Origin of the sequence: Roseibacillus persicicus (assembly GCF_014651675.1) — a bacterium.
GTDB lineage: Bacteria > Verrucomicrobiota > Verrucomicrobiia > Verrucomicrobiales > Akkermansiaceae > Roseibacillus > Roseibacillus persicicus.
Genome location: NZ_BMXI01000017.1, coordinates 1 through 57452 on the forward strand (window position 1 = coordinate 1; position 57452 = coordinate 57452).

The following is a 57452-nucleotide window of genomic DNA, read 5'->3' on the forward strand; positions in this document are numbered from 1 at the left end:
GCATCCTCGTGCTTGGCGGTGGCCTGGGCAATGAGGCGGTCGAAGCGGGCGATGCTGGCAGTGAGGGCTTGGAGTTGCTTGACGAAGGCGCGGATGAGTTCGGTGGCGACTTCGAGTTCAATCGGGTCGGTGCACAATGGGACGGAGCCAGCAATAAGGGTGAGCCTTTTCTCGATGACTTCCGGCCGCCGGCTACCATGGGTGTAGTAGAAGGTCTTGATGGTTGCGGGGCGGGCCTTGCGCAAGTCGGCGAGAGTGGGCCATTTGTTGAGAAAGGCACAGGCGAGCGGGCTGTAGAGGTAGCGACCTACCAGTTCAAGAGACTGGGGATAAGTGTCTTTGAGGGCTTGGGTGAGCTTGTTGGTGATGCTGGTGCGCAGGTCGACGAGCTGCCTGCGCTTCTCGGTCACGGCGCTGAGTGCGCGGGTTTGTTCGTCGGCTGGTTGCCAGGGTTGGAGCTCGCAGTGGCGCTCAAGAACGAAGCGGGCCAGGGCGTGGGCATCACGACGGTCGTCCTTGGCGCGGGAGGCAGAAAGGCTTTCGCGGTAGCGTTTGATGACCGCGGGATTGACCAGGTAGAGAGCGAGGAAGTCGAATTGCCGGAAGTAGTGGGTGAGGTTGATACAGGGTTGCTCAATGCAGGCCGCGATGGTGCCGGATCCAGATTCGAGGCGGGCTTTGAGGGAGAGGACCCAGGGTTGGAGGTCTTCGGGAGCGGAAGGGACCTTGCCTTGTTCGACGATGGTTCCGGTCTCATCGAGGAGACAGAAGTCGATGGAACTATCGGAGCGGTCGATGCCGAGATGGAAGCGATGGTTCATGATGATGGTTTGATAATTTTAGGAACACGCGGGCTTGCTCGGGCGACGTCTTTATAGGAATGTCATGGGAGACAACCACTGAGGAGTCGTTGTTGAGCAAACCACGCTCCCCCGGGTCGGACGCCTTGTTCTTATTCGTTGCAGCGAAAGACGCAGCAAAGTCCTGACCCGGGGAAGGCGTGGAGATTCATTTTCGAGGAGAAGAGCGGATAGAGAAAGGAAGGAAATGGAAATAAGTCGTTGGTCGCGCGACGGACTTGTTCACAATCGGAGGAGAGACGTGGAGGCTATCGTTCCGAGCCTCCTTCCTCCGCTTGATGAATAAGTCCGGATGTCCTATAAAGACGCAGAACCACAAATCCGACAGCGCTGTACGCTTGGAGATTGAGTGGAGGTGGGAGGGTGGTAGAACGATTGAAAGCTCGCTGACCGGATTGATTGGCGGGGCTGTGACGTTCGTTTGTTTGAAGAGTCTCTCGCTGCATACGAATTCCAATCCGGTGTCGGCGAAGATGTTCGGTAGGATATCCGAGTTGTTCCTGTGCCTGGCTTTTGTGGCATGCTGTCGGTTAGGCCATTTGGTTTCTTGCTTTGTCGATGGCGAAATGTTCGAAATTGAAGGTCGTCACTTGCCATGAGAAATCTAGTTTTCATCCTACTGCTTGCCACGTTTCGATTCCCGGTTCAGGCGGCAGAGGATGAGGAAAGGCGGCCCAACGTCATCGTTATCCTCACCGACGATCAGGGCTATGGGGACATGTCATGTCATGGCAATCCGTGGTTGAAGACACCAAATCTCGATCGAATGCGCGACGAGGGCACCCGGTTTGAGGATTATCACGTCGACCCTGTCTGCACACCGACGCGTGCCGCGCTGATGACCGGTCGCCACTCGCTTCGGGTAGGCGCATGGACCGTTACTGATGGACGACAACTTCTCAATCATGAGGAAGTCACCATGGCAAATGTCTTTCGCGAGTCAGGCTATCGGACTGGAATGTTCGGGAAATGGCACCTCGGTGACCCCTTTCCTTATGCGCCGCGCTTTCGCGGTTTCGATGAGGTGGTTTGCCACCGGGCTGGAGGGGTCGACGAGATTGGCAATCCGCTGGGAAACAACTACTTTGACGACACCTATTTTCGGAACGGTAAGCCGGAGAAATTTGAAGGGTATTGCACTGACGTTTTCTTTGAAGAAATGCTTTTCTTCATCAAGGCGAAAAAGGAGAAGCCGTTTTTCATCTACCTGCCACTCAACGCCATGCATGGTCCTTTCACGGTAGCGAATCGATATGCGGATCGATTTAGAGAGCTTGGCCTGCCGGAGAAGCGCTCTCTATTCTACGGGATGGTAGAAAATTTTGACGAAAATCTTGGACGGCTTTTCTCTGCTTTGAAAGAGGAGCAGCTGGACGAAGAGACCATAGTGGTCTTCATGGGAGACAATGGCTCTGCGGGTGGAGCTCGGGTCGACGAAGGCCATGTTGGCTTCAATGCCGGCATGCGCGGCTCAAAGGGCGATACGTATGAGGGTGGCCATCGCGTGGCATGTTTCATTCGCTGGCCGGGACAGGTGGAAGCCGGGCGGCAGATCGATGCGCTGACGACGCATCACGATTGGTTGCCCACTCTGATCGATATGTGCAATCTGGAACCACCCGAAGAACTCGAAGTCGATGGACGCAATCTCTATGCCTTGCTGAAAGGAGAGGAGGCCGAGTGGGCTGATCGAACGGTATTCGTCATTCGTCATAGTGGCGACCCAGTGCCGTGGAGCGCAGGGGAAAAGACGAAGCAGAGATTTCCCCGGCGCGCGATCCTGACCAAGCGGTGGCGAGTGGTTGACGGCGAACTTTACGATATTGAGCGAGACCCCGGCCAAACGAAAGACCTCGCAGCGAAGCACCCGGAAGTCATCGCCAAATTGGATCGCGCCTATCAGGAATGGTGGCGTGATGCGATGGCACATGAAGCGGCCTACACTCGTTTCTTCATCGGCGCTAAAGAGGAAAACCCGACCTCCTTCACGGTGCGTGACTGGCATCCGACACAGGGCCAAGTCATCTGGAAGAAAGAGCAATTGGCGGATGATCGGATTTTGATCAATGGCTTCTGGGAGTTGGATGTGCGCGAGCAGGGTCGCTATCGTTTCCGCCTCAGTCGTTATCCTGACGACGAGCTACAAGCCATGGGTGCGAGTCGGGCACACCTTCGCATCCGAGATATCGAGAAGGAGCTCTCACTGGAACCCGCAGACGAAACCGCTCATTTCGAGGTGAATCTCTCAGTCGGCCCGGTCCGGCTTCAGACTTGGCTGACCGACAGCCAATCCGGAGAACAGCGAGGTTCATATTATGTCACTGTAACTCGATGTAGTCAGTGAGGGCTAGACACATTTAATTGAGGCGGCGATTCAACTTGCGTCCGACTTACCGAGTAAGAATTCGCCGATTGACTTGGTTTTCCATTTGGCAACCCATAGGAGGTTCCGGTCGGAAAGATTTTTTGAACCACAATTCGGGCTGGTTGCTTTCCCGTGAGTTCTACCCAAACATTTTGCGGGTCGATGCAACGAACGACTTCCTGCAGGGCCTGAATGCTATCGTCGAACAAGTGGACCACCTCGACAATGGGGAAGCGGATTTTGCTGCCATCAAAAATTCTGAAGGAGCTGATTCTTCCCTGGTGATTGGGCTGGCGGCGCGCTTTTCTCTTGTCAAAGTAAACCAAAGAGGGGTGTTTTGCATTAGTAGGTATGCAGAGTGACGAAGAAGAAGAGCAGGAGTTTGTGGCGCTCTTGACGGCGCATCAGGGGCCGATTCTGGCTTATATTCGTTCACTGATGCCGGGGTTTTCGGGAGCGAGCGATATTTTGCAGCAGGTTAACATGGTGTTGTGGCGGAAGCGGGAGAGCTTCGAGCTGGGGACGAATTTCAAGGCCTGGTCCTTCACGGTGGCGCGGAATATGGTGTTCACCCAGCGTCGGAAGTTGAAGAAGGGGGCATGGTTAATTTTCGACGATGACTTGGCAGAGCGATTTGCGGAAGAGTTCGAGGAGGATGATGAGAGCTTGGATCGGGCGCACCGGGCTTTGGCGCAATGTGTGACCCAGTTGCGTCCTCACGACTTGGAGTTGGTGCGGAAGCGCTATGCCGAGGAGGTGGGGTTGGATGAGTATGCGCGTGATTTGAATCGCAGTCCCGGGACTCTGAAAGCGCGGCTTTTCAAGATTCGGGCGAATCTCCGTCGGTGCATTGAGCTGCAGCTGCAAACCTCTCCCCAATCATGAAAGCTGAATTGAAGAATGAGGCCCTGTTGCAGTCCCTGTTCGATGGTGATAGTTCGCCAGCGGAGGTGGAGGAGGCGAAAGAGTTGCTGCGTTCGGACCGAAAGTGGCGGAAGCTCTATCTTGACTATAGCCGACTGCATCACTCGCTCTGCGAAAAGTATGAAGGTGCGGAGGGCAAGGTGGTGCAGGCTGAGTTTTCGCAGCGACGGCGGTTTGGGGTCCGCGAACTGCTGGGGTTGGCTGCGGCGATCCTAGTGTTGGGGGTGTTGACTGCTTTGGCGCTTCGACCAGTCGGGGATCCTGCGACGTTGGTGCAATACGGGCCAGAGTCCCGAGGGGTGATTTCCCATGTGAATGGCTCGGGGAGCGAGGGCAAGTTGTTTCAGGGGTCGACCTTGAAGTTGGCGCGTGGGGCTGTTTCTCTGACCTTTCCGACAGGAGTGACGGCATTGGTCGAAGGGCCGGCCGAGCTGAGGGTGACGGGGGAGAACGCTTTGCATTTGGAAAAGGGGCGGGCATTTTTTCAGGTTCCGGAGGGAGCAGAGGGTTTCATCTGCACGACGGAATCGCTGCTGGTCGAGGATCTGGGAACCGAGTTTGGGGTCTTGGCTGGTCGGGAAGAGGAGGTCCATGTCATCAAAGGTTCGGTACGATTGAAGCCGATTGATGGAACGGGAGACTTTCAGGACTTGAGGGAGGGAGAGGGGCTTGCATGGCGGGATTCCGCGTTGGAGTTGTCGGTTCCGTCGCGCGATTTTGCCTCGGACTTCGCTGGCCGGGTCACGATCTTTGCCGACGATTTCGATGAGCCGGACGGGACTGATTTGCATGGCAAGCGGCCTGACATTGGGGACGGGCGCTGGGAGGTCACGCTGGGAGATGCGACAATCCGCGATAATATTTTGGATACATCGGGTGCCTTTCGTAAGGCTGCCTTTGTAGCGGTGCCGCCGATGTTGAATGAGCTGAGTCATGTCCTGCTTCTGACGATTGAGGCTGAAACCTCACAGGCCGCAATGCATACGCCCGGTTGGGCGGGGGTGAGTCTCTATACTGGCGAAGTGGAGCGAATCTTTGTGGGGGATCCCAATGGGCCGGGCATTAGCTGGGGATTGCATCCGGCCGGATGGCAGGCCCAGAATGCGTGTCCCCAGTTGGCGGGGGAGACGATTGTGACCTTACGCTATGACTATCGCACGGGTCTGACAGAACTCTTTGAAGGAGATACCACGACGGGGGAAGCTCTGGCATCGGAGTGGATTGCGCCGGGCCTGGTCTTTGACCGACTGCGGATTGCCAATGGGAGCCAGTTGGATGCGGCGATAGATGCGGGGCTGGGCAGTGGGGTGGTGGAATCCGTGCCAAAGGTCGACGTGCGGAGTGACATTGCGATTCGCAGTTTACGTCTGGACGTTTTGAACTCGGGAAATTGAGAAGAGATGAAGGTGTTCTTCCTCCTCGCCATTTGGGGGCAATTGTCGCTAGCTGAGGAGGTGACTCCGCCTCCTCCACCGGTAATGGTCCAGCTCTTTGACTGGACCTTTGCGGAGATCGGGCAAGCCCTTCCCGCGCTGCAAGAGCAGGGTTATAGCCACATCCACGTTTCGCCCGTGCAGAAGAGTGTGGAGAATGGGAAGTGGTGGGGGAAGTATCAGCCCTTGGATTATCGAGTCATCGAAGGGCCATTGGGGGCGCGGGAGGAGTTGGTTGAGCTCGCAAGAAAGGCGACCGATCGTGAACTGACGCTGGTGGTGGATGTGGTGCCCAATCACATGGCTGGCAGTCCGTATGTATCGGTGAGGCGGGGGCGGCTGCGGGAGGTTCGCTTCGCGGATTTTTCGGTTGAGGACTTTCATCCCTACGCTCCGATCCGGGACTGGAGCAACGTGCGGCAGGTGCGCAATCGGTGGCTGTTTGGTGCGTTGCCGGATCTGCGGACGGAGTCGGAAGGAGTTCGGGCCAAGTTGGTAGCTCATCTGAAGGACTTGCAGAGTTGCGGGGTTAGGGGCTTCCGGGTGGATTCGGCACGGCACATCCCACCGGCTGATTTGCGGGCGATTCTGGGTCAGTTGGAGGAGCCGGGGTTTGTGGTCGGGGAGATCGCGGACCATTCCTTGGAGACTTTCGAGCCTTATCTGGAAGGGCTGCCCGAGATGCGCTTTTTCGACTTTCCCCATCTCCTGCGTCTGGCGGAATGTTTAAGGGGGGAAAGGGCGATGAGCGATCTGATAGAGGGAAAAACGCTTTCGCTACAGTTGCCCCCGCGGGCGTCTGTGAGTTTGCTGCGCAACCATGATTTGGATCGGGGAGAAGCCAATCGGACCGAAGGAATTGATGACCCTCGATACCGTATACCTGACGGGGCTTGGCAGATTGGGTATGCTGCCTTGTTTGGAATGGGGGAAGGGGTGCCGTATGTTTTTGTCGATGATCCCAAGGTGCTCAAGCCGGTTGGACGAGAGCATGGTTATGACCGTCCCGGGCTCAAGGAAGGGATTTCGTTCTTCCGCGCGACCTATGGTTTGCAGACGAGAGTGCTTTCCGCGCAGAAGGACGCGTTGGCTTGGAGCTTGGGCGATTCCGCCTTTATGATTTTGCAGCGGGAGGCTGTGGCGGAAGGCAGTGTGATGCCGGTTGGTAGTCTAAGGACCGGCCGATATCGTGATGTCTACACTGGGGTAGAGATCACCGTCACCGAGAGCTGTGAAGTGATTCTGCCGGCCCTGGGTCAGCTCCAGGGCTACGGCTTCTTACTCCAAGAGAACGCTACGGATTGACGAGCTCGAACTGATAGGTTCCCGATTGGGCAATGATTTCATGTCGTCCCTGGGCGAAACGCATGAGTTGGCAGGCTACGGCCTTTTCGAGGGGGAGACCTCCTTCGGTGAGCTGCGCCTTTTCTTCGCCAGGGAGGGCGATGATACCAGTGGTGTTAGGCGGCACGGTGACGGTGGCGCTCAGGCCTTTCTCCGATGTTTTCCAGTGGATGGCGAGGCGTCCGTATGGGGTTTCGTGATGAGCTTTGACCTCGGTGACGGAACCGTCGGTAGGAATGAAGGGCGAGACGCGCAGGGATTTGAAGCCTGGACTCTGGTGAATAAAGCCAGCGAGGAAAGCGAACATCCACTCTTGGGTATTGGCAAGAGCAACGGCAGATGGCGCGGCGTCCTCCGCGCCGAAGCTCTTGGCCAGAGAGACCGCCTGTTCGTGATGGTCGGTCCAGCTTAGGACGGGGAGAACGGCGGCTGTTCCGAGGTTGCCGGCCTTGAGTCCCTCTTTTTCCAAGCGGGTCGCAAGAGCATCGGCGGTGGGTTGCTTGGCTTCGGGAGGAAGGAGGCTATAACGGAGAGCAAGAATTTGGGCAGTTTGGGACTTCTCAGTCAACTTGCCGTCGACAAAGTATTTTTTCTGAAATCCCTCGCGAACTTTGGAGAACCAAACCTGGTGCTGCATGATGTAGGGCAAATGCTCCATCGCTGTGGCCATCTCGCTGAGGATGCGGCAATCGAGCGAAAAGACACAGGCCGCGAGAAAGTCGGAGGAGGTGGGGTCGTCCTTGTGACCGTAGTCGCCTCGGTCGATACCAAAGGTCTTGCCGGAAAAGTCGGAGTCGATCTTCTGGATGGCGCCGACATGAGCGACGGCGGGGTCGAATGCGAGTTCGACGAGAGACTTGTCACCAGTGAGTTGCCAGAGAGCAAAGGGCACCACGAGTCCGGCATCGGAATACCCGGGAGCGGGTTTGCTGTTTTCTCCGGTACCAGCCAGAGAGGGAAGGAGTCCGCCTTCTTCCGCGCTTTCGACGAAGCCGTCTAGCCACGAGCGATAGTAGTCGTTCAGATCTGCCTGAAAGGCGTAACCTCGGGCAGTGAGCTGGAGGGGCGCGCCCCAGGGGAGGCCGTCTGGTTGGAAAGTGGGGGTGGGAGTGAGAGCTTTTTTGCGGGAATCAATCGCTGCTTTGAAAAGCTGGTTCAGGGTCTCGTCGGAGCAGGAGAAGTCTCCGGTGCTCTTGGCCTCCGTGCCTGAGATGGTTGCGGGCTCGCTCTTTTCGCTGGGAAGGGAGAAGGAGGCTGGAGCGCTCCAAGGGCCTTCTTCCTTTTGATTGTTCCAGAGTTGGACTGTCCAATAATAGGTCGTATCCGGCGTCAACGCAGGGCCTTCATAAGGCATGAAAATGGATTCAAAGCCTTCCACTTTTCCTGAATCCCAGATGAGCTCTCCGTCGGGTTTCAGCGTGTCCTTATCTTTACCAACAAGGATGCGGTAGGAGCTTTGCAGTTGTCCGCGTCCTTCCGCCTTGATTTTCCAAGAAAAACGAACGGAGGCCTCTTCCTTCTTGTAGTCGGGGGAAGTGGAGAGACTCGCCAAACTGATCTTGCCCAACTCCGGTTCTTTGGCAGATAAGGGGGCCGATAGAGCCAGCATCAGGGGGAGGATTTTCCAAGATTTCATGAGGATGGTTAATTTGCTTTTCCGAGAAGATTCGTCAAGAGGCGAGGATGATTTCCCGTTTCTTAGGCGATGGTATCCGCGCCGAAGTAGGGGCGGAGGGGTTCGGGGACGGTGATGGTGCCGTCGGGGTTCTGGTATTGCTCTAACAGGGCCACCATCAGGCGGGGCAGGGCGGTGCCGGAGCCGTTGAGGGTGTGGCAGAAGTTGTTTTTCCCGTCGGCGTCCTTGTAGCGCAGCTTCATGCGGCGGGCCTGGTAGTCGCCGAAATTCGAGCAGCTGGAGACTTCCAGATACTTGCCTTGGCCCGGGGCCCAGACCTCGATGTCGTAGGTCTTGCAGGCGCTGAAGCCGACGTCACCGGTGCAGAGCTCGATCACGCGGTAGTGCAGGCCGAGGGTCTGGAGAACGCTTTCGGCATGGCCGGTGAGCTCCTCGAGGACCTCCATCGACTTGTCAGGGTGGGCCAGTTGCACGAGCTCGATCTTGTCAAACTGGTGCATGCGGATGATGCCCTTGTTGTCGCGACCGGCGGATCCGGCTTCGCGTCGGAAGCAGGGGGTGTGGGCGGTCATCTTGATGGGGAGCTGGTCCTCGGCCAAGATGGTGTCGCGGTAAAGGTTGGTGACAGGGACCTCGGCGGTGGGGGCGAGGAACGTTTGCCCCTCGTTGAGACCGTACATGTCGTCCTCGAACTTCGGAAGCTGGCCGGTGCCGAACATGCACTCGCGGTTGATGAGGTGGGGGACGTTGACCTCCTCGTAGCCGTTGGTCTCGGTCTGGAGGTCTAACAAATACTGGATGAGGGCGCGCTGGAGCTTGGCGCCCTTGCCGCGATAGACCGCGAAGCCGCTGCCCGCGATGCGCACGGCGTCGTCGAAGGAAATGAGACCCAGACCTTCCGCGAGTTCGACGTGGTCCTTGGGATCGGTGACCTCGCGCTTGTCGCCCCATTCCCGGATGACGGGGTTGGCGTCCTCGTCCGCGCCAATGGGGCAGGCTTGGTGGGGGAGGTTGGGGATGGAGAGGAGGAGGGCCATCTGGTGCTCCTCGGCCTCATTGGATTGCTCGTCGAGAACCGCGATCTTGTCGCCGATGATGCGCACATCTTCCTTGATGGCCTCGGCTTCATCGGCCTTGCCCTGACCCATCAGGGCTCCGATTTGCTTGGAAAGAGTCTTGCGCTCGGATTGGAGAACCTGCTTTTCGGTTTCGGCTTTGCGGCGGGTTTCGTCGTAGGCGAGGACCTTGTCGACCAAGGTGTGGGGATCGCCTCCACGGGTGCGGACGCGGTCTTTGACGAAGTCGGGCTTTTCGCGAAGGAGCTTGATGTCGAGCATTGCGCGGCGTTTTAAGCATGAATCGCGGAGGGGTTCACGCAATTGTTTCGAGGAGAGGGTGGATTTTGGAGGAAGAACGGTGGAGTGGGGGATTTTGGGAGATTTTTAGCAGGTGGGCTTGCGGGAATACTCGGTCGCTGCGCCTTCTGTGGTGAATCGGTCATCGCGGATAAAAAGCCTCAGCTCAGACTTTCGCTTTTTCGAAAACTGGCAGTAGAATCCCGCCGATGATGAACTGGCGGTGGGCTCAATATTTTTTGGCGGTGGCTGCGGCGGTTGCTCCTTTGTTGGGAGTCTTCTTTTGGGGATGGAATGCGCGGGAGGTGGTTCTGCTGTATTGGATCGAGAATATTATCATCGGTTTCTGGCAATTGATGAAAATGGGGGCCGTGGGGGTTGGCAAAGTGAAGGATGTGGGGTGGTTTTTTGTGCCGGGGATGCTGTTCACGATGGCGTTTTTCACCATTCACTATGGGGGTTTTTGTGCGGGGCACGGGGTCTTTGTGCTGGAGATGACTAATTCCGGTGTCGCGGGATCGGGAGCAGAAGGAATCGATATGAAGGGGCTCAAGTTCTATCTCGGGCCCCTGCTTTTTGTGCAGTTGCTCTTCATGGTGGTCGGGCAGGCGTGGGCGGCGTTGCCGGTGGCGAGCATCTGGTCGGTGGCGGCCATTTTCGCCATGCGGGGATTGGGGTTTGTGCAGGACTTTATTCTAACAGGCGATTGGAAAAGGGCGGAGTTCCAGAAGCTGATGTTTGAGCCCTACAAAAGCATCATTGCGCTCCACGTTGCCATCGTTTTCGGGGCGGGATTGACCTTGGCTTTCAAAGGAGCCTGGCCGGTCCTGGCGATCATCGTGGTGGGCAAGTTGGTCATGGACTTTACCCAGATCCGGAAGCAGGAGATCGAGCAGGGAAACTGAGGCAGGAGGGAGGCGCGCTCTCCTTTTTGAAAGGGAGAAGGGGCAGGGTTGGAAGCGGTTGCGTGGAAAATAGGGGGAGAAATCGGGGAGTTTTGCCCGGGGAGACGACGTTACTTGTTCAGAGCGTTCGCCTAGTGCGCGCTTTTCTCGGCTCAACCTGAAACCCGTCTTTGTGAAAATACCCCTCAAAATACCGACCCTGATCTTCTCATTGGGTGCCCTGTTCGCACCCTCGGCTTTGCAGGCTGATTTGATCGCGCTCTATCGCTTTGACGAGGCTTCGGGGAGTTCTGCCGAGGATTTTGTCGCGGGGCGGGACGGGAGTTGGATTCCGGGGACTTTGGGGACCCCGGACTGGAATCCGGGAGGCGGTCAGATTGGCGGCGCGGCTCGTTTTCCCGGGGTGGGTTCGCATCAGAATTACTTCACGCTTCCCGGCTTTCCGGAGCTCAATGGAGCACCCGAGGGCATGACGATTTCGGTTTGGTTCAAGCCGGATGGCAGCACGGGATATCGTGGGTTGATCATGACGCGTGGGGTGAATGGGGGCGACAACTACGGCATCGGGCATGAGAACAGTCACCTCGACGGGCGAGTCGATAGCCAATCGCTCGACACCTTGGAGGGGACGATGGCAGGCACCGGGGAGTGGTTTCACGTCGCGTGGGTCTGGGACAATGTCGCGGGGACCCAGAGATTCTACATCAACGGATCGCCCTCGGGTTCGGCGGTGCCAGTCGACCTGCAGACCATCACCAGTAATGTGGATTGGCGGGTGGGGGATGACGCGTGCTGCAACGGCCGCAATCTGGACGGAATGGTGGATGACCTTTCGGTGTGGGAAGAGCCTTTGACTTCGGCCGAGGTGAGCACTCTTTATCTGAATGGGCTCAGTGGTTTCAGTGCCAACGAGGTCGTGCCTCCCCCGGTGACGGAGCCCTTGAATGTGGGGCTGGTGATCAACGAGGTTCATTACGATCCGGATCCCAAGACCGACTTCGTGGAGTTCATCGAGATTCTCAATACTGGACCGGGGGCTCTCGACCTGAGCGGCTACCGCTTTACCGAAGGGGTGGATTTTATTTTTCCGCAAGGAACGGTCTTGGACGAGGCCGAGTATTTGATTCTGGCGGAGGATGCGGATTTTATTGCCGGGGCTTACTCGAATCTTCCTCAGGTTTTCCAATATCAGGGCTCGTTGAGCAATGATGGGGAGACGCTGGTGTTGCGGGATGCGACGACTGCGGTTGTGGATGAGGTGGACTACAAAGCGGAATTTCCCTGGCCCATTGCAGCCAACGGGGAGGGGATGTCGATGCAGTTGATCAATGGAACCCTCGATAATGATTTGGGTGGAAGCTGGCGGGCGGGGCTCCCGAGTCCGGGGATTCAGAACCCCAAGTTCGCAAGCAACGCACCGCCACAGATGCGGCAGGTCGAGCACTTTCCCGCCCAACCGACTTCCTCCGAAAGCACGACCATCTCCGTCAAAGTGAGTGATCCCGACGGGGTTGCCTCCATGACCTTGTTCTACCAAATCAACGCGCCAGGGCAGTATATCCCCGCCTTCAACCCCTTGTCGATTTCGACCGTCAACAGCGCCCCTTCGACGCCTTTGCCGGCCAATCCCGCCTTTGAGGATCCCGCGAATTGGGTTTCTCTAACAATGAACCCGGATCCAATGAATCCGGACTACTATCAGGCCACGATTCCGGCACAGCCGCACCGAACCCTGGTGCGCTATCGAATCGAGGCAGAGGACGAGCTCGAGAACTCGGTCCGGGTGCCCTATGAGGATGATCCGTCTCTTAACTTCGCCTACTTTTCCTACGATGGGGTTCCGGATTACACTGCAGGGCTCAACTCGGTTCATCCCGGGGGACCAGGCCACACGTATCCCTCGGCGATGTTGACCAGTCTGCCGGTCTATCACCTGATCACCGATGGCGATGACTTTGCGGAGTGCTGGGCTTATGATTCGTCGGATCGAGTAAGCACGGATTCCAACTCCCGCTCAAAGTTCAACTGGGAAGGCGCCTTTGTCTATGGGGACAAGGTGTATGACCATGTGGAGTATCGTCTGCGCCAACGCAACGATCGGTATGCGGGGGGCAATGGGCGCCGGTCGATGCGCTTTCGCTTTCAGCGTGGCAATTACTTTCAAGCGCTGGACCCGACGGGGGAGCCCTATCCGGAAAAGTGGCGCTCGATGAATACAAGCAAGATGTCCCGCTTCACCGAAGGAGCCAATCACGGAATGCGGGAGCTGGTTTCCTCGCGGCTGTGGAATCTCGCCGGGGTGGTGGCTCCGGACTTTCAGCATGTTCACTTCCGGGTCATCGATGATGTGCAGGAGCAGGCGAATCAATATCAGGGGGACTTCTATGGTCTTTCCATGATCTTCGAGGATGTCGACGCTCGTTTTGTGGATTCCCGGAATTTGGCGAAAGGAAATATCTATAAGCTGAAGGATGGGGAAAGCAGCCCGCTCGAGCTGCAGAAGTATCAGGCGCGCGATGCGGTGACGAACGGGAGCGACTTTCTAAATATTCGAGAAAATCTAGGACCGCCGACCCAGTCCGACCAGTGGTTGCGCGACCACGTGGATTGGGATTCCTGGTATCTCTACGCTGCGTTGGGTGAGGGGTTTCGTCACTACGACTTTGCGCCCAACATCTGGAAAAATCGAATCTGGTATTTCAAGCCCGACCCGGGAAATCCCTTGGGGAAAATGTCGATCATTCCCCACGACACGGATGCAACGTGGAAGAGAGGAACCAATGACTCGCAGTGGAATGATCCCTCTTATGCTTCCGGGACTGGATATCGCGGCCGGGTGGTGGGGATCGACTTGCCGAAGGAGGCGATTCAAGAAATCACGGGGCTGAATGGGAGTGATGGAGAGAACCATCCCGAGCGGCCGGCATTCATGTTAGAGTATCGCAACACCATCCGCGAAGTGCGCGACCTCCTCTGGCAGCCCGAGACGGTGAATGGAGTAATCGATCAAGTCGCTGCTCACATAGCAGAGTTCTCGCTGGCGGATCGCGACCGGTGGGACCAGGGGCCGGCTGCCACTGGAAACGAGGATATCGGGCCGCTGGAAAGTCAGGTGGCCACTATGAAGAACCTCGCCTTCGTGGAGGACCTCTACATGGGGAACTCTTTGGCCGGAGGCCGGGCCCAGTGGTTGACGAATCTCGCCGAGGATTCCCAAATCCCGGTCACTCCTCAGATTACGTATGTGGGGCCCTCCGAGCATCCCACGGGCGAGCTGGCTTTTGAGTCCAGCGACTTCTCCGACCCCGACGGGGACGAGACCTTTGGCGCGATCGAGTGGAGGGTGGCGGAGGTGGCTCCGCCTGCGGAAGCGGAGGTCGCCATCATTCCGTTCGGATCCACATGGAAGTATTTGGACAATGGTTCTAATCAAGGCACGGCTTGGCAGGAGGTTTCCTTTGACGACTCGTCCTGGGCATCGGGGGTGGCTCCGTTGGGTTATGGCGATGGAGATGAGGCCACGGTCGTGAGCTATGGTCCGGATGCCAGCAACAAGTATCCCACCACCTATTTCCGAAAAACCTTCACCCTCAACGATGTCGCTTCGCTAGGGAGTCTGGTGATGACGGTGTATCGTGATGACGGGGTGGTGGTGCATCTGAATGGATCCCAAGTCTACACCAGCAACATGCCAACCAGTGGGGTCAATTATCTGACCTTTGCGACGGGAAATGCCGCGAACGATGGCAATACTCCCTTGGTAGCGACTCTTCCCAACTTCCTATTCAACGAAGGGCTGAACACTTTGGCGGTCGAGATTCATCAGCGTACGGGAAACAGCAGTGACATTGGTTTCGAGCTGTCGTTGGTGGATGCGCCCCCAGTCTCGCAAGACCCTCTTCATGAGTGGAACGCCACTTGGGAGTCCGGGGCCTTGGCGACCTTTCAACCGGAAATCGCGGTTCCTGCGATTGCTACTCGCGAGGGGAGGCTCTATCGGGCCCGGGTGCGGCATCAGGACCAGTCGGGGCGTTGGTCTCATTGGTCGGCGCCTTACGAGTTCGAAGCGGGAGCGGCTGATGCCAGTCTATGGCAGGGGTCTTTGGTCATTAGCGAGCTGATGTATCATCCCGCGTCACCGACTGCGGCGGAGATTCTCAATGGCTTCGATGACGATGACCTTTTTGAGTATATCGAAATCCAGAATGTGGGGAACCAGACGCTGGACTTAAATGATGTTCGGCTCACCAAGGGGGTGGACTTTAACTTTTTCAACTCTGCGATTACCTCTCTTGATCCGGGGCAATATGTTTTGGTGGTGAATGACCTCGCGGCCTTCGAGATGCGCTATGGGACAGGGTTGCCGGTGGCGGGAGAGTTCGAGGATGGGAAGTTGGATAATGGGGGCGAGAACGTGAAGCTGACCTTCGGAGCGGGAATCGCGATTCAGGAATTCGAGTATGATGACGCTTCGCCCTGGCCCCTTGAGCCGGATGGCAATGGTCCGAGCCTCGTGCTGTTAGACCCCATCTCCTTGCCGGACCATGGCCTGCCTGGGAATTGGGTCGCTAGTAGCGCGCCGGGGGGAAGCCCGGGAGGTCCCGAGCTGCTTCAGTTCGTCGGAAATCCTGAAGAGGACTTGGATGGAGATGGGCTGAATGCGCTTTTGGAATATGGCTTTGGGTCTAGCGACGCCGTTCGAAATGCCGCGCCTTTCCAGCTTGTGAGTTCAGCTGAAGGTGTCTTGGAACTGGAGTTCGAGCTCAATCTTCTGGCGGGAGATTTAACTTGGGAACTGCAAGTGTCTGATGAACTGTTAGACTGGGATGCGGTTGACTCAGCCTACGTGATGACGGGAAATGAGAACAATGGAGATGGCACGGCGACCATTCGATTTGCGGTGCCAGAGAGCGAAAGTGAGCTTCGACGATTCTATCGCTTGAGGTTCGATCTCTTGCCCTAGTCGGGTTGGGGAGCTTCTCTGCGGAGGATTTCGGCCATGGCCCACTCGGCGTGTTCGGCGATGAGGGGATCGGGGTCCTGCGCCGCAGTGCGCAGGGCTGGCAGGTCGTCATGATTGCCGGTATTTCCCAGCGCGACACACACGTTGCGCAGGAAGCGCGGGCGCTTGGAACGCTTGATGGGGGACTTGCTGAAGAGGGTGCGGAACTCCTGATCGGTAAGGGCGAGAAAGTCGCGCAGGCTGTGGTCGAAGATGGTCTCGCGGGCGTGCAGGCGGGTCTCTTGCGAGACTTTCGCAAAGCGGTTCCACGGGCAAATTGCCAGGCAGTCGTCGCAGCCATAGATGCGGTCGCCCATCAGAGGGCGTAGCTCGAGGGGAATGGGTCCCTTGTGCTCGATGGTGAGGTAGGAGATGCATCGACGGGCATCCATGGAGTGGGGCGAGGTGATGGCCCGGGTGGGACAGGCATCGATGCAGGCGGTGCACTTGCCGCAGCGGTCGTTCTCGGGTTGGTCGACGGGGAGAGCGAGGGTTGTTAGAAAGTCGGCGAGGAAGAACCAGGAGCCGAGCCCGCGATGGATTTGCACGGTCGACTTGCCGTTCCATCCCAAGCCTGCCTCGTTGGCAAAGTCGCGCTCGAGAACCGGTCCGGTATCGGTGTAGAATCTTTGGGTTCCTCCGTGTTGTTCGAGAAAGAGGTTGAGATCGCGCAACTTGGGGGTAATGAAATCGTGGTAGTCCCGATTCCAGGAATAGGAGGCGATGCGGTAGTTGGCGGGTGGGTGTGGACCGGTGTGATAATTGAAGGCCATCACCACCACCGATTGGCAGCCCGGCAGGACGATGCGCGGGTCGGAGCGGCGCTCGGGGTCGCGCTCCAGCCAAGTCATATCGCCATGCTTTCCGTCCTTGATCCAATCTTGAAAAGCGTCGGCGTGGCGGGCCCGCTGGGCAGGTGCCACCCGCAGATCGGCAAAGCCGAGTTCCAGGGCTTTGGCGGTGAGTTCGGTCTTGAGTTCGGCGGGGTCGATGGCGGCAGTTTAGCGATTGCTTTCCCGATGTCCACCGTAGGGAGGGGGCGCGGGTCTTGGCACTTGTGTTTTTTCCGATTGCTGGGACTTTTTAAGAGTGGAAAGCAAGAGCCCATCGTTTTGGAAGCAGCATTGGAGAAAGCTGGTTGCGGGCTATCTGGTGCTCTTGCTGGCGTCGCATCTGGTTGTCTTCTTTTCCAAAAAAGGGCCAGAAGAGGAGCCTGCCCATCGGGTTGTGACCGAGGACGGTCTTGTCATCGCCTATTCGGAATGGGGAGAACGCGTGGGGGTGCCGCTCATCCTTTCCCATGGTAGTCCCGGGGGCGGAGGGTCGGACTTCGAGGTCTTCGCGCGAGAACTCGCCAAGGAGCGTTGGGTGATCGCACCGGACCGATGGGGTTTCGGGCAATCGACGAAGGATGTGGACGACTACTCCTTCATCGCGGATGCGGAGGCGATCGCAACTTTGATGGCGGCGCTGGAAATCCCCGAGGTGGACGCGATGGGCTGGTCCTATGGCGGAGGGGTAGTTCTGGAGTTGGCCCGGCGCCATCCTGATTCGGTTAGGTCCTTGGGCTTGTTGGGGGCGATTGGGATTCAGGAAGGGGAGGGCAGTGGAAGCTATGCGGTGGAGCAGGCGAAGTATTTCTTGATGAAGCTAGCGGTGGTGGCTCTGCCTGAGGTCGTTCCACACTTTGGATTGGCGGGAGACCGAATGAAGCGGCGGGCATTCGTGCGGGATTTTCAAGACGCCGACATGCGGCCCATGCGAGGATTGATGGAATCATTGGAAAAGCCGGTGCTGATTGTGCATGGCGAGGATGACCCCATGGTGCCGGCTTGGGTGGCGGAAGAGCATCATCGTTTGCTCGGCAATAGTCGTTTGGTGGTCCTAGAAGGGTCGCACTTTTTCCCGATGGGAGGGGAAGGGGTGGAGGCAGCGGTGAAGGAGGTGAATTCCTTTCTCAATGCCGTCGCGCTTGGCGAGGAGGTGAACGGGGAGAGCTACCAATCGCGTCGCACGAATATGAAGGCTCTCTGGCCGGGAGGGCCATCCCTGCGCGGATGGAAACCCTGGTGGCTGGTGATGCTCGTGAGCGGGGCGTTGGCCTGGCGCTTCCCTCGAACCACCGTTTTTCTAGCGGGCTGTGTTGGGTCATTGCTTCTGTTCGATGGGCTGCTGGCCTTGGGGGCCGTTTTACTCGTGTTGCTGGGAAAGCGATTTTTCGGCAAAAAGCCGACGAAAAGGCGGCCTCGGTGGAAGCGGTTTCTGCTAGTAGTAGACTTCTTGGCAGGGAGTGTTTTGGGGGGACTGTTGTTGCGGTTGGGATAGGAAGCTATGGGGTTGGAAGCTGGGGAACTCTTTGATATCAATTGCGGTGCGCACGTTGCCATGAAGTTTTCCTCATTCCCTCGATTTTTGATTCTCGGATTGCCGCTTTCGCTTTCAGTAGTTTTCGCCGCTCAAATTGGACTTAAACGTTCTTGGCAGACAGAAACTGTTTCGGGAAAGGCGCAACCACGGCACGAGCATGCGTTTGTGAAAGTGGGTGAGCGCTTTTATGCTCTGGGAGGACGGCGTGTTCAGCCGGTGGACGTCTTTGACCCTCTAACAAATTCGTGGAGTCAAGCAAGTGCGCCTCCGATGGAGTTGCACCACTTTCAGGCGCTGGAGTGGGAGGGAAAAGTTGTTGTCGCGGGGGCTTTCACGGGACGTTATCCCGGGGAGACACCGGTTGAACATATTTACTTTTATCACCCCGAGCGCGACGAATGGAGCCGGGGTCCGGAGATTCCCGCAGATCGTCGCCGGGGATCGGCGGGGGCTTTTTTGCGTGAAGGGAAGCTCTATTTGGTGAGCGGGTTGACCGATGGCCATCGTTCTGGGTGGGTGCCTTGGTTCGATGAATATGATTTTGCGACTGGCAAGTGGCAGCAGTTGCCCGACGCTCCCCGTTGCCGTGACCATTTCCAAGCTGTGCTCGTGGAGGATGAATTGGTTTTGGCGGGCGGAAGGCGCTCCGGAGTCAATGGGAACACCTTTGCCGCCGTGGTCAAGGAGGTCGATGTCTTTGATTTCAATAGTGGAAAGTGGCGGACCTTGCCGTCTCCCGAGGGTGATTTGCCGACCCCGCGAGCGGGGACCTCGGCCTTGGAGATGAATGGGAAAGTGGTGGTGATCGGCGGAGAAACGAGTCGCAAGGAAGCCTATCGGGAAGTCGAGTATCTCAATTTGGAAAGTGAAAGGTGGTTTTCCTGGGAGCCTCTGCCGCAGGGACGCCATGCCACTCAGCCAATCCTCTTTGACGACACTATCTACTTGCAGGCTGGCTCGGTTGCGAGGGGAGGAAAGGAGACTGATTCCCTAATCAGTTGCCCAGTGTTTTTGTGGGATTTTGCCGAATAGCGGTTGGCTGGCGCTCTTTCTATTTTCTGCTCGTGGAGAGTTGTGAAAGGGTTGCTGGAGAATGTGGTATTTCGAATCAAACGGAACGCAGCAGGGGCCTGAGGATAGCGAGCAAATTCAGAAGCGGCTGAGCAATGGTGAGCTCTCCGGTTCGACCCTGGTCTGGCGGGAGGGGATGGGGGATTGGACGCCCTTGTCGCAGGTCCCCGAGCTCAATTCGCATACTGTGGCTCCGGTTCAAGCAGTCGCGGGACCTTACGCGCCTCCCCAGCATATTCAGGGCGTTCCTGGTGCGGCGGGTTCGATGCCGACTAGCAACGGAATGGCGATCACGAGTATGATTCTAGCCATTTGTTCGGTCGTTCTGACCTTTGTATGTGGCATCGGCTTCGTGCTGGCGCTACCAGCAGTCATCTTTGGCCACATTGCGCGCAATCAGATCAAGTCTTCGAGCAATATGCAGACTGGCGAAGGGATGGCCCTGGCGGGTCTCATCATCGGCTATATTGTGCTAGTGGTGATGCTCGTCATGCTGGTGGCTGTCGGGGTCGCAATCGGGCTGGATTCGTAGCGTTGGGTGGAGATTTTGAACAGGAAGAGGCTCTTACCGGTGCCGATTATGGGGGCTGGATCTTCCCTGATCTTTCTGGCAAAGAGTGGCCATGTGGTTTTACGCAAAGAATGGTGAGCAGCACGGCCCAGTCGAGGCCGATGACCTGCGTTCCCGGCTAAAGAGTGGAGATCTTTCCAATGGGACATTGGTTTGGCGGGAGGGAATGGCGCAGTGGACTCCGCTGGGGGAGGTTCTCGAGCTCCGCGAGCCGGTCCCTGCTGCCACGGTTGAAGCTGCGCCGGCAGGTGAAACCGAGTCTGTGCCTTCTCCGAGCCAGCCGCAGCCTGCGACCCGGATGGTGCAGCCTTCTCCTCAATTGGTTGCTCCCGTGCAGCAGAACACGATGGCTCTGGTGAGTATGATTTTGGGAATTGTGAGCGTGGTCTTCTGCACCGGAGGTTTTTTGACCGGAATCCCAGCCATCATCTGTGGCCACATTGCCCGGAAGCAGTTTCGCAATTCGCCGACTCCCCAGACGGGGGAAGGGATGGCGACCGCTGGCTTGATTCTAGGGTATCTCATGACGATTCTGTCGATTCTGGTGATCGTGGCCTATATCGTCTTCGTGGTGGTCGCGGTTGGTAGCGCTGCAACTTCAGCCTCTCCGATGCCGGTGCCTTCTCCCTCGCCTTCCTTGGCCCCTTGAGGAAAAAGTGGAGTAAAACAGCCTTAAGATTCGTTGGTCAGACCACGTAAGAGAGGCTAGATTTACAAACACGCGATGAGGTATGATTTTGATATTCCCCTGACCTTTCAGCACCGAGTGGTGTTCGAGAGGGATGTCTTTGGGGATGAAAGTGAGGTTTTGGCGGAGTTGTTGACCGAGCCTTCGGGGCGGATCAGCAGGGTATTTGTCTTTGTCGAGGAAGGGCTTAAGGAGGCTTTTCCCGATTTGAGCAAGAAGGTGGCGGCCAAGTTGGCTCGTATTCCGTCCTTGGAAGATCGGGGAGGCATGCAGCTGCCGGGTGGTGAGCCTTGCAAGGTGGACGACCGGGTTTACCAGAAGGCCTGTGATGCCATTGCCGCCGCGGGAATCGACCGGCACTCCTATGTCTTTGTCATCGGAGGAGGAGCGTTTCTCGATGCCATCGGATTCGCGGCTGCAACCGTGCACCGTGGGGTGCGGCTGGTGCGCTTTCCGACCACCACGCTTTCGCAGGATGACAGTGGTGTGGGGGTGAAATCCGGGATTAATAAGTACGGTAAGAAAAACTTTATGGGGGCTTTTGCGGTGCCATATGCGGTGGTCAACGACTTCGCTTTTCTGCACACCCAGTCGGAGGAAGTTCGTTTGGATGGGCTTGTGGAGGCCGTGAAAGTGGCGCTCGTTAAAGACGGGTCATTTTTCAATTGGATCGAAGATCATTTGCCTGAATTGGTCGCGCTTGAAAAGCCTGCTCTGGAAGAGGCTGTGGAGCGTTCGGCAGTTCTCCATGCCACCCACATCGCGGAGGGGGGCGATCCCTTCGAGTCCGGCAGCAGCCGTCCCCTCGACTTCGGTCACTGGGCAGCGCACAAGTTGGAGCAAATTAGCGATTTTCAGTTGAGCCATGCGCGGGCGGTCTCCGTTGGTCTGGCGCTGGATTGCCTTTACTCGGTCAAGAAGCAGTTGCTGTCGCCCGAGGATGGCGAGCGGATTTTGCAGACCTTGGAGCGAATGGGGCTGCCGGTCTGGAGCGACTTTTTCGATGCCCGGCAAGCCGACGGGCGCCGGGAAGTTTTTGCCGGGCTGGAGGAATTCCGTGAGCACCTCGGCGGGCAGCTGACGATTCTACTCCTCCGGCAGCCGGGGGAAGGAATCGAAGTTCACGAGATGGATGAAGGTGTCTTGGAGGATTGTATCGCCGAGTTGCGCGAGCGAGCCTGTGCCTTGGTGTAGATTTGTCGATGAAGCGTCTAGCGGTCCTCAATGTGGTGGGTCTCTGCGAGCGAGAGCTGCTTGAGATGCCGTTTTTGCGGAAATGGGCAGAGGGACGGGAACGTCGTTCCTTCAAACCTGCTTTTCCCGCGGTCACTTGCACAGCTCAATCCAGCTATCTGACCGGATTAGCGGTGGGCGAGCATGGCATTGTCGGCAACGGCTGGTATGACCGCGAGGCTGCGGAAGTTAAATTCTGGAAGCAAAGCAACCACCTCGTTAAGGGGGAAAAGCTCTGGGAGCGTCTGCGGCGCGAGCGTCCGGGCTTTAGGTGCGCCAAGTGGTTCTGGTGGTATAACATGTATTCCAGCGCGGAGTTTTCCATGACCCCGCGTCCGATGTATCCAGCCGATGGGCGGAAGTTTTTTGATGTTTACGCGCATCCGCTTTCCTTGCGGGATGAGGTGAAGAAAGAGCTGGGGGACTTTCCTTTTCCCTCTTTCTGGGGTCCGCGGGCCGGCATTGATTCCTCGAAGTGGATTGCCAATTCAGCAAAGTGGATTGAGAAGCGGGAGAGCCCGGACCTGAACCTCGTCTACTTGCCACACCTCGACTACAGCCTGCAGAAATTCGGTCCTGGAGCCCCTGAGACCGTACAGGAAATCAAGGCCATCGACGATGTTCTCGCCGACTTGATTCCCTATCTGGAGGGGCGGGGAATTGAAGTGGTGGTTCTTTCCGAATACGGGATTTCCAAGGTCGACCGTGTGGTTCATCTCAATCGTATTTTTCGCGAGAAAGAATGGATTACGATCAAAGACGAGCTGGGACTGGAGCAATTGGATTGCGGTGCCAGCAAGGTCTTCGCAGTCGCGGACCATCAGGTGGCGCATATTTATTTGAATGACCTGTCGCTCAAGGAGGAGGTGCGAACGCTTTTGCAAAGTACCGATGGCGTGGAAGAGATCCGCGAGGGTTGGGAAGGTGTCGGCGGCGAACGGGGAGGGGACCTGGTGGCAGTCTCCGAGGCTGATTCTTGGTTTAGCTACTACTACTGGTTAGACGATGCGGTGGCCCCGGACTTTGCCCGCACCATCGATATCCACCGCAAGCCTGGCTATGATCCCGCAGAGCTATTCATCGATCCTGCGCTGAAATTTCCCCAGCTCAAGGTCGCGGCATTTCTTGCCAAAAAGAAACTTGGGATCCGCGGCTTGTTAGATGTCATTCCGCTTGATGCTGATTTGGTGAAAGGATCCCACGGGCGCGATTCGGTCGGGCCTGATGAGCAACCTGTGGTCGTCGGGACAGGAGCTTCCCAGTGCGGGAGCGAGAGAGAGGTCTTTCACTACCTGCTGAAGCGCTGCAAGGCGGATTGAGGATTCGCCCGATCGTCGCGCGCTATCGTTTCCGACGCAAGACTCCGCACAATCCCAGAGCAGCCAAGCAGAAAGTGGTGGGCTCGGGGACAACGGGAGGGGCGCTCCCGTTGGTGGCGATGATGTTGTTGATGTCGCTGCGATAGGTGCCGATATCGGCGTGAAAAGTTCCATCTTCCCCGGAGACTTCACCGATTGCGACCATGATGCCGCCCAAGTACCATCCCTGGCTACTGGGAAGACCGGTGGTGACTTCGTAAAAGGTCGCTCCACCCGAGTCGCCGGTCCGTCCTTGCGCTTCCCCGGCCATGGTGTCGTCGTAGGCGGTGAAAAAGAGCTGGGTGTCTCGGCCGTTGACCGCCAGTGGAATGCCGGTGGCGGTCACCTCGTTGGTTCCCCATGATTTGCCACCTCCAAAACCGGTCATGACTACATCAGTCCCGGCATTCACTGAACCGAGGGAGACTGAGGGGAGTCCCAGAGAGTTGGTGAGGCGATAGAGCCTGAGGTCGGGATTAGGATCACCCGTCAAAGAAATAGAAATCGGATTGGCCAGCTCGTAAATATGAAGAGGGTCCGCGTCGTAGGTGATGCCTTCGAAAATAACCGAAGAAGAGGTTGCGCTCGGGGAATCGTCAAAAACATGGTTGGCGGTCAGGACCCAGCCTCCCCCCAGATAGACGGCCGAACCCTGTGTGCCTGAGACGTTCAAGACGTTGTCCCAAGGAGAGCCATCGAGAGGATCCGTGCTGTGGCTCCCGCTGGGAGTGCCGACCGTGACCGCGCCGATATTGCTCGAAACGAGTAGGAATGCTGCAAGATACGGAGGGAACTTAATCTTCATTAGATTTTTCGTGTATCGAATTAATATCCTTTTGGCAAAGGAAAAAGCCCTAAGGACTTATGCGGGTTCCTCATCCTGTGAGGCCCGCAACGAGGGCAGAAGCTCCAGCGCCTCTTCGCGCGTGGTCAAAGCTCCCTCAAGTTGGCGGGTTTGGATTTCCTCCAAGATTTCGCGAAATTGAGGCCCGGGCTGCAGCCCCAGTTCGATCAGGTCTTTGCCCGTCACAAGAGGTTTCGGGATGATCGGCTCGTTGGCGAATTCGACCACTTTGGCGGTGAGAAAGTCGAAATTGTCGGTGAAGCCGTTCGAGGATTCGCAGTCGACCTTGTGAAGCTGGAGTTCGAGCGGGAAAGTCGGTCGCGCCATAAAGCGCTTCAACTTGGCCGCCCGCATATCCTGCACGTGCATGAACTGCATGTGACGGGCGACCAGTTCCCGCACATCGGCAATGGTATCGTTGGAATAGCGTAGTCGGCGCAGGATTTCCTCCGCCATCTCCGCTCCTACCGCATCATGCCCGGAGAAGCGAATCCGTTGGTCGACCTCGTCCCAAGTGTAAGTGGGTGGTTTGCCGATATCGTGGAGGAGAACGCCCAGGCAGAGTTCCAGCGGCGCATCGTCAGGCAGGAGGTCGAGGGCGATCTTGGTATGGGTGTAGACATCGCCCTCGGGGTGCCACTGGGGTGGCTGCTCGCAACCGACCAGGGGGAGGGCTTCGGGGAGAAATCTTTCCAAAAGCCCTGAATCCAACAGCAGTTGCAGGCCCTCGGCCCGGCGAGGGTCCGTGATGATGCGCGAGAATTCGTCCCGGATTCGTTCCGGAGAAATCTGGTCGAGGAGGGCGGCATGGTCCTTCATTGCCTGCCAGGTTGCAGGCTCTACGGTGAAGCCCGTCTTCACCGCGAAGCGCACCGCGCGCAGGAGTCGCAAGGCGTCCTCTTGAAATCGTTGCGCGGGATTCCCGATGGCTCGCAGGACTCCATTTGAGAGATCTTCCTGGCCACCCACATAGTCGAGGATTTCTCCGGTGAGGGGATTTTGGAAAAGTCCATTGATGGTGAAGTCCCGGCGTTGGGCGTCCTCTTTCGCATTGGTAAAGGTGACTGATTCCGGGCGGCGGCCATCGTGGTAGGAGCCGTCATGACGGAAGGTGGCGACCTCGAAGTGATAGCCCTTCTTTTTTACCAAGATGACCCCGAAGTGAGCGCCAACCGCATTGGTTTTGCTGAAAAGAGCTTCCACCTCCTCCGGAGTGGCAGAGGTCGCGATGTCGTAATCCTTGGGCTCGATACCGAGCAGCTGGTCGCGCACGCAACCACCCGCGAAGAGGGCTTCATAGCCGGATTCGATCAAGCGGGAAGCCACCGTTGTGGCAGTCTTTCTGAGAGAAGGCATGGAAATGGACGGAATCAGGGGCGAGTGAAGCCCGGAGAGAGGTCACGCCAGGGTCGCGATACGCTGGGTGACATTGAGAATGGCCTCGGCGACCTCGTCACTATGCAGGTTGTTTTCCATTGTCATCTCAAAAATTTGCGCCAACTCGTCTTCGAGGGTGATTTTTTCGTCAAAAGGCAAATCATCCGGCAGATAACGCATGGACCAATTGGGGAAGATACGTTTTTCGATTCGAGCCAAGGGAACCGCCACGAATACCCGGTGGCGGGGGTCGTCCTTGATGGCTGTCATCAGGGCTTCGACGTCCTCTTTTCTGCCTTCGAGATACTGCATAAAGAGCTGGTTGTCGTAGTAGAGGTAACCTGTGATATCGAGGCTCTTGTTCTTTTCGGCCGCGGCTTGGGATAGCTCTTGCAGCGACTTATCATCAAAGTTGGTGAGAGCCAAGCTGGTGTATGCAATCCCAAAAATCATAACGGAAACTGAATCATCTTTTCGAAAAGAGCAAAAGCTAGAACTGGGTGAATTCTATTCCAGCTTTGTTTCTTAGGCGTTTAAAAGGCCAATTTTCAGAATGCCTTCGAGGGTAAGGTGAGCGTTCACTTGTGTGATCTCGGGCATTTTGGAGGCGATTAAGGCGGCATCGCCACCAGTGGCATGAATTTGGGGAGTTTCAGGAAGCTCGGTCGTGAGGGCTTTTAATATTTCCCGAATCAAGCCTCGGTAGCCGATGACGGCTCCAACTTGCATCGCGTGTTCGGTGGATTTGCCAATCGCGCTGGGAGGTTCGTTGAGGTCAATGCGGGGGAGCAGGGCGGTCCGCTGGTGGAGGTCGTCGCGAAGGGCACCGAGCCCGGGGGCAATCACCCCTCCCAAGTAGGTGCCTCCGTGGGTCGCTGATACGACATCGAAGGTTACAGCGGTGCCAAAGTCGATTACGATGGCCGATTGCTGCAAGGGAGCAAGCGCGGCTGCGTTGGCGAGCCGGTCGGGGCCGATTTGGGCCGGCTTGGGATAATCGATGGAGATGGGAAGCCTGCTCTGGTAGCTCACCACATGGGTGGCGATGCCCAGTTCGTTGAGCGTCGCTTCCAGGAGTTCTGCCTTTAAAGGAACAACGGAGCAAATCGTGGCTTGTTCGAGGATAAACTCCGGAAGGGCGGCAACGATGGTCTCGCGACTCAGCTCGGCGGTGGGGATGACGGCCCGCCAGTCGAGGATGCGGTCATCGTCTGCCACGGCGAACTTCGTGCGGGTATTGGAGTTGTCGATGAGGAGGTGGATGGACAGGAAATAGGGGAAAGTGGGCAGGGGGCAAAGAAAAAGCGGCCGGTTTCCCGGCCGCTTCTGATGCATGAACGAATCGAACTATTGAAAGAAGATTACTCGGTGTAAGCAGGGATACCGTGCTCGGCCACGTCGAGGCCTTCTGCTTCTTCTTCTTCGCTAACCCGGACACCCATGATGAGCTTGAGGATGAAGAAGAGAGCGAAGGAGAAGACGAACGCGAAAGCGTAGACTCCTACGATACCGATGAGCTGGGAAACGATGCTGAACTCGGTGTTGAAGAAGGCCAGGGAAAGCGTTCCCCAGATTCCGCAGATACCGTGAACCGAAATCGCACCCACTGGGTCGTCGATTTTGATCTTGTCGAAGAAGAGAATGGAGAAGACCACAATCACACCACCCACGGCACCCATGGCAACGGCGGCCCAAGGACCAACCACATCGGCTCCAGCAGTGATGCTGACAAGACCAGCGAGGATACCATTGAGAGCCATGGAGAAGTCAGGCTTCTTGAGGACAATCATCGAAGTGAAGATGGAAGTCAGGGCGCCAGCAGCTGCAGCAAGTGCGGTGGTGACGAACACGAGACCAAGAGGTCCGGGAGCTGCAGAGAGGACAGAACCTCCGTTGAAGCCGAACCATCCGAAGAAGAGGAGGAAGACACCGATAGCAGCGAGAGGCATGCTGTGACCGAGGATAGGCTTAACCCCAGCAGCGGTGTATTTGCCTTTGCGTGGTCCAAGAATGAGAACTGCGGCAAGAGCGGCAGCACCACCGAATCCGTGAACGACAGTCGAACCCGCGAAGTCCTTGAAAGGAACTTTGAGAGAGGAGAGCCAGCCGCCACCCCAGTGCCAAGAACCAGCAACGGTGTAACCAACAGCCACCAGGATGGTGGAGTAAATCATGAAGGTGCCGAGCTTGGCACGCTCTGCAATTGCACCAGAAACGATGGTCGCGGCGGTCGCGGCGAACATGGCTTGGAAGATGAAGTCACCGTAGGCAGTCATGGCCAGTGCGGTGCCGCCGTAGGCGAAAGTGTCGTTCTCGCCGCCACCCAGACCACTGATGGGTCCGTTGATGCCGAGGATGCCGGGAATCTGCCAGCTATCGACAGGGTAGTGAGTGTTGAAACCCATCAAGGCATAGGTCAGAAGACCGATGGAGATAATCCAGACGTTCTTAAAGAGAATGTTTACCGTGTTCTTCTTCTGGGTGAGTCCCGCTTCCAAAGTGGCGAAACCCAGGTGCATGATGAAAACCATCGCAGCAGCTATGCAGGTCCAGAGCATCGAGGTTGTGAAGAAGTCGAACGCGTAAGCGGCATCCCCTTGAGCCTCGACGAGTGCGACGTAGTCCGCATCTTGTTCTTGGCCGAAAGCCGTGCTCGCCATCGCAATCGGGGCTAGAAGCCACGGGAGTTTTGATCGTAGTGATATCATGGTGTTATTTGACTGGATTTAATTGAGTCAAAACCAGAAAAAGCAGAGGCCGTGCCAAGTTTGAAAACTTGTCGCAGTTCATTAATAATCAGTCACAAATTGAGTTTCAATTGGTCTCAAAGCTTGAAATCTGCTCTTTTCGCTCCACCAAACCATGAACGAAATTAATACTTGGAAGAGGAATGGATGGCTGCTCGGAGCCTTTTTATTGGGAGCGGGAAGCCTGTCGGCACAGGAGGCAAGCCCCTCCCTCAATAGCGGCGATACCGCCTGGATGATCACCGCCACCGTGCTAGTGCTCTTCATGACTTTGCCGGGTCTCGCGCTTTTTTATGGAGGCTTGGTGAGGTCCAAGAATGTTCTCTCGGTGCTCATGCAGTGCTTTTCGGTGGCCTGTCTGGCTTCTTTAGTCTGGGTGGCGGTGGGCTACAGTTTGGCCTTCAGCGGTGGAAATGACTGGATCGGCAATTTGGACAAAGCCTTCTTGAAAGGGGTGGGGGTTGACAGTCTCTCGGGGGAAATTCCCGAGTCGGTCTTCATTATGTTTCAAATGACCTTCGCGATCATCACCCCCGGTCTGATTGTGGGAGCTCTGGTGGAGCGGATGAAGTTCTCGGCGGTGCTCCTGTTTTCCGCCCTTTGGTTAATCGTGGTCTATGCGCCTGCTGTGCACTGGGTGTGGGCGAGTGAGGGACTGATGTTCAAGTGGGGAGCTTTTGACTTGGCGGGCGGCATCGTCGTTCACGCCACTGCGGGGGTGTCTGCTCTTGTTTTGGCCAAGATGCTGGGGACCCGTACCGGATTTCCCAACAAACTGCAGCCGCCGCACAATCCCGGCATGGTCATGATTGGGGCTTCGATGCTCTGGGTGGGCTGGTTCGGATTCAATGCCGGTAGTCAACTGGCGGCCAATGGTTCGGCGGGGATGACGATGCTGGTCACTCACCTTTCCGCCGCGACGGCGTCCTTGACTTGGGCCGTTGTCGAGCGCTTGAAGACAGGGAAGTCCGGCCTCGTCGGAGTCGTCACTGGCATGGTGGCGGGAATGGCGACTATCACTCCAGCCTCGGGTCATGTCGGGCCCATGGGGGCGATTCTGCTAGGTTTCCTTGCAGGGGTGATTTGTTACTTCATGTGCGGCCTGATTCGAAATGGGCTCAAAATCGACGACTCGCTCGATGTCTTTGCGGTCCATGGAGTGGGCGGGATTCTGGGCACGCTGCTGGTGGCCTTCCTCGGGCACGAAAGTCTGGGCGGCGTCGGTGGTGACTTCAATATGCTGGCTCAGTTTGGAGTGCAGGTGAAGTCTCTCGCGATCACCATCGTGTGGTCCTTGGTCGCTACGGTGGCGATTGTGTTTATCGTCAAAAAGGTCACCGGGCTGCGGGTTTCTGACGAAGCCGAGCAGAACGGACTCGACTTCGAGGAGCATGGCGAGGCCGCCTACACCCTCGACTAGAGAAGCCTCCTAGAGACTCGTTTCAATAAAAAAGCCCTCCGTCACTGGAGGGCTTTTTTTGTGGAAAGGTTTTGGAAGCGGGGCGTTTTATTTCGCCTCTTCTTTGGTGCCGAATTCCTTCTCGAAGTCGTGGAGAAGGTCGTGAAGCTTTTGCACCTCGGCAGCGTCGGTGGACTGCTTGCACTTCATGGCGGTGACGATGATGCTGTGGCAGAGGCGGAGCTTTTCGTGATAGGCCTCGGCCTCGGCATCGATGGTGGTAGGCTTCAGGCGCTGGGCGAGGAAGTAGTTGAGAACCTTGTCTTGGATGGACTGGGCGTGCGACTCCTTGTTCATGATCCAACGGGTGAGCTGGTGCGCGTTGGCGGAGGGGTCTTTCTGGAGCTCGATAATGGTTTTGCTAGCCTTCTCGATAGTGACGAAGTCCGTGTGCATGGACTGGATGACATTGTTGTCATCATAGATTCCGCAAGGGATCTGGCAGTGGGCTCCGACCTGTGAAGAAGAGAGAAGAGCGAGGCCGGCGAGTGTTCCTAGGATTGCTTTTTTCATGACTCGGCCAATCTAAGTCTCCTCCGTTAGGATGCAAGCGAGTCTTTGAGTCTGCAGCGCAACTTTTTCTGCTGTTAGAGAGGAGGTCTACAGTGCCGCGATGAGCAGGGAAAAGAAGTCGACCCCGTCCTCCAAGTCGCTCACGCGTATGAATTCGTCGGCCGTGTGGGCCTGGTCGATGGAGCCGGGCCCGATGCAAACTGCTGGAAGGCCGGCGTCATTGAGATGGGCCGCATCCGAGAACCAGGGAGCACCCACCAGTTTGCTCCCGGGCAGGGCGGTCGCGAATTTTTGCAGCCAGGGATGGTCTGCTTTGACCTCCATGGGAGGGGCTTCGCTGGCGTCGGTGATGGTGAGGGGAAGCTTGAATTCCGCAATCATTTGCTCCAGCAACTGTTTGGCTCCACCGGCTTGTGCGAGGTCGGGGGTGAAGCGGATGTCGAGAGTGGCGGCCGCGAAGTCAGGCACGATGTTAGGGCTGCTGCCGCCCGTGATGGTGCCGATATTGAGCGTGGAATGCTCGAGGATGGGGTGGGTGTATGTGGTCAGCCGGTTGGTGAGCTTGCGATTGAGAAGATCGAGCGAGGCAGTGAGTTTGAGAATGGCATTTTCGCCCAAGTGTGGCTGCGAGGCGTGCGTCGCTTTGCCGGTGGTTTCCACCGTGGCCCAGAGCGAACCCTTGGTCACGTGGACGAAGTCGAGCGAAGTCGGCTCGCCCACCAGCGCGAATTCATACTCACCCGCATGATGTTTGGCGAAATGTTTGGAGCCCGGTTGATGGGATTCCTCGCCCATAAAGCCCACGAAGTCCACCGCGACCGGGAGGTCGGCCAGGCGGTCATTGTTTTGGAAAAGAGCAAAGAGCATGGCGGCCATCGGGCCCTTGGTGTCGGAGGTGCCGCGCCCCCAGATCTTTCCATCGCGAATCTCGGCTGCGAAAGGATCGACCGTCATGCCGTCGATTGCGACGGTGTCGAGGTGGGGGCCGAGAAGGATACGGGGTCGGTCCGTGGGGCCGGGGGCGCGCGCGATGAGATTGGGGCGGCCTGGCAGAATCTCCTCCAGCGTCACGGTAAAGCCCCATGAACTCAGCAAGGGAGCCAAAAAGTCTGCCATCGCCTTTTCGCCGGAATAGGGGGAATCCGGAACGGCGTCGGGATTGACCGACGGGACGCGAACGAGGTCTTGCAGAAGAGTGGTAACGGTCATGGGAGGAGGAGAAAGAAGGCGGAGCAGACGCTAGGCCATGGCGTCTTTCCCTATGGGGCTTCGCAGTATTTTTCCAGCCAATTCGCGTAGTCCTGCTGAGTCAAAGTGCTGGCTGCAAGTCCAAGGGTATGGGTGACCGCTTCAACCTCGGGGGCTTGTAGGGCTTGACCATTCATTCTGAGGAAAACGTAAGCAGCCATGAATCCTGTGCGCTTGTTGCCGTCTGCGAAAGGATGGTTCTTAACGATGCCGTGAGCGTAGCTGGCGGCTAACTGAAACAGATTGGCTTTCTCGTAATGAAAAAGCTGCTGAGGTTGCCCCAGAAAAATGTGGTTCGGTCATTTGGCTAATTCATTGAGAGCGTTGCGATACTGGTCCAAGCCTTCTTCCGTGAGCTTCACAATTTGTTCAAGGTCCGAACTACTCTGATTGATTGTTACCGAACCCTCCCCACTGTCAGTGAGGTAGACGGTTGTGCCTTCCTTGCCATTGAGCTGTTGCAAAGCTTCCGTCGGTAAAATGATACCTAGCGAATCACCTACTTTCTGGATTTGGGCCTCGATATTCATGTATACACAAGTTCGTAGTTGAAGACTGTCGATTCAGTGAAGGGAAAGGCTTGAGGATAGCGAGATAGCTGAGGCGGGGGACAAGAAAGTCCGGTCCGGTTGTTACTACGAGCGTTCGATTGTGGGGAGCAACTCGTCCACCGCCGAGAGGAAGCTGGGAAATTCAGGGTTCCATCCCGTGGCCTGGAGCTTGTGGTTGGAGACCGCTTTGTGGGTCCAGCCACGTTTGGAATTGGGGTTGGGAGGCGCGGTTGGGGGGAGGGGGAGCTTGAGCTTGTCCGCGAGTTGCTGATAGGTCGCTAGCTGGCTGGTGGGCTCGTTGTCGCTGACGTTGTAGAGTCCGGATTTCTCCTTCTCGATGAGATGAAGAATGGCGCGGGCGGCATCGTCGCGGTGGATTTGATTGAGGATCCGGATCCCCAGGCCGGCAGTGGTTTCCTCCAAGGTGGCTTCTCCGCTTAGAAATCGTTTCAGGATCACACTGCGATGCGGGCCGTAGATGCCAGAGAGCCGTAACGAGGTTCCCCCTGCTGCGAGGACGGTTTTTTCCGCTTCGAGAAGAATGGTTGAGGTCGCGGTGTGACCGGCGAGCGGGCTCTCTTCATCGACGGTGCTGCCATCGGTCTGGCGATAGACCGAGGTCGACGAGATGAAGGTGAGTTTGGCCTCGGAAAAGGTCTCGAGGAGGCAGTTTGTGCCTTCGAGAAAGACCTTCCGGTAGGCGTCCGGACCGCCGCGACCAGAGGAGGCGCTGGCGAGAATGTGGGTGGGGGGAGAAACGTTCTTGGCCAGAGTCAGGAGGGCGGCCGGGTCGGTGAAGTCGACGCCGTGGTCCGAGCCTTCGCCCGACTTGGACAAGGTGATGACTTCCCAATTGCGTGCACGTGCTTGTTCGCAAACAGCCTGTCCGAGGTAACCGTTTCCGGCAATGAGGAGGGTGGGATTCATGGGGGCAATCAGTGAGGAGGATTGGTGTAGAATTCGGTGAAGCCATTGGCCACGGCTTGGGCATACTCCCGCACGAGAGAGCGTCGCTTGACCCCGTCGATTTCGCGGAAACCTTCGTAGTCACCCAGCTGAACACGATCATAGACCTCGCGATGATTCATCACGTAGGGTTCCAGGAAAATGGTGGGAGCTTCGTAGATTCGGTTCGCCAGGAGGTTGCGGGCAAAGATGGGCCGGGTGGCATCGACCTGAATCGCAGGCGCTGCGGGAGTGTATTGAAAAGGCACCAATCCCGTGTCGCGAAGAAAGACGTCGGAGATGGTCTGGGCCAGTGGCAGGGCCCGACGGGTTGTCCGGTTGAGCAGGTGGCGCATCATCTCGAAGCGTTGGTCGTCCAAAGCGAGCTCCTCCGCCATGTAAGCGCCATGGAGGAGGACGTGGAAATGGTTTCTTTCCGCCCAAGGGTTCTCCTCGTCATTCCACGCCTCGGCATTGTAGTGGAGGCACAGAACGAGGTCGGGCTGAATGACTTCGTTCACCAACTCGCCGCGAGCTCGAATCTCGGCCGTGCGGTAGAAGATTTTTTCGGCCATTAGCCGGTCGGGGAAATCGGGAAGAAAGTCCTCGGGGCGACTTTGGGTGACGGGCTCGTTGGTCTCCCGAACAAGGGTCACCTTGGCCCCCATTTCTTCCAGCAAAGGCTTGAGATGGAGCGCGGTGGCCAGGGCCAGTTCACCCTCGCGAACGGGCATTTGATCAGGGTCGTCGCCGAACGGGGCAAAGTTGCGTTGCTCGAGCACCGCGTAGTCCCCGCCGATGTGTCCCGGGTCGATGGCGATGTGCATCTGGTCCAAGGGGGGCAGGGAATTGGGTTCCTGGGGTTGTTCGGGGAAAGGGAGGCGGGTGAAGCCGCCGTCGGGGCCGTGATGGTGGCGCACGACCACGCTCTCGTCTTCGACCTTGATGGAGCTTTGCCAAGAATTCGGCAGGGCAAAGATTCCCACTAAGTCGGACATGAATTCCGTGCTGGAAAGCTGGTTGTCGATGGTCTCAAGGGCGCTCCAATCAGGAGTTTCCGCCAGGGAAGAAAGGGCCGGGCCAGTGGGCAGCGTCGGCGGCGGGGTGGGAGCCGGTGGCGTGGGCGTGTCCTTTGGCAAAAGGAAAAAGATGAGACCCGCGACGAAGAGGGCGAGAGCGAGCAGAAGTGGGAAGTAGCGACGCATAGGAAGTTGCGTCGCACTCTAACGTGGCCTGCGTCAATTGCGAGGGGAGAACCGCGCCAGCTTTGCCTTACTTCTTGCGATTCGGCAGCCGCTTTCCTTCCAGTCGGGCTTGGATTAGATTCGGGCACTGGCCCTTGGTGCGCAGCTGGTCGCAGGAGGCCTCGATGCGGAGGGATTGTTTGACGGGGCGGAAGCCCAGTCGCCGGGTCAGGCAGTCGTTGAGAACCTCCAGATGATCGTCTTCGAACTCCAGCACTTTGCCGCAGTCGATGCAGACCAGATGATTGTGCGTGGGACGGTCGAGAAAGTTGGGGTCGTAGGTTGTCTGTCCGTCCCCCAGATCGATTTCGTGAAGGAGGTCCGCCTCGGTTAATAAAGAGAGAGTGCGATAGAGAGTGGCACGCGAGGCCGAGGAACCCTTTTTCCGGAACCGGTCGAAAAGCTCCTCGGCGGTGAAGTGATCTTCAGAGGCAAAAATGAGCTCCACAATGGCATCGCGCTGCGCGGTTTGGCGCAGCCCTTTGGAACGGATAAAGGCATCGAGTTTTTCTCGGACGGCAGGAGGCATCATCGTGATGCCCCAATCAATAATTGAGGAATTCCAGATTGGGAAGGAAGATTGCCCCATGAAGGCGATTGGTTGGGCAGGCTGTATGGGATTGATTCTGGCGAGTTGTAGCAATCACGACCCTCTCGCGGTCAAACAGTTCACCGTTCGGGACACCGATCCCGGCTGGAGCGAGGACCTGATGGTGCGGGGTGAGATCCAGAAGCGTCTCTACGGAGCCGTGGAGCAAGAGGATCGGGAAAAGCGGAAGGGGCAATACTATTCCGTTCGCTGGCGGGCCAATCCGGTCGGGGGACTGGTGCAGATTCGTTTTCAATATCGTCAAGCGGCAACCGCGAGCAAGGTGCTAGCCGTCACCCAGACCGTTCCGGCGGACGAGGGAACAGGGGTGGTCGAGTTCTCGGTGGCAGGTGATTCCTATCGAAAGGGTGGCCGGGTTTTGGCGTGGCGAATGACGCTTTCGCAGGGCGGGAATTTGCTGGGTGAAGAGAAATCTTTTCTCTGGGAGTAGGGGAATTCATACGATGGCGAATAAAACCCCGTTTTCAGCCGTCCTAACCCACAAGATGACTGCTCGATATCATGAGAATGTCTTTTCTGGAAAAAGAGTGTCCGATGAGTCGGGTTTGATTGACGATTGTCTGAAAGTTGGTTACCTTTCGGACTTTAGTTCCCCGATGTCGAAGACATCTGTAAGAGTGGCAAAATCAGACTCCATAGCGGTAGGTGAGGTAGAGGGCTCCAAATGGGTGAGAGTCCAAGGCAAGGGTAATTTCATGAGCAGCCCGCGCCTTAAAGAGTACGTGGAAGGGTGTCTGGAGAGCGGGACCTGCGAGGCTGTGGTCGTCGATTTGGATACTTGTCCTGCGATGGACTCGACTTTCATGGGAACCTTGGCCGGTTTGGCCGGGCGTTTGATGGAGCGGGAAGGTCGTTTGGCCATTGTCGGACTCTCAGACCGGAACCGGGACTCACTGGTGGATCTGGGGCTGGATGCGATTTTGGAAATGGAGAATGAGGACGGAGCCTCCGAGTGGAGCAATGACTTGGAGGCCATTCGCAACGGTCTCAAGGATTGGGACGGTGCCCGTGATGGGGCTGCGGCCGCCGAGGAAGTCCTGGAAGCGCATCGCAAGCTCTGCGAAGTCGACGACCGAAATCACAAGAAATTTGACGCTGTTTTAGACGTGCTGGAAAAAGAGGTTTCAGCACGACAAGCTGGCTGAAAGCCCAATCGGGCAACCTTGCAATGACCGATCGAGAATGGTGGTTAGTAGCGGGGGGCTTGCTGTTATTGGGGCTGCTGGTGTGGCGGTTTTCGCTCTTGCGAAAAAGGCTTCGGATTCGTGAGCATGAGCTTGCGGCGATCGATGCCGAGGAGCACAGGATGTTCGATTTCTTGCATCATCTCGGCGAGTCAATCGCCGAGGAGCGTTCGCTTGCCCACCTTTATCGTACAATCGTCGAAGGAATCGAGGAAGTGCTGAACGCCGATGGGGCCGCTCTCTACCTCTTGAATGACGAAGAGTTTTCGCCAGGTCATCTTAGCAAGACTTGTCCGGCCTTGATCACCGTGCCGAAAGAGGCGCGGTTGGAAGGCGAGGAGGCGACGCGCAAGTGGTTGCGATTGGGGCGGGTACCACGTGAGGGGGAATTTTTGGATACGGTCCTCGATGAGGTGGCCGGTTGCCGCTGGGCGAGGGGAGAGCAGCCTTTGCCCGATGGAATTGAAGATTACTTCGGAGTCCCGCTCTCCCATGCCGGGAAGGTCTTCGGGGTTCTTTCCGCGGTTCGCAAAGATCGACGATTCTCCAGCAATGATTGGGATATTTTTCGTTCTGCCGCCGAGCAGTCTGCCTTCGGACTGGGCAATGCGCTATTGCATCGGGAGGTGCAGGAGAAGCGGCGCATGGACGATGAGTTGCGCACCGCACAAGAGGTCCAGAAAGTTCTTCTCCCTGACCGCAATCCCGATTGGCCCGGCTATCGTGTCCGGGGAATCAACTTTGCTGCGCGGTTGATCAGCGGGGACTACTTTGATTTCGTGGATTTGGCCGATGAGCGGCATGGTGTCGTCATTGCCGACGTTTCCGGTAAGGGGGTGGCCGCAGGACTGGTGATGGCCAGTTGCCGTAGCGCCTTGCGGGCGCATGCCTTGGTGGCCAATAGCCCTAGTGAGACGCTGGCAGCTCTCAATCGGCAGGTCTTTGCGGATGTGAGGGAGGACATGTTTGTCAGTGCGGCCTACGCCCAGCTGGAAAATGGCACCGGAAAGATTACCCTGGCGCGCGCCGGCCATGATGCTCCGCTGCTTTACCGCAAAGAAGAGGGGACGGTCGAGGTCGTGAAGCCCGGTGGGCTAGCGCTTGGGATCGATCGGGGTCCAGTCTTTGAGCGGGTATTAAAGGAGTTGGAGATCGAGATGAATTCAGGAGATGTTCTTCTCTTCTATACCGATGGGGTCAACGAAGCCGAGAACACCAAAGGGCAGGAATTCGGCAAGGAGCGCCTCCGTGAGCGCTTTGCTGCTCTCGCAGTGAATGGTGCGGAAGGAGTGGTGGGCGGATTACCCGCCGAGTTGAAAGACTTTGCCGGCAGCCATCCCCAGATCGACGATATCACCCTCGTAGCCATTGAGCGCATTTAGCGAGACTGGACAAATCGGTGGTTGCTAAAGAATGGGGCTGGCCGGGCGCTGGTTCGGAGTGTCGGCATTTCGCAGATGAAAGGCCCGGACGTATCCCGCTTGGGCAAAGCTGAAAGTGGCTCCGAAAATCATACCCAAAAGACGTTCGTCGAAAGGATTGGAGGTCGCGGACTCGGACAAGATGCAGATCGAAGCTACTGCCGGGAGAAAGAGGAGCCAATAGTCCGGTCCGGGCGAACTCGCGTTGGCTGCCGCACTGGAAATGCTGAAAGCGATAGCCGCAACAAACAGTCCGATGAAAGCCGTCAGGGCGATAAAGCCGCCGGAGAATAGTGAGTAGGTCCAGATCGAATGCCCGGCAAACCAGATATCCGATGACATGAGCTCGAGATCCTCCCGATCGTAGACCATGTAGAGCTCCGGGAAGTAGTCGTCGTCCCAGTAGAAGGAAGCTCCGACGCCCATGCCATTGACGTAGCGGAGGGGTTCTCGGTCCAAGGTGTCGAAGATGGCTTTGGCCTCCGCCTGGCGGGTCAGGAGCGAAGGGTCGTTGGCCATGTTCCGGTCGTCAGTCGGGCTGAAAAGACGTTCCTGCCACCGGTCGAGAGAATTAGGAAAGGCAACGAAGATACCCACTACTAGAGTGAGGCCGGCAATCACCACCACCACCACAGGAAGGATGCGTTTGAAGAGATCCTGCAGGCGGAACGCGCCCCACTGCAGCCCGAAGGCGAAAAAAAGCGAGGTGGCCAGAGCCGAGGCGGTGATGGGAAAGATCAGCGAGCGCGTAATAGAGAGCAGCATCGCGGTAAAGAGCGCCGCAATAGCCAGGAGCATCGTCCAGTGGAACTTGTTGCGAAGGAGAATGGAGCATCCAATGAAGGCGGCGGACCAGCTCAAGGCCGGACTCAAAATTTCCGAGCGGGCGGTGTCCAGGTCGACGGAGGTAAAGGCCAGACCGAAGACGATCCGCCAGACGATATTGATCATCGCAACGACAAAAACCGGAGTTGCCAAGTGGGCGAGCCGGACTCCCGAGCTGGCCGTGATGTGCGAATTGAGCATCGCGGCAAAGGTGAGGAAGAAGGGGAGACCTGTTTTCAGGAAACGAGTGAAGGGGACGTCCTGAAGAATCGCGTTGCCGGCCATGAAGGCGAGAAAGAGGGCCCAGATTCCGAGTAGCCAAGCCCCGGGCCGGACCGCAAGGAAAGGCGCTCCAATGATTACGATGAGACCCGTGACGCCCGCTGCCATGGCCAAGAAGCCATACTGAACCAGCGTCGAAATCGTGGTCGGGGTCTCCGCCCGATAGTCGAAGGCGAAGGACAGCATGAAGAGCCAGAACAGCACCCGCAAAGCCGTTGTGCGCCAGGTCTTCGGCGGCAAAACGGTTTCGGGAGCGTCAGCGAGGAGCATCGGAAGGGGAAGGGATGGAGGGCAGCCCGGGTGCTCCCATGGATGCAACCCGCGGCTGCGGAGATATCACGCTTGCTTGGGAAAAGGTAGTCCCGAATTGACCCAGCGAGGCTGCCGGGGGCGTGGAAGCGGTTTTTTCTTCCCGAGCCTTCTGAATTCAAAGAGGCGGGATGAGCTAAAGGCGCCCCTCGTCCGCGTCAATGTAGTCGCAGAATGAGTAGATGCCTTCCTTGTCCTGAAAGCCGGATTCCTCGATTCGACTGGCGAGCTTTTCGCTCAAATCATCACGAAATCCCCGGTTCAGGATATAGGAGCGGAACCAAGCGAGTTCATACTCCTCGCGCTTAGTACCCTTTGCGCGAGCCTGAGCGAGAACCTCCGAGTCCGGGGCGCCGGCTAGCGTGAGTTCCTTGATGGTCTCGTAATCGACTCCCAAAAACTGGCAGATCCAGAGGTCCATGCCCTTGCCGAGATTGGCATGCAGCTCGGGGTGGAGTTCGCCGGCTGCAAAGAGCCGGATCTTTTCAACCATCCGTGGAAAATAGGGGAGGCCATCGATTTCTGAGCGTGGCGAGCAAGGGTAAGTATCTGACATGGCGCGACTTTCTCTAGATTTGCGGTAAGTTCAAGTGGACTCATTTTCATTTCCGCATTTTGGTCAGGGGAGGGGTGCTTCCCGTGATTCGAGGGAGAATTGCGAAAAAAGGTGCGATTCTTCGCAAAAACCTCTTGAAATCACCGCCAGAAAGCTTATTCCCTCCGCCCCCATGGCAAGAAAATGCTGGAAAGCCCGTAACGAACGCAAGGCGAAGACTGTCGCCCGCTATGCTGATCTCCGTCACCAACTGAAGAAGGAAAAAGACTATGTCGGTCTATCCATGCTTCCACGCGATGCGAGCCCGACTCGCCTCGTCAACCGTTGTGAATTGACCGGACGTCGCCGCGCCTACTTGCGTCGCTTCAAGATGTCCCGGATTACCTTCCGCGAGCTCGCTTCCGCAGGGATGATTCCCGGCGTGACAAAGTCGAGCTGGTAGTGCTAGGCTGTCCGCAGAACTTTTGGAAGGGGGTCGTGAACAACCCGTCCCTTCCGTCCTCGAATGCCCATCTACGAATACCTTTCAGCAGAACCGGATAATCCGGAGCGAAGTTGTCGCATCTGTTCGAAAGGGTTCGAGTTGCGGCGGCCCGTTGATCGGCCTCCGCTCGAAGTCTGTCTTTCCTGTAAGAATCCCGTCAGGAAAGTGATTAGTCGCGTCAATTCGCCGACAATCACGAAGCCATTTTCTCCCACCGATGCCAAGAAGGCAGGCTTCACCGTGCTGCAGAAGCGCGATGAGGGAGTCTTTGAGAAGCTGTGAGCGGGATCTACGATATGGGATTGGTGCTGGCTTCCGCAGGCGCGGAGGTCTCGGATCATTATCCCACGCTGCCTGAAGCGCTTTGGTCGATTTTTTGGAGCATCGTATTGCTCCTTGCCAATGCTTTCTTCGTGGCCTCCGAGTTTGCCATCGTCAAGGTCCGTCCCAGCCAGGTCGAGGCCGCTGGCAAGCTGAAGGGAAAGGCTTATGCCACTGCTGAGAAAGTTGTCGGCAATCTCGACGGCTATCTCTCGGCCAACCAGTTGGGGATCACTCTGGCTTCTCTTTCCCTCGGTTTCGTTGCCGAACCATTCGTGGCCAGTCTGGTCGCTCCGACTCTCTATCAGCTGGACTGGTTCCCCCAGGATCTGATCAGCATCACATCTTTCATCGTGGCCTTGGTGTCCTTCACCTTCCTCCATGTGGTGGTGGGCGAACTTTTGCCCAAGTCGGTCGCCATTCGCAAGCCACTGGAGTCGACCCTGATTTTGGCCAAGCCATTGAGCTGGTTCTATTGGCTCACTTGGTTCGCCATTTACTTCCTGCAGGGGACTTCCAACAAATTGCTCAAGTGGATCTTCAAGATGGATCCTGCCGACGAGAGCGAAGTGCACAGCTCCGAGGAGTTGGCCTTGCTCGTGCGCGAAAGTGGTGAGTCCGAAGAGGTTACCAATACCGAGAAGCAAATTCTCATCAATGCGCTGGAGTTAAACGACATGACCGTCAAGGAAGTCATGCTGCCGCGTAGTGAGGCTGTGGCTCTCGATTTGGAGAAATCCTTCGAGGACAACCTGGCGATTGCGGTCCGAACCAAGCACACCCGCTTCCCGCTGGTGCGCGGGCACTTTGACAACACGGTGGGCCTGATTCATATCAAAGACATTCTTAAGCTCGTTCGCGATGAAGCCCCGGACCTGCTCAAGATCAAACGCGAGCTGAAGGTGGTGCCCGAGACCATGCCCTTGGACGGTCTCTTGGAGTTTTTCCTGAAAGAGCGCGCCCACTTGGCGATGGTGGTCGATGAATATGGTGACTCTGCGGGACTCGTCTTCATGGATAATATCATGGAGGAATTGGTGGGGGATATTCAGGATGAGTTCGACAACGAGGAAGCGGGTTACACTCGGGTCAATGAGGAAGAGTTTGTCGTTGAGGGCTCCTTCAGCGTCAACGAACTCGAAACCATTCTGGAAGATTTTGACCTGGACGCCAGTGAGGTCACAACCATTGGCGGTTACATCACCCAGCAATTGGGCCGATTACCTGAACCAGGTGAGACCCTCTGCGTTGAGGGCTATGAAGCGAAGGTCACCAGCACTGATGGCCGTCGGGTAGGACAAGTTCACCTCCGTCGTCTTTCCCAAGTCGAAAGGGAAGAAAGGGAGGACCATGTCGCCTGAGAAACCCTATCGCCCTCCGGTCTTTCAACACCTCGATAGCCAACAGACTCCGCTGGGATTGCTTAGCCTGCGCCGGCGGACGGTGCCTTCCCTGGACCATCTGGAAGTTCACGAAGTGGTTCTTGGGGACGCTTTTCTGATGTCGAGTCTCTTTACCGTAGTTGAGGAGGCTCTTTCCGATCTGGGTCTGGCCGCTGCGAGTGATGACTTGAGCGCAGAGCCTTCGCTCGATGTGGTGGTTGGTGGATTGGGCTTGGGTTATACCGCGCAAGCTGCGCTCAAATTTTCAGCAGTTCGCTCTTGCTATGTCGTCGACTACCTTCAGCCCGTGATTGATTGGCATCAGGCGGGCTTGGTTCCTTTGGGCAAAGAGCTCAGTGAGGACCCTCGGTGCGAGTTTGTACACGGAGACTTTTTCGAGCTTGCCCTCGCGGGGAAGGGCGAAGTGCATTTTGCCCCCGAAGATCCCGAGAAGCGGTTTCACGCGGTGCTGCTGGATATTGATCATTCCCCGACCAAGCTGCTTCACGAGCGCCACGCTTCCTTCTACGAACCGGAAGGGTTGCGGAGCTTGGCGGACAAGTTGCATCCCCAAGGCGTCTTCGGTCTCTGGTCCGACGATGCACCTGACGAGGGCTTCTTGTCCGCCCTACGAGAGGTCTTTGCTTCGGCTGAGGCGCACATTGTTACTTTCGATAATCCCATTCAGGATTGTGAAAGCCGCAGCACGGTTTACGTGGCGAAGCTCGGATAAAGCTTGATGATTTTCGTCATTCAGTTGCGGCTAAGGTTCATCCTTTTGCCTCGGTGTAAAGGGTCGGCTCCGTCGCTGGTAAAGACACTTGCTCCATGTCTTTTTCTCCCAGTGCCTTCTTATCTCAATTCGTTCTTTGCCTAGCGGTTGCAGTTTCTTCGCTCTTTTCCCATGCGGGGGCTGCTCAAGATTCCTCCGGAGAAAATACGATCCTCTGTTATGGCAATTCGATGGTTGAACGTCTCTTGGAGCAGGGGGAGCTGGAGGCCCGCTTGCAGCTCGCCAATCCCGATGCCGAGTTGAAAGTTCGCAGTCTCGCCTGGACGGGAGACGAGGTTGGCAACCGTCTTCGCTTGGAAGGTTATGCCAAGCACATGAAGAATCTCTTAGCCGAATGGCCAGCCAAGACCATTGTGCTGGGCTATGGTCTGAATGAATCCTTCGCCGGGGAGAAAGGGCTTGCCGACTTCAAGGCGCAATATGCGGTTCACCTCGACCAAATCTCACACATCCATCCCGGAGCCCGTCTGGTATTACTCTCTCCCATTGCCATTGAGGATGCTTCGCCCGAACGCCAGAAAAACGTGGCCCAATATAGCGCCGCGATTGAAGAGTTGGCCAAGAAAAGGGGAGCCGAGTTTATCGATCTGTTTTCCGTTACACGGAAAGCTTATACCGAGTCCGAGCCGGCCCTGACGAACAATGGGATTCACTTAAATTCAGCAGGCAACTCCTTGGTGGCGAAGACCATCGCACAAGCTCTCGGCGGGTCCATGGCTGTCGACCTCAATGCGGAACGTTTGCACGAGGTCACTCTTGCTGCCGCAGCTAAACACAAGCGGGTCGCGGAAGTGGTGCGGCCGAAGAATGGGGTGGTCTACTTCGGGGTCAGAGCCCGACCTGCCGAGTATGCTGACGAGATGCCACGCTACCATGAGATGATTCGACTCACTGAAGAAGTGGTGCACCGTCTGGTGAAAGATTCCTCTCTGACTTTTGCCGAAATCCCTGAACCTTCACTGCCTCCCATGCCGGAGGGCAGGGGACGGAGTGATGGTGACAAGACCGGCATCATCAAGCCCGTGGCGGAGGCCATGGCCGAGTTCACCGTGGCCGAGGGCTACGAGGTGAACGTCTTTGCCTCCGAAGAACAATTTCCCGAGCTCCGCAACCCGGTGCAGATTGCTTTCGATGCCCGGGGTCGCCTCTGGGCGGTCACCATGCCTTCGTTTCCTCACACTGTCCCAGGTCTCACTCCTCCCGATCGCATCGTGATCTTGGAAGACACCGACCACGATGGGCGCGCGGACAAGATCACGACCTTCATGGACGGCCTCGATGCGCTCGACGGGGTGGCCTTTCATCATGATGGAGTCATCATTTCGGAGCAACCGCGTCTCTGGTTGGTCAAGGATACCGATGGAGACGGCCGAGCTGATACTCAGGTCGAGCTCTTGCGTGGTATTGACGTCACCGACTCTCACCACGGCGGAATGATTGCGGCCGATCCCTTCGGCGACATCATCTTCAGTGATGGGGTTTTTCATCGGTCCCAATTGGAAACCCCGCAGGGTGTTCACCGGGGAATTGATGCCACGACCTACCGTCTGGACATGAAGGATGGTGGCATTGTGACCGAGTGGCAGCACACCACCCCCAATCCCTGGAACGTGGCCTTTGACAAGTGGGGATCCATTTTCCAGACCTATGGCGATGGCCATGTTTACGACGGCACTTCTCTGATTTGGACTCCACTGGGTGGCTACCATCCCTTCCGGTTCGCCAATATTGCGACTTATGGCAAAGGATCGGGGATGGCGATTGTCTCCAGTCCGAACTTCCCCGACCGCTATCAGCAGAGCATGGTTTCAGCCGCTTTGCTCGGACGTTACGCGGTGACCTTGACCGCCTTCGATGGCCAGTCCGGTATGATCAAAGGCAAAGACCCGCTCACCGTCATCGAGTCTCCCAACGCGGCTTTCCGCCCGGCGGACCTCGAGTTCGGCATGGATGGGGCCCTTTATATTTCTGATTTTTGCAGCCCCATTATCGGCCACGCCCAACACCCGATGCGCGACCCGCATTGGGACCACGATTTCGGTCGCATTTGGCGCGTGGTAAATACCAAAAAGCCTCTCAATCAAGACTGGCCCCAGATTGAAGGTGCTTCTTTCGACGAGCTTTGCAAGCTCCTGACCCACCCTATGGATTTGGTGCGCCACCACGTGCGGATTGAACTGCGCAAGCATGGTGCGGAAGGAATGGTGGATTTGGCTCGTTGGCTGGGAGGCCTTGACCAATCCAGCTCTGATTACGAGCAGGCAATTCTCGAGACCATTTTTGTCGGCGAAGGCTTGGGCGAAGTTCGTCCCCAGTTGATTGAGCGCCTCTTGCAATCGAAGTCCGAACGCTATCGCGGAGCCGCGGTGCAGACTATTCGCATTCAGGCCGACAAGCTTCCAAATCTGGTCGAACTCCTGACCTCCGTCGCCGGTGATTCCAGTCCCCGCGTTCAGAATGAAGTGATTGATGCCGTGGCTCATCTGCGGCCCCAGTATCCGGCCGTGGAAGCTGTTTTGACTCACCTCAAGCCGCTCACTCCTGAGGTGAAAAACTCGTTAACCTACCTCGACCTCGGCATCGAACCTCTCAAAGGGCGGAGTGTGCCAGTGTTGGAGGTGGATGAAGAATCGCAGTTGACCCACTGGCAGTTTCTGGGAGCAAAGGGTGACAAGAAAGCGGTCGAGTATGCCACCACTCGCGAAAAACTTCCCGGGGTCGGCCTCTTCCGAACCTTCGTGCAAGTCGATGAACCCAAGTCGGCGGTGATTGCCATTCAACACAAGGCGATTGATATCCGGTTGAACGAGAGCCTGGTGTTTAGTCAGGACTCTCTATGGAGTGGAGACCAGCAGGTGAATGTGGAGCTGTTGAAGGGTCTCAATGTGATTGAGATTTTGCTCAAAAGCGGGCGCCGGAAGACCAAGACCATGCCGCCGGTCTTTCTCTATGATCCCGTGGGGCAGGCTCTCACCGGAACCGGATATCCCCGCGAGTTCGAAGAGCTACGCGCTTCTGCTAAAGAATACGAGAAGCTGGTTGCCGAAAGGGGAAGCGTCCTCCGCATCCAGGCTGCTGCCGAGTTGCAGTTTGCCCCCACCGAGTTGCGGGCGGCTCCCGGAAGCAAGGTTCGCCTCGTTTTCGAAAATCCCGATATCATGATGCACAACTGGGTGCTGCTCGCTCCCGGAAGCGTGGACGAAGTCGGAGCCCTAGCGGATCAACTGGCAGCGCAACCGGACGGTGCGGCGAAAGATTATTTGCCTGAAAGTCCCAAGATTCTGGCGGCTTCCAAGTTGCTTTCTCTGAAGGAAACCCAAGAGTTCATATTCGAGGCTCCTGCGGAGGCGGGAGTCTATCCGTTCATCTGCACCTTCCCCGGCCACTGGCGGGTGATGAAGGGGAATTTGATCGTGGAAGAACCCAAGCCCGCACCCGCACCCAACAAGGTGGTTCGCCATGCCATCGGTGACGGGGTGGTGATGGAGACCGTGGATTCGCCTCCGGGTTTCGAGACCTCGCGGCCGATGGGAAGCGCGTACTTGGTGACGGCAAGTGAGGAGACAAAGAACAATCCGTTGGGCGTCCTAATCGATGGCACCCTTGATTCCTCATTCGGACCGATTTTCCCCAATGGGACGGACAAGGGAGCCTACAAGATAGACTTGGGAGAGTCTCAATCCATTGTCGCAATCACCAGTTGGTCCTTCAATCAGGCGGGTCGTCGGGGCGGGCAGTCGGTGAGTCTGTTCGGAAGCAATCTCCCCACGGATCCCGGTTGGGACGTGTCGGATTCCAGTCGGTTTGTGTCGTTGGGTGCCATGAGCACGGAAGGGCAGAAGTTGAAGGATTTTACCGCCCTCTCCCGTCGGGCTCCCAAAGGAAAGGTCCTTGGTGAGTTTCGTTGGATCGTCTGGCAAGTCTCGCCCGTGACGAAGCAGGGGGAGAATACTGCGTTTCAGGAGCTCGCAGTCGATATTTCTGAGGCAAAGTAATCGAAGAGTGATTGCTTTGAAGCTCGCGTAAGTGGTCGAGCCGGGTAACTTCTCAAGCGTGAACAAGCGAATGGTTCACTACTTGGTTTCTTTTGGGTTGATGCTTTCGTTCGGATTTTTGAAAGCTAATGATGACGTTCCCGCAGGATATGTCCTCCAAGTCATGGAGCCGAGTGGAGGCAAGATTCTTCGGCCTAAGGAGTGGTTCTACAATGAAGGTCATCGCGAAAGCGTTTGGATGTGGACGATTTCCAAAGAGGACACCGAGAAAGGGACAAAGTCCTACGACACGGGAGTTCGGATTCAGGCCATTCTGGGGTTAGAGGAAAAAACAGGAAAGACTCCTCAGAAATTTATCGAGGAGTTTGTTGAGCAAAAGAAGAAGTCGGCCACTGAAGTTCACAGAACTTGCGAAATCGTGGACCAAGGGCTCTTCTCAAGAATTTGCTTGGAAACCACTGAAGGCGGCCATCGGATTCTCTACTCGATGTTTTGGGGGAATGACCTTGATATTGCCGTTGTTAGTATTGCGGGGGCTAAGAAGGAAGAGTGGGATCAGTATCAAAAGATTTTCAACCGCATGAGTGATTTTGAACTCATAGACATGACTAGGTTTACCCAGAAAGATGGCAAGGATGAACTGGAAGACGTTGTTCCCGAAAAGGAGAATGAAAAGGTCGAGTCAGGAGACAAATAGCATTAGGCGGGTGAGAGGCTATTGAGTTCTTCCTTGAGGTTGAGTCGGGCCTGTCTTTCATACTTTTTCCGAAATTCAGCGTGCTGATAGATTCGTGGACGGGAGAGAAAGTCCTCGAGAACTTTCGCTCGGCCGATTTTGTAATCGTCGGGTGCAACCCAAGCGTATTCCTCCCTGATGGCCTCGGCATAGATGTGATAGGTCGGGCTATCGCTGCCCAAAATACTGAGGTCGATATCGCAAATCAGTTGGGCGTCAAGACTGCCAAGTGGTTCTTGATGACGAGTGGCGAGAATGAGTTCGGCAACCGAGTCTGCTAAAGCATGGCCTCTCAAAAACTCTTTCGCGACTACCGCACTCTGCTCTTCATTGTTACGGGCTTTAGGATCGTAGACGATGTCGTGAAACCAAATCGCGAATTCGACGGCGAGAGGATCATGCGCAAGGTGGGAGAACTTTTGATACTTGAGCAAGCAGTCCTCAATGTGCGCAAGATTATGATAGGCGAGCGAGTTGCGGGTGTAGGCTTCACTTAGAGCCGCGAAGTAATCGTTATTATCAAACCTCGCCGCTTGGCAAAGCCTGACCCATGCCGCGGTGAGGTTCATCGCAGACTAACCCTTCTCGTCGTAATACATCCACTTCCCCTTGTAGCGACGAAACCGGGACTTTTCGTGAAGTTCGTAGTCTTGGCCGTCGAGTGAATATTTGGCGATGAACTCCACCTTGCCAGTCTTGTCTTCCTTACCGCCCTTGGAGCTCCCCACGATGGTCAGCTTGCGCCAACTGGGGTTCCAGATGGTTTTATCCAACTCTTGGGCTTGGTTCTTGATGCGCTTGTCGGGATGGGTGGTCGCCACCAGATAATCGACGAGGCGAAAGAAGTAGGCGGTGTAGCGCGAGCGCATCAATTGCTCGGCAGTCTCGGGTTTGGCGCGCCCATAGTGGAAGGGCATGCAGCATTCCGCATAGCTCTTCTCCCGCTTGCAGGGACATGGGGAGACTTCGCGTTCGCGGGGAATTTTTTCCAGATTCTCAGCCATTGTTTAGGCGTGTTCGAGGAGGATGGTATTGACTGCACGGTCGTCTTGCAAGGTGTCGGACACCACGATGACCGGAGTCCCCGGAGTGATGTCGCGCTCTTGACGTAGAGTCTCGATTCCCTTGGCAATGGTGAGCCGGGGCATGTTCTCGAAGTCGATGCAGAAGGAGCGCACTCCGCGCGAAAGGGTGAGAAAACGACGAACTTGCTCATTGGGAGTAAAGGCAAAGATGGGGGAGCGAGGGCGCATGAGAGCGGTGTAGTGGGCGGTTGCCCCCGAACGGGTGAAGACCGCCATGATGGCTCCGGGCATGGAGTCCGCCAATTGCACCGCCGAGCGGATCGTTTTCTGTTTATCGGTTTGTAAGGTCGAGTTCTTCGCAAAGCCCAAACCTCCCGACCGCTCGATACGCCGGGCAACCCGGTTGAGAACCTCGAGACACTCCACGGGATATTTGCCGATCGAGGTTTCGCCGGAAACCATGAGCACGTCCGCTTCTTCGAAGACCGCATTGGCCACGTCGGTGACTTCCGCCCGGGTGGGGGTGGGGTTGGAGATCATGGACTCCAGCATGTGGGTGGCTACGATCACGCGCTTGCCTTGCTCCTGACAACGCTTGACGATCTTGCGTTGGAGAATGGGCAGCTCTTCGATGTGAACTTCGATGCCGAGGTCACCCCGAGCGACCATGATGATGTCGGAGGCTTCGATGATGGAGTCCAGATTACGAATGGCTTCCTGGTCTTCGAGCTTGGAGACAATCTGTGCGTGTCCACCCAGCTTCTGAATCGCGGCCCGCAGTTCACGGACGTGACCCGCGTCGCGCACGAACGATCCTGCTACAAAGTCCGCCTGACACTCCACCGCGAGGTCGAGGTCCTTGCGATCCTTCTCGGTCATGGCTGGAAGGTTCAAGCGTGTGCCGGGAAGATTGATGTGGCGTCGGGAGCCCAGTTCGCCGGGAGTGTTGTTTACTGCGACGAGGTGGTTGTCCGCAATGGACTCGACCTTCATGATGAGGGTGCCGTTGTCCACAATCAGGGTGTTGCCGACTTTCACATCCTCAAGAAGACCACCGTAATTGACGGTGGTCGAGATAGGCAAAGTCGCTTCTGCGTCTTCCGTGCGGAATTCCACCCGGTCGTCTTTTTCCAGCTGATAGGGTGTCTCCAGGGTGCCGGTGCGAATGGACGGGCCAGTGAGGTCGAACAGGATTCCCACTGGATACTCGCGCCCGACAGCAATGCGGCGAATCCGTCGCACGGTGTCGCGGGCGACTTCGTGCTTGGCGTGGGACATATTGATACGAAAGCAGTCGGCACCCGCATCGAGCAGCGCTTCGATGGTTTCATCGCTATCGGAGGCAGGTCCCAGGGTGGCGAGTAGGCGCGTGCGGCGCATTGTGACGGGCTTCATGTTGGCGGTAGTCAAAACCAATGCAGCGTCCGTGCCGAGTCGGGATTCTGCCAAAGGGCGACTTTTTCGGGTTGTTGACTCCTGTTCCCGTGATTGCAGGAAACCTTTGTGACAAAAGAGTTTCCAAACACGCAACGCGCATTCTAACGGGCCGCTTCCCAATAGGCGAGGTCCTCGCGAATTTTCTTCTCTTCTTGAGTGAGTTGCTCCAGAGCCTTTTTGGGGGCCTCGACTTTCTCCGCGAGTTCCGGCAGCTGTTTTTCCAGCGGGGTCAGCGATTCCTTGCCCGCTTTGACCAAGCCGCCAATCTCCTGATACTGACGTCGGAGACCTTTGAGCGAGTTGTTGAGCTTGTTCCGCTGGGTCTCCAGTTCCTGAAACTTTTTGGTCTCCTTGCTTTCCTTCTGGGAGAGAGATTTGATTTTTTGGGAGAGCTCCTGTTGCTGCTCGGTGATTTCCGCCAAATCCTTGCTCTCCTTTTTCAGACTCTCAAGCTTCTGCTGCAGGGTGACTTGGGCCTCTTCCAAGCTCTTCTTCTCCTTGCGGACGTTTTCGAGCGGCGTCTGAGCTTCGGAAAGCTTTTTGGAAACCTGTTGCAGTTTCTTTTCTTGGGATTGGAGGTCTCGTTTGAGCTTGGCCAGGGAGTCTTCATTCTTCTTCAGCGCGTCTTTTGTTCCCTTGATGCGTTGGGCCAGCTGATTTCGCGCGTTCTCTGCTGTGGTGAAGGCTTTCTTGGCTTGTTCGACCTTTTGGCTCTGCTGAGAGATTTGCTTGCGCAGGTAGGCCAGGCGACTTTCGAGGGTGGGGGGATTGGACTCCAAGGACGCAATCGGTGCCTTATTACTAGAAATCTCGTAGGCAAAGACCGCGCCATTGTAGTCGGCGGTGAATACGTGCTTCCCATCCTCGGAGAGGGCCGTCGCGGTCACCAGCTCAGGCAAATTGCGGAAAGCGATCTTCTCGCCGAAGTCGGGCTTGAAGACCTTGACCACGCGGTCTCGTCCGGCGGTCACGATGTGTCCGTCGCGATGATAGAAGAGCGCGGTGGCTCCGCCAGGGTGGGCGTTGATTTTCTTTGCCGCCGAACCCTTTTTCATATCCCAGATGAAGAGTTGTCCGTCCTCGCCGGTGCTGGCCAAGAGCTTGGAGTCAGAGCGGAAGGCGAGCGCGGTGACGTCTGCCTGATGATCGCGCAAAGCGTGAATTTCGTTCCCCGCCAAGTCCCAGACATGAATGCCGCCATTGCGGTCGCCGCTGGCGAAAAATTTTCCATCCGGAGAGGCCGCCACGGCAGTGATCCAGTCGGTGTGTTTTTTGATGGAATGACTTTGCTGGTTCTCGCGGGTGTTCCAGATCTTCAGCAGCCGCGATGGCCCACCCATAGCCACGGTGGACAGGTCCGGGGTGAGGGCTGCGGCGAGCACGGAGTCGAACTCGCGACCGGCCGTGAAAAGTTCTTTCCCAGTGGTGATGTCCCACGCGATGGCGTAGCCCGACTTGCCCGCGATTCCGCCCGAAGCGAGCAGGTATTTGCCCGAGGGGTGAAAGGTGAGGGACTCGGGCTGACCCTTGGGGAAGGGGAGGCTTCCGAGGAAGCGGAAGGTTTCGCTGTGGTAGAGAAGAATTTGTTTCTGACCGGTGATGGCGAGCAAAGGAGCCCAAGGAGAAGCGGCCATCGCTTTCACCAAGCCAGCTTGGGGCGCGACAAAGGCGGGGTCGAGCGAGACGTCCTCCGGCATGGGGGGCGGGCCTTCCGGTTTGCCCGCAGAGGTGTCGATGGCGAGGTCGAACTTGGGCTTGTCGGCCTTCTTAGCGGAAGAGTCTTTGGTTTCCAGGACGCCGCCATCGATCCACGCTCGAATCAGGTCGGCGTCCTTCTTATTAATCTTGCTTCCCTCCGGAGGCATCACCGGCTCCTCGGTTCCAGTGGTGACGGTGTAGAGCTTGGAGGAGCCTCCGTCGCCCGGGACGACCACTTTTCCACCGGAACCACCCGTCATGAGGGCGGGATAAGAGGAGAGGTCGAGGTCTCCTTTCTTTTTATCCGGATTGTGGCAGTTCAGGCAGGACTGCTCGAAGATGGGATAGATGTGATCCTCGTAGGTGATCTTTTCCTGAGCTCTCAGGGGGAAGGCAAGCAGGAGGGAGATGCGGAAAAGGTTTTTCATGTCGCTACTAGATTTCTAGTGGTTGAAGATGAACTCCTTGGAGTTGAGGAGGGCCCAAAAGAGGTCGGGGTAGAACTCGCCCCGAATGTCGTCGGGCGTCTCCTTGAAGGTGGCGAAAAGGTGCTGCAACTCGGCGGAGTTGGGCTCGCGGGAAAGAGTCCGCAGATAGAGGTCGGTGATGATCTGTTCGGCGTTGCCCTTGTTCTTTTCCTTGAGCGCGTTGACGACCTTTCCGCGATAGATCCGGGTGTGCGTTGATTCCCCATTCAGCAGGTGGAGGGCCTGCGACAGATTGGGTTCCACCACCACTTCACAGGAGCAGACCGTGGCGCGGGTGGCGCGACCGAAGGTGGTGAGAAAGTAATTGGAAGTTTGACCGTCGGCAATTTGCACCGCCCGCGCGCCCAGAGGGAGACCTTTGAACTTGTTGGGAGTGTCAGTGACCTGGGCAAGAACGTCGAGGAGGACCTCGGCCCGGAGTCTTCGCACGCGGGATTTGGAAAAATTGGTTTCGTCCAGCGCATTGGTTTCGTTCGGGATAGTGGAGAGCTGATAGGTGCGGGAGTTGCAGATGTCGCGCACCAGTCTCTTGATGTCGAAGTTGTATTTCACCAACTTGTCACCCAAAGATGCGAGGAGGGCGGGGTTGGAAGGAGGGTTGGAGATGCGCGCGTCGTCCACCGGATTGACGATGCCGATGCCAAAGAAGTGAGACCAAACGATGTTGGAGATATTTCCGGCAAACCAAGGGTTCTCGGGTGAGGTCAGCCATTCCGCCATAGCCTCGCGGCGGGTTTGGTCGCTCTCGCCGAGAGGTTCGCCGCCGAGGAAGGTCGGGATGGCGTTCTTCTTGGTGAGAGGATGTTGGATCTCGCCGTTGGCGTCGTAGACGATTTGCTCATGAGGGTCTTCGGCGCGCTTGCGTTTGACTTGGGCGAAGAAGCTGGCGAAGCCATAGTAGTCGTCCATAGTCCAGCGATCGAAGGGGTGGTTGTGACACTGGGCGCACTGGATTCGGGTGCCCAGAAAGACCTGCGCCACGTTCTCGGTGACCTTTTTAATATCTTGTTCCAGCTTGTAGTAGTTGGTCTGGGGCTCGGTGAGAGTGCCGCCGCGGGTGGCCAGCAATTCACGCACGATCTGGTCAAAGGGAACCCCGCTGGCGACCTTTTCGCGCAGCCATTCATACCAGAGGGTAGCAGCCTTGTAGGTGACCTGGTTGGCGTTGTTGCCGGTGGAGCGAATCTGGAGAAGTTCGGCCCATTTCATGACCCAGATCTCGGTGAACTCCTTGCGCTCCAGCAAAGAGTCGATGAGCTGGGCGCGCTTGTCGGGATTGGTGTCTGCTAGAAACTCCGCGCGTTCCTCCGGGGTGGGCAGGAGGCCGATCAGGTCGAGGTAGATGCGCCGGACAAAGGTTTCATCATCGGCTAGCTCCGATGGAATCATGCGCAGTTTGTGCAGCTTGGCGTGCACGTGCTCGTCGATGTAGTTGTTCGGGGAAATACTAGGTTTCTCGTACTTGGCCTCGGCGGGAATCACGATGTTCTGGGTGCCTTCGGTAAAGGTGTGAAAGCGGGCCATGAGGAAGGCCTCGCCGCGCTGGCCGGAGGTCGCTTTGCCGTTGTTGGGATTGACCTTCACGGAGCTGTCGTTGGAGCTTGTGAAGCTGGAAAGGGTGGTGACATCGCGGTCCGTTCCGTCCGCGTATTCGGCGCGCACGGTCTGTTGGATGCGCTGGCGGGGGCCTTTCAATACGGTCTCGGCGGGCTCCACCGTAATCCCGATGGGGAGAGGAATGTCCTCGGGATCGTAGTTGGCTCCGTCTTCCAGCCAGCGAAGCATGGTGGCGTAGAAGGGATGCTTCTTATCAAAGAGCTTTCCACCGGTGTGGGGAACCTCGCCGATAGATTTGGTTAGCAGCAGAGATTCCGAGGGGAGGGCGAGGTTGATGCGTCGACCCAGCTGTTCGCGTGTGATGCGGTCGTAGTCGCCCTCGGGATCGTAGCCAAAGAGCGAGAGCATGAAGCCGTCCTGTCCCCGGGCGGAGCCATGGCACGAACCGGTATTGCAGCCAGCAGCGGTGAAGATGGGCACGATGTCTTGTTGAAAAGAGACCGTGCGCTCGCGGGTGGCGTCTTTAACCACGAGCGGGATTTCGCGACTCTTTCCGCGAAAATCGACCCGGATGGTGGTTTCGCCATCAGCCAGCGGATGCAGCGTGGTGCCCTCGACACGCGCGAGCTTGGGGTCGGCCAGCGAGATTTTGACCGAGGCGCTGACATCCCGCGTGGAGGCGTCCTTTGCGGTAGCGAGAATAACAAGGCGGTGGTAGTCAGAGGCGGTTTCGAGAGAAACGCGGGAAGGGAAGACCTCGATTCCCGCGAGGAGGGGGTCGGGCTCGTCGGGATTTTCCAAGGGTGCGGTTTTTTCCTTGGGCACCAGAATGACATCTTTCGGCCATGGCGCGCCTGCGAGCAGCCATTTTTCCAAAGTATCCATCTCCTCGGGAGTCAGGGCCTCGCGCGAAACTTTTTCCGATGAGGGTGGCATGAATTCCTCGTGATCTTCCGGCAGGCGAACGCGTCGGAGGAGCTCGGAGTCCTTGGGTGACTTTTCGTCGAAGGCGAGTTCTTCATCCCCACCGAGCAAAAAGTCGTCGTGAGTGTGGAGCTTCAGGCCGCCTTTGCCCTCGTCGGCATGGTGGCATTCCAAGCAGTTTTGTTCCAAAATCGGACGCGCGGCATCGAACAACTCGTTGGCAGAGAGCGCAATGGAGCCAGCTGCAAGACAGCCGAGGGAAATGGAGGACAAGGAGGGCATGGGCAACCCATAAAACGTCGCCTGCCGTCTTCTTCTATCGCCTCTTCAAGTCACGGGCTGGGTCACCCGCGCCAAGTCGCGTTTTTGCCCCGGGTGTCGATGTGGATGAAGGTGCGGTAGAGTCCGATTCCTCCCCGAAAGAATCCCTCGTCACGCAATTGGCAGGCAATGGCATAGGCCTCTTTCGGACCTCCCTCGTAGACGAGGTCGAGCGCTGTATTCTGGGTGTGCCAGGACTTCGAGGCTCCGCCGCAGGCCTTGTTGTAGGCTGGGCTGCGATAGGCTGAAGTGATGAGATTGAGGGGGCGTCCCAAGCGTTCGCGAATCTCGTCAGCGACGAAAAGAGATGCCGGCATCTTGCTCCAAAGATGTTGCGGAGGAAGGGAGTTTTTGACCCCGCGAGTGGTTTGTCGATGGGGATTGATGAGCTCGTGGGGGCGAATGTGCCGGAGGGCGAAAGAGGCGATGAAGTCCTCGTAGGTCGGAGGTCCCGTCGGTCTCGCGGGGGCTGCCGGTGGCGGGGTGTCGATGACCAGTTGCTCGGCCGGAGTGGGGGGCGGGGGAGTCTGAACGACAGTGACTTTGGAAGGATTTGGCCAGGGTAGGTTCGAGATTGCTTTGGCCGAAAAAGCGGAGCCGACAGCGAGCAGGGCGGCAGATTCCATCCAACGGCGACGTGAGGGGGAAGGGGGACTCTCAGGCATGAATCGCGGCGATTATTAAGGAATCTTAATTAGTTGGCCAGAGGAAATTGAGTTCGCCTGAGTAGCGGTTCTTTCACGACTCCGGCCGCAAGGGGCGCGGTTTGGGGGCTTCCGGGCCAGATGGTGGGGCGGGAATATGTTCCATGGACTCCACTTTTTGCCGCCAAACCGCATTCTCGGCCGCAACGGCCATGAGGTGTTCCTCGTGGCTGATGCGCTGCTTGTTTTTGATGAAACTGAGGGCGAAGTAGAAGAGTCCCCAGGCGAATCCTTGGAAAACGAGCCCGCCTCCGACGATTCCCAAGACCTCGAGAAAAGACGGACTATAGCTCAGTGCGTATTCCGCGAAGGCGCCGGCGAGGGAGACCTGTTGAATGGTCGTGAATTGGACAAAGCGCTTTCGAGTGGTCTCCTCCGTGCGGAAGTAATAGGTCGCGGCGACAATACCATTGGCCAGCGTGAGAAAACCAAAGATCGAGGCGAAGCTCCAGAAGGGCAGTATAAACAGCGAAGCCCCAAAGTCATAGGAAGGGAAGGAGGTGAATCCCGAGGTGAAAACGCTGACAAGAGTCCCGAAGGCCAAGCTGCCCGCCAAAGCCAGCGCGCTGCCGAGATAGAGGCAAAGAAAGAGGGTCAGCCCCCTCCGAACAGCCTCTCCAATTGCACTGCCAAAGATTTCCTCGGGATCGAGTTGAATCATGCCAGTATCTAGCAGAGGGCCTAGATTTTTGCAAAGTCTCGATGTTCAGCCTGGGTTTAGGAAACAAGCGAATCGCACGGTAGGGTCCTTTTGACAAAAGGACCGCGAGTGTTCGGAGCCGTTCGCATGGCCATCTTGCAGACAACAGCCGGAGGCCTGGGGACCTTCCCCGAACATTCGCGGCTGTTTTGTCAAAACAGCCCTACCGCCCGATTCTCAGACAACTCGTTGGCAGAATCATGATTCGAAGAGACGGTTCGGTGGGGCGAGTGGGGGCACTCGCGGTCCAACGCTGAGCGCTCTTCTGGAGTGCGTGCCGCTTGCTGCCGCTTTGGGGTGGATAGGTTCGTTCTCTCACCCGCCCGGGAAGAGTAAAGCTTGCTTGCTCGAACTTGTGGGGCTGCGATTCAAAGAGCGCAACCAACCAAACAGCCAAAGCCCCACTCCGTATCCTTCACCCCCCACCGGTAGGGTCCTTTTGATAAAAGGACCGCGAATGGTCTGAGTTACTCGAATGGTTCACCCGCGGACAACGGCCGAAGGCCTGGGGACCTTCCCCGAACATTCGCGGCTGTTTTGGCAAAACAGCCCTACCGCCCGATTCTCAGACAACTCGTTGGCAGAATCATGATTCGAAGAGACGGTTCGGTGGGGCGAGTGGGGGCACTCGCGGTCCAATGCTGAGCGATCTTCTGGAGTGCGTCCCGCTTGCTGCCGCTTTGGGGTGGATGGGTTCGTTCTCTCACCCGCCCGGGAAGAGCAAAGCTTGCTTGCTCGACCTTTTGGGACTGCGATTCAAAGAGTGCACCCCATCAAACAGTCAAAGCCCCACTCCGCATCCTTCACCCCCACCGGTAGGGTCCTTTTGATAAAAGGACCGCGAGAGTTCAGGCGAGTTCGAAAGGTTCTCTCGCGGACGAAGGGCCGGAGCCCTGGGGACCTTCCCCGAATATTCGCGGCTGTTTTGGCAAAACAGCACTACCGCCCGATTCTCAGACAACTCGTTGCAGAATCATGATTCGAAGAGACGGTTCGGTGGGGCGAGTGGGGGCACTCGCGGTCCAACGCTGAGCGACCTTCTGGAGTGCGTGCCGCTTGCTGCCGCTTTGAGGTGGATGGGTTCGTTCTCTCACCCGCCCGGGAAGAGCAAAGCTTGTTTGCTCGAACGTGTGGGGCTGGGATTCAAGGAGTGCAGCCGCCCAAATACCAAAGACCCCACCCCGCGCTCTTCGCCTCCACCGGTTGAGTCCTTTTGATAAAAGGACCGCGAGAGTTCAGGCGAGTTCGAAAGGTTCTCTCGCGGACGAAGGGCCGGAGGCCTGGGGACCTTCCCCTAACATTCGCGGCTGTTTTGGCAAAACAGCCCTACCGACGGAGCCGGGACATTTCTGTCCCTGGGACGGTCCGTCCGCGACGAATCGTCGACATCGGACACGTCCCGACGAAGCCTCTGACTCACCGAGGCACTGCTCATGGACAGGAATGTCCATGCTCCGGTCGGGTCTTTTTGAAAAAACAGCCCTACCGGTGGCGCTTAGGGGATTGGATGGGCGACTCTTTCATGGCCATCAACATCGACCTGAATTTGGCTTTGGTGTTCGTGGGTGAGGCGTTAGCTTCCGGCTTCTCGTTATGCGAAAAATTCTAACTGTTCTGTGGCCTTTCCTCCTCGCGCTTTTTGGGGGAGGGCTTCTTGCGC

Annotated in this window: 48 protein-coding genes (1 of these 48 running past the window's edge); 23 read left to right on the forward strand and 25 right to left on the reverse strand. The window is 57.0% G+C overall.

Annotated elements, in window-relative coordinates:
• Window positions 1-821, reverse strand: an 821-nt coding sequence (locus IE099_RS17215; RefSeq protein WP_189572740.1) for an IS110 family transposase, incomplete at its 3' end; no start/stop codon positions are given.
• 634 nt (window positions 822-1455) lie between these two features.
• On the opposite strand from IE099_RS17215, the gene IE099_RS17220 reads away from it, so the two are divergent.
• From IE099_RS17220 to IE099_RS17235, 4 genes are all read left to right on the forward strand, one after another.
• The gene (locus IE099_RS17220; RefSeq protein ID WP_189572744.1) at window positions 1456-3204 is read left to right on the forward strand and encodes an arylsulfatase; all 1749 of its coding nucleotides are present in this window, start codon (window positions 1456-1458) and stop codon (window positions 3202-3204) included.
• A gap of 372 nt (window positions 3205-3576) precedes the next feature.
• Window positions 3577-4110: a sigma-70 family RNA polymerase sigma factor gene (locus tag IE099_RS17225; RefSeq protein ID WP_189572747.1), complete on the forward strand. Its 534-nt coding sequence runs from the start codon at window positions 3577-3579 to the stop codon at window positions 4108-4110.
• Entirely contained in the window at window positions 4107-5543 is a 1437-nt protein-coding gene (locus tag IE099_RS17230; RefSeq protein ID WP_189572750.1) for a FecR domain-containing protein, read from the forward strand. The genes IE099_RS17225 and IE099_RS17230 overlap by 4 nt, the downstream gene beginning before the upstream one ends.
• A gap of 6 nt (window positions 5544-5549) precedes the next feature.
• Complete coding sequence (locus IE099_RS17235) at window positions 5550-6887, forward strand: alpha-amylase family glycosyl hydrolase (RefSeq protein WP_189572753.1); 1338 nt, start codon at window positions 5550-5552, stop codon at window positions 6885-6887.
• Here the strand turns inward: IE099_RS17235 and IE099_RS17240 are convergent.
• Together IE099_RS17240 and serS are read right to left on the reverse strand one after the other, a co-directional pair.
• Entirely contained in the window at window positions 6877-8562 is a 1686-nt protein-coding gene (locus IE099_RS17240; protein ID WP_189572756.1) for an alpha-L-rhamnosidase-related protein, read from the reverse strand. The two genes, IE099_RS17235 and IE099_RS17240, sit on opposite strands and share 11 nt — an antisense overlap.
• A gap of 62 nt (window positions 8563-8624) precedes the next feature.
• The gene (gene serS / locus IE099_RS17245; protein ID WP_189572758.1) at window positions 8625-9899 is read right to left on the reverse strand and encodes a serine--tRNA ligase; all 1275 of its coding nucleotides are present in this window, start codon (window positions 9897-9899) and stop codon (window positions 8625-8627) included.
• 227 nt (window positions 9900-10126) lie between these two features.
• On the opposite strand from serS, the gene IE099_RS17250 reads away from it, so the two are divergent.
• Entirely contained in the window at window positions 10127-10822 is a 696-nt protein-coding gene (locus IE099_RS17250; protein WP_189572760.1) for a DUF6498-containing protein, read from the forward strand.
• 172 nt (window positions 10823-10994) lie between these two features.
• On the forward strand, window positions 10995-15785 hold the full coding sequence (locus tag IE099_RS17255; RefSeq protein ID WP_189572762.1) for a lamin tail domain-containing protein: 4791 nt from the start codon (window positions 10995-10997) through the stop codon (window positions 15783-15785).
• Here IE099_RS17255 and queG read toward each other — a convergent pair.
• Window positions 15782-16816 carry a tRNA epoxyqueuosine(34) reductase QueG gene (gene queG / locus IE099_RS17260; protein WP_189573057.1) on the reverse strand — a complete coding sequence of 345 codons (1035 nt, stop codon included), beginning with the start codon at window positions 16814-16816 and terminating at the stop codon, window positions 15782-15784. The genes IE099_RS17255 and queG overlap by 4 nt on opposite strands.
• Before the next feature lie 97 nt (window positions 16817-16913).
• On the opposite strand from queG, the gene IE099_RS17265 reads away from it, so the two are divergent.
• The 6 genes from IE099_RS17265 to IE099_RS17290 all read left to right on the forward strand — a co-directional run bounded on the left by IE099_RS17265 (window position 16914) and on the right by IE099_RS17290 (window position 23073).
• On the forward strand, window positions 16914-18149 hold the full coding sequence (locus tag IE099_RS17265; RefSeq protein ID WP_189572764.1) for an alpha/beta fold hydrolase: 1236 nt from the start codon (window positions 16914-16916) through the stop codon (window positions 18147-18149).
• 60 nt (window positions 18150-18209) lie between these two features.
• A complete protein-coding gene (locus tag IE099_RS17270) occupies window positions 18210-19223 on the forward strand; it encodes a Kelch repeat-containing protein (RefSeq protein WP_446695019.1) in 1014 nt (337 codons plus the stop codon).
• A 61-nt stretch (window positions 19224-19284) separates the two neighbouring features.
• Window positions 19285-19794 carry a GYF domain-containing protein gene (locus IE099_RS17275; protein WP_189572768.1) on the forward strand — a complete coding sequence of 170 codons (510 nt, stop codon included), beginning with the start codon at window positions 19285-19287 and terminating at the stop codon, window positions 19792-19794.
• A gap of 91 nt (window positions 19795-19885) precedes the next feature.
• A complete protein-coding gene (locus IE099_RS17280) occupies window positions 19886-20482 on the forward strand; it encodes a DUF4190 domain-containing protein (protein WP_189572770.1) in 597 nt (198 codons plus the stop codon).
• Window positions 20483-20557: 75 nt separating this feature from the next.
• The gene (locus IE099_RS17285) at window positions 20558-21715 is read left to right on the forward strand and encodes a 3-dehydroquinate synthase (protein WP_189572772.1); all 1158 of its coding nucleotides are present in this window, start codon (window positions 20558-20560) and stop codon (window positions 21713-21715) included.
• An 8-nt stretch (window positions 21716-21723) separates the two neighbouring features.
• A complete protein-coding gene (locus IE099_RS17290) occupies window positions 21724-23073 on the forward strand; it encodes an alkaline phosphatase family protein (protein WP_189572775.1) in 1350 nt (449 codons plus the stop codon).
• 22 nt (window positions 23074-23095) lie between these two features.
• Here IE099_RS17290 and IE099_RS17295 read toward each other — a convergent pair whose 3' ends face one another.
• The 5 genes from IE099_RS17295 to IE099_RS17315 form a co-directional block, all read right to left on the reverse strand.
• Window positions 23096-23917 carry a trypsin-like peptidase domain-containing protein gene (locus IE099_RS17295; protein WP_189572778.1) on the reverse strand — a complete coding sequence of 274 codons (822 nt, stop codon included), beginning with the start codon at window positions 23915-23917 and terminating at the stop codon, window positions 23096-23098.
• A 57-nt stretch (window positions 23918-23974) separates the two neighbouring features.
• Complete coding sequence (locus IE099_RS17300) at window positions 23975-25312, reverse strand: CCA tRNA nucleotidyltransferase (protein WP_189572781.1); 1338 nt, start codon at window positions 25310-25312, stop codon at window positions 23975-23977.
• 42 nt (window positions 25313-25354) lie between these two features.
• Entirely contained in the window at window positions 25355-25786 is a 432-nt protein-coding gene (locus IE099_RS17305) for a BLUF domain-containing protein (protein ID WP_189572783.1), read from the reverse strand.
• A 72-nt stretch (window positions 25787-25858) separates the two neighbouring features.
• On the reverse strand, window positions 25859-26668 hold the full coding sequence (locus IE099_RS17310; RefSeq protein ID WP_189572786.1) for a type III pantothenate kinase: 810 nt from the start codon (window positions 26666-26668) through the stop codon (window positions 25859-25861).
• A 26-nt stretch (window positions 26669-26694) separates the two neighbouring features.
• Window positions 26695-28041, reverse strand: a complete 1347-nt coding sequence (locus tag IE099_RS17315; RefSeq protein WP_189572789.1) for an ammonium transporter — start codon at window positions 28039-28041, stop codon at window positions 26695-26697.
• A gap of 154 nt (window positions 28042-28195) precedes the next feature.
• Between IE099_RS17315 and IE099_RS17320 the strand changes: the two genes are divergently transcribed.
• On the forward strand, window positions 28196-29500 hold the full coding sequence (locus tag IE099_RS17320; protein ID WP_189572792.1) for an ammonium transporter: 1305 nt from the start codon (window positions 28196-28198) through the stop codon (window positions 29498-29500).
• Between the two features lie 87 nt (window positions 29501-29587).
• On the opposite strand, the gene IE099_RS17325 is transcribed toward IE099_RS17320, so the two are convergent.
• The 7 genes from IE099_RS17325 to IE099_RS17355 all read right to left on the reverse strand — a co-directional run bounded on the left by IE099_RS17325 (window position 29588) and on the right by IE099_RS17355 (window position 34572).
• The gene (locus tag IE099_RS17325) at window positions 29588-30052 is read right to left on the reverse strand and encodes a superoxide dismutase [Ni] (protein ID WP_189572795.1); all 465 of its coding nucleotides are present in this window, start codon (window positions 30050-30052) and stop codon (window positions 29588-29590) included.
• 87 nt (window positions 30053-30139) lie between these two features.
• A complete protein-coding gene (locus IE099_RS17330) occupies window positions 30140-31261 on the reverse strand; it encodes a M20 family metallopeptidase (protein ID WP_189572798.1) in 1122 nt (373 codons plus the stop codon).
• Between the two features lie 50 nt (window positions 31262-31311).
• The gene (locus IE099_RS17335) at window positions 31312-31590 is read right to left on the reverse strand and encodes a type II toxin-antitoxin system death-on-curing family toxin (RefSeq protein WP_189573060.1); all 279 of its coding nucleotides are present in this window, start codon (window positions 31588-31590) and stop codon (window positions 31312-31314) included.
• Window positions 31591-31599: 9 nt separating this feature from the next.
• Entirely contained in the window at window positions 31600-31830 is a 231-nt protein-coding gene (locus tag IE099_RS17340) for an AbrB/MazE/SpoVT family DNA-binding domain-containing protein (RefSeq protein WP_189572801.1), read from the reverse strand.
• 105 nt (window positions 31831-31935) lie between these two features.
• Entirely contained in the window at window positions 31936-32778 is an 843-nt protein-coding gene (locus IE099_RS17345; RefSeq protein ID WP_189572804.1) for an NAD-dependent epimerase/dehydratase family protein, read from the reverse strand.
• Window positions 32779-32786: 8 nt separating this feature from the next.
• Window positions 32787-34001, reverse strand: a complete 1215-nt coding sequence (locus IE099_RS17350; protein WP_189572807.1) for an N-acetylmuramoyl-L-alanine amidase family protein — start codon at window positions 33999-34001, stop codon at window positions 32787-32789.
• Between the two features lie 67 nt (window positions 34002-34068).
• Window positions 34069-34572, reverse strand: coding sequence for a Fur family transcriptional regulator (locus IE099_RS17355; protein WP_229809570.1), 504 nt, complete (start codon window positions 34570-34572; stop codon window positions 34069-34071).
• Between the two features lie 4 nt (window positions 34573-34576).
• Here IE099_RS17355 and IE099_RS17360 point away from each other — a divergent pair, with 4 nt between their 5' ends.
• The 3 genes from IE099_RS17360 (at window position 34577) to IE099_RS17370 (ending at window position 37216) form a co-directional block, all read left to right on the forward strand.
• On the forward strand, window positions 34577-35080 hold the full coding sequence (locus tag IE099_RS17360; protein WP_189572811.1) for a hypothetical protein: 504 nt from the start codon (window positions 34577-34579) through the stop codon (window positions 35078-35080).
• A gap of 166 nt (window positions 35081-35246) precedes the next feature.
• Window positions 35247-35795, forward strand: coding sequence for an STAS domain-containing protein (locus IE099_RS17365; protein WP_189572814.1), 549 nt, complete (start codon window positions 35247-35249; stop codon window positions 35793-35795).
• Between the two features lie 23 nt (window positions 35796-35818).
• A complete protein-coding gene (locus IE099_RS17370; RefSeq protein WP_189572817.1) occupies window positions 35819-37216 on the forward strand; it encodes a PP2C family protein-serine/threonine phosphatase in 1398 nt (465 codons plus the stop codon).
• Window positions 37217-37240: 24 nt separating this feature from the next.
• Here IE099_RS17370 and IE099_RS17375 read toward each other — a convergent pair whose 3' ends face one another.
• Both IE099_RS17375 and IE099_RS17380 read right to left on the reverse strand, forming a co-directional pair.
• A complete protein-coding gene (locus IE099_RS17375) occupies window positions 37241-38632 on the reverse strand; it encodes a hypothetical protein (RefSeq protein ID WP_189572820.1) in 1392 nt (463 codons plus the stop codon).
• A 175-nt stretch (window positions 38633-38807) separates the two neighbouring features.
• Window positions 38808-39227: a DUF5069 domain-containing protein gene (locus IE099_RS17380; protein WP_189572823.1), complete on the reverse strand. Its 420-nt coding sequence runs from the start codon at window positions 39225-39227 to the stop codon at window positions 38808-38810.
• Between the two features lie 172 nt (window positions 39228-39399).
• On the opposite strand from IE099_RS17380, the gene rpsN reads away from it, so the two are divergent.
• From rpsN to IE099_RS17410, 6 genes are all read left to right on the forward strand, one after another.
• Entirely contained in the window at window positions 39400-39669 is a 270-nt protein-coding gene (gene rpsN, locus IE099_RS17385; protein WP_189572827.1) for a 30S ribosomal protein S14, read from the forward strand.
• 63 nt (window positions 39670-39732) lie between these two features.
• Window positions 39733-39993: an FmdB family zinc ribbon protein gene (locus IE099_RS17390; protein ID WP_189572830.1), complete on the forward strand. Its 261-nt coding sequence runs from the start codon at window positions 39733-39735 to the stop codon at window positions 39991-39993.
• Window positions 39990-41393, forward strand: a complete 1404-nt coding sequence (locus IE099_RS17395; protein ID WP_189572832.1) for a hemolysin family protein — start codon at window positions 39990-39992, stop codon at window positions 41391-41393. Before IE099_RS17390 ends, IE099_RS17395 begins: the two co-directional genes overlap by 4 nt.
• Window positions 41383-42147, forward strand: a complete 765-nt coding sequence (locus tag IE099_RS17400) for a class I SAM-dependent methyltransferase (RefSeq protein ID WP_189572836.1) — start codon at window positions 41383-41385, stop codon at window positions 42145-42147. The genes IE099_RS17395 and IE099_RS17400 overlap by 11 nt, the downstream gene beginning before the upstream one ends.
• Window positions 42148-42377: 230 nt before the next feature.
• Window positions 42378-46202 carry a DUF7133 domain-containing protein gene (locus IE099_RS17405; protein ID WP_229809572.1) on the forward strand — a complete coding sequence of 1275 codons (3825 nt, stop codon included), beginning with the start codon at window positions 42378-42380 and terminating at the stop codon, window positions 46200-46202.
• A 58-nt stretch (window positions 46203-46260) separates the two neighbouring features.
• Window positions 46261-46899, forward strand: a complete 639-nt coding sequence (locus tag IE099_RS17410; protein WP_189572842.1) for a hypothetical protein — start codon at window positions 46261-46263, stop codon at window positions 46897-46899.
• A 2-nt stretch (window positions 46900-46901) separates the two neighbouring features.
• Here the strand turns inward: IE099_RS17410 and IE099_RS17415 are convergent, their stop codons facing one another.
• From IE099_RS17415 to IE099_RS17445, 7 genes are all read right to left on the reverse strand, one after another.
• A complete protein-coding gene (locus IE099_RS17415) occupies window positions 46902-47507 on the reverse strand; it encodes an HD domain-containing protein (RefSeq protein WP_189572845.1) in 606 nt (201 codons plus the stop codon).
• Between the two features lie 6 nt (window positions 47508-47513).
• On the reverse strand, window positions 47514-47942 hold the full coding sequence (locus IE099_RS17420) for a YchJ family protein (RefSeq protein WP_189572848.1): 429 nt from the start codon (window positions 47940-47942) through the stop codon (window positions 47514-47516).
• A 3-nt stretch (window positions 47943-47945) separates the two neighbouring features.
• Window positions 47946-49358: a pyruvate kinase gene (gene pyk, locus IE099_RS17425; protein ID WP_229809573.1), complete on the reverse strand. Its 1413-nt coding sequence runs from the start codon at window positions 49356-49358 to the stop codon at window positions 47946-47948.
• A gap of 143 nt (window positions 49359-49501) precedes the next feature.
• Window positions 49502-51526: a c-type cytochrome domain-containing protein gene (locus tag IE099_RS17430; RefSeq protein WP_189572851.1), complete on the reverse strand. Its 2025-nt coding sequence runs from the start codon at window positions 51524-51526 to the stop codon at window positions 49502-49504.
• Between the two features lie 15 nt (window positions 51527-51541).
• Entirely contained in the window at window positions 51542-54349 is a 2808-nt protein-coding gene (locus tag IE099_RS17435) for a PSD1 and planctomycete cytochrome C domain-containing protein (RefSeq protein ID WP_189572854.1), read from the reverse strand.
• 62 nt (window positions 54350-54411) lie between these two features.
• A complete protein-coding gene (locus tag IE099_RS17440) occupies window positions 54412-55053 on the reverse strand; it encodes a YcbK family protein (protein ID WP_189572857.1) in 642 nt (213 codons plus the stop codon).
• 73 nt (window positions 55054-55126) lie between these two features.
• Window positions 55127-55753, reverse strand: a complete 627-nt coding sequence (locus IE099_RS17445; protein ID WP_189572860.1) for a hypothetical protein — start codon at window positions 55751-55753, stop codon at window positions 55127-55129.
• Window positions 55754-57385: 1632 nt separating this feature from the next.
• Here IE099_RS17445 and lnt point away from each other — a divergent pair.
• Window positions 57386-57452: the start of an apolipoprotein N-acyltransferase gene (gene lnt, locus IE099_RS17450; RefSeq protein ID WP_189572863.1), read on the forward strand. Its footprint extends 1697 nt past the window's final position; 67 of the gene's 1764 nt are visible here — the first part of the coding sequence; the start codon lies at window positions 57386-57388; its stop codon lies off the right edge, out of view.

What these genes read in the sequence shown, in the direction of transcription:
- IE099_RS17220 (WP_189572744.1), top strand. Translation starts at nt 1,456, where the DNA reads ATGAGAAATCTAGTTTTCATCCTACTGCTTGCCACGTTTCGATTCCCG.
- IE099_RS17225 (WP_189572747.1), top strand. Translation starts at nt 3,577, where the DNA reads ATGCAGAGTGACGAAGAAGAAGAGCAGGAGTTTGTGGCGCTCTTGACG.
- IE099_RS17230 (WP_189572750.1), top strand. Translation starts at nt 4,107, where the DNA reads ATGAAAGCTGAATTGAAGAATGAGGCCCTGTTGCAGTCCCTGTTCGAT.
- IE099_RS17235 (WP_189572753.1), top strand. Translation starts at nt 5,550, where the DNA reads ATGAAGGTGTTCTTCCTCCTCGCCATTTGGGGGCAATTGTCGCTAGCT.
- IE099_RS17240 (WP_189572756.1), bottom strand. Translation starts at nt 8,562, where the DNA reads ATGAAATCTTGGAAAATCCTCCCCCTGATGCTGGCTCTATCGGCCCCC.
- serS (WP_189572758.1), bottom strand. Translation starts at nt 9,899, where the DNA reads ATGCTCGACATCAAGCTCCTTCGCGAAAAGCCCGACTTCGTCAAAGAC.
- IE099_RS17250 (WP_189572760.1), top strand. Translation starts at nt 10,127, where the DNA reads ATGATGAACTGGCGGTGGGCTCAATATTTTTTGGCGGTGGCTGCGGCG.
- IE099_RS17270 (WP_446695019.1), top strand. Translation starts at nt 18,210, where the DNA reads ATGAAGTTTTCCTCATTCCCTCGATTTTTGATTCTCGGATTGCCGCTT.
- IE099_RS17275 (WP_189572768.1), top strand. Translation starts at nt 19,285, where the DNA reads ATGTGGTATTTCGAATCAAACGGAACGCAGCAGGGGCCTGAGGATAGC.
- IE099_RS17280 (WP_189572770.1), top strand. Translation starts at nt 19,886, where the DNA reads ATGTGGTTTTACGCAAAGAATGGTGAGCAGCACGGCCCAGTCGAGGCC.
- IE099_RS17285 (WP_189572772.1), top strand. Translation starts at nt 20,558, where the DNA reads ATGAGGTATGATTTTGATATTCCCCTGACCTTTCAGCACCGAGTGGTG.
- IE099_RS17290 (WP_189572775.1), top strand. Translation starts at nt 21,724, where the DNA reads ATGAAGCGTCTAGCGGTCCTCAATGTGGTGGGTCTCTGCGAGCGAGAG.
- IE099_RS17295 (WP_189572778.1), bottom strand. Translation starts at nt 23,917, where the DNA reads ATGAAGATTAAGTTCCCTCCGTATCTTGCAGCATTCCTACTCGTTTCG.
- IE099_RS17300 (WP_189572781.1), bottom strand. Translation starts at nt 25,312, where the DNA reads ATGCCTTCTCTCAGAAAGACTGCCACAACGGTGGCTTCCCGCTTGATC.
- IE099_RS17305 (WP_189572783.1), bottom strand. Translation starts at nt 25,786, where the DNA reads ATGATTTTTGGGATTGCATACACCAGCTTGGCTCTCACCAACTTTGAT.
- IE099_RS17310 (WP_189572786.1), bottom strand. Translation starts at nt 26,668, where the DNA reads ATGCATCAGAAGCGGCCGGGAAACCGGCCGCTTTTTCTTTGCCCCCTG.
- IE099_RS17315 (WP_189572789.1), bottom strand. Translation starts at nt 28,041, where the DNA reads ATGATATCACTACGATCAAAACTCCCGTGGCTTCTAGCCCCGATTGCG.
- IE099_RS17320 (WP_189572792.1), top strand. Translation starts at nt 28,196, where the DNA reads ATGAACGAAATTAATACTTGGAAGAGGAATGGATGGCTGCTCGGAGCC.
- IE099_RS17325 (WP_189572795.1), bottom strand. Translation starts at nt 30,052, where the DNA reads ATGAAAAAAGCAATCCTAGGAACACTCGCCGGCCTCGCTCTTCTCTCT.
- IE099_RS17330 (WP_189572798.1), bottom strand. Translation starts at nt 31,261, where the DNA reads ATGACCGTTACCACTCTTCTGCAAGACCTCGTTCGCGTCCCGTCGGTC.
- IE099_RS17340 (WP_189572801.1), bottom strand. Translation starts at nt 31,830, where the DNA reads ATGAATATCGAGGCCCAAATCCAGAAAGTAGGTGATTCGCTAGGTATC.
- IE099_RS17345 (WP_189572804.1), bottom strand. Translation starts at nt 32,778, where the DNA reads ATGAATCCCACCCTCCTCATTGCCGGAAACGGTTACCTCGGACAGGCT.
- IE099_RS17350 (WP_189572807.1), bottom strand. Translation starts at nt 34,001, where the DNA reads ATGCGTCGCTACTTCCCACTTCTGCTCGCTCTCGCCCTCTTCGTCGCG.
- IE099_RS17355 (WP_229809570.1), bottom strand. Translation starts at nt 34,572, where the DNA reads ATGATGCCTCCTGCCGTCCGAGAAAAACTCGATGCCTTTATCCGTTCC.
- IE099_RS17360 (WP_189572811.1), top strand. Translation starts at nt 34,577, where the DNA reads ATGCCCCAATCAATAATTGAGGAATTCCAGATTGGGAAGGAAGATTGC.
- IE099_RS17365 (WP_189572814.1), top strand. Translation starts at nt 35,247, where the DNA reads ATGTCGAAGACATCTGTAAGAGTGGCAAAATCAGACTCCATAGCGGTA.
- IE099_RS17370 (WP_189572817.1), top strand. Translation starts at nt 35,819, where the DNA reads ATGACCGATCGAGAATGGTGGTTAGTAGCGGGGGGCTTGCTGTTATTG.
- IE099_RS17375 (WP_189572820.1), bottom strand. Translation starts at nt 38,632, where the DNA reads ATGCTCCTCGCTGACGCTCCCGAAACCGTTTTGCCGCCGAAGACCTGG.
- IE099_RS17380 (WP_189572823.1), bottom strand. Translation starts at nt 39,227, where the DNA reads ATGTCAGATACTTACCCTTGCTCGCCACGCTCAGAAATCGATGGCCTC.
- rpsN (WP_189572827.1), top strand. Translation starts at nt 39,400, where the DNA reads ATGGCAAGAAAATGCTGGAAAGCCCGTAACGAACGCAAGGCGAAGACT.
- IE099_RS17390 (WP_189572830.1), top strand. Translation starts at nt 39,733, where the DNA reads ATGCCCATCTACGAATACCTTTCAGCAGAACCGGATAATCCGGAGCGA.
- IE099_RS17400 (WP_189572836.1), top strand. Translation starts at nt 41,383, where the DNA reads ATGTCGCCTGAGAAACCCTATCGCCCTCCGGTCTTTCAACACCTCGAT.
- IE099_RS17405 (WP_229809572.1), top strand. Translation starts at nt 42,378, where the DNA reads ATGGTTGAACGTCTCTTGGAGCAGGGGGAGCTGGAGGCCCGCTTGCAG.
- IE099_RS17415 (WP_189572845.1), bottom strand. Translation starts at nt 47,507, where the DNA reads ATGAACCTCACCGCGGCATGGGTCAGGCTTTGCCAAGCGGCGAGGTTT.
- IE099_RS17420 (WP_189572848.1), bottom strand. Translation starts at nt 47,942, where the DNA reads ATGGCTGAGAATCTGGAAAAAATTCCCCGCGAACGCGAAGTCTCCCCA.
- pyk (WP_229809573.1), bottom strand. Translation starts at nt 49,358, where the DNA reads ATGAAGCCCGTCACAATGCGCCGCACGCGCCTACTCGCCACCCTGGGA.
- IE099_RS17430 (WP_189572851.1), bottom strand. Translation starts at nt 51,526, where the DNA reads ATGAAAAACCTTTTCCGCATCTCCCTCCTGCTTGCCTTCCCCCTGAGA.
- IE099_RS17435 (WP_189572854.1), bottom strand. Translation starts at nt 54,349, where the DNA reads ATGCCCTCCTTGTCCTCCATTTCCCTCGGCTGTCTTGCAGCTGGCTCC.
- IE099_RS17440 (WP_189572857.1), bottom strand. Translation starts at nt 55,053, where the DNA reads ATGCCTGAGAGTCCCCCTTCCCCCTCACGTCGCCGTTGGATGGAATCT.
- IE099_RS17445 (WP_189572860.1), bottom strand. Translation starts at nt 55,753, where the DNA reads ATGATTCAACTCGATCCCGAGGAAATCTTTGGCAGTGCAATTGGAGAG.